Origin of the sequence: Enterobacter sp. 200527-13 (assembly GCF_027924865.1) — a bacterium.
Classification (GTDB): Bacteria; Pseudomonadota; Gammaproteobacteria; order Enterobacterales; family Enterobacteriaceae; genus Enterobacter; species Enterobacter ludwigii.
On the sequence record NZ_BSCM01000006.1, the window covers coordinates 172,141 to 229,748 of the forward strand.

General features: G+C 55.1%; 53 protein-coding genes (1 of these 53 running past the window's edge). 14 read left to right on the top strand and 39 right to left on the bottom strand.

The features are described from left to right. Positions 1 to 337, bottom strand: partial view of a LysR family transcriptional regulator gene (locus QMG44_RS18580; protein WP_073396493.1) — the beginning only. Its footprint begins 551 nt before the window's first position; the window shows 337 of its 888 coding nt (coding positions 1–337); its start codon is at positions 335 to 337; its stop codon lies off the left edge, out of view. A gap of 107 nt (positions 338 to 444) precedes the next feature. Between QMG44_RS18580 and QMG44_RS18585 the strand changes: the two genes are divergently transcribed. Both QMG44_RS18585 and QMG44_RS18590 read left to right on the top strand, forming a co-directional pair. Then, positions 445 to 1,653 carry an MFS transporter gene (locus tag QMG44_RS18585; protein WP_086532162.1) on the top strand — a complete coding sequence of 403 codons (1,209 nt, stop codon included), beginning with the start codon at positions 445 to 447 and terminating at the stop codon, positions 1,651 to 1,653. Continuing rightward, entirely contained in the window at positions 1,650 to 2,027 is a 378-nt protein-coding gene (locus QMG44_RS18590; RefSeq protein ID WP_047743518.1) for a DUF4440 domain-containing protein, read from the top strand. Before QMG44_RS18585 ends, QMG44_RS18590 begins: the two co-directional genes overlap by 4 nt. Before the next feature lie 52 nt (positions 2,028 to 2,079). On the opposite strand, the gene rpoS is transcribed toward QMG44_RS18590, so the two are convergent. The 13 genes from rpoS to cysG form a co-directional block, all read right to left on the bottom strand. Beyond that, positions 2,080 to 3,072 (bottom strand): RNA polymerase sigma factor RpoS, encoded by a 993-nt coding sequence (gene rpoS / locus QMG44_RS18595; RefSeq protein WP_013098493.1) that lies wholly within the window; start codon positions 3,070 to 3,072, stop codon positions 2,080 to 2,082. A gap of 59 nt (positions 3,073 to 3,131) precedes the next feature. After that, entirely contained in the window at positions 3,132 to 4,256 is a 1,125-nt protein-coding gene (gene nlpD / locus QMG44_RS18600) for a murein hydrolase activator NlpD (protein ID WP_020883821.1), read from the bottom strand. 116 nt (positions 4,257 to 4,372) lie between these two features. Continuing rightward, on the bottom strand, positions 4,373 to 4,999 hold the full coding sequence (locus tag QMG44_RS18605; RefSeq protein ID WP_020883820.1) for a protein-L-isoaspartate(D-aspartate) O-methyltransferase: 627 nt from the start codon (positions 4,997 to 4,999) through the stop codon (positions 4,373 to 4,375). Beyond that, on the bottom strand, positions 4,993 to 5,754 hold the full coding sequence (gene surE, locus QMG44_RS18610) for a 5'/3'-nucleotidase SurE (protein WP_020883819.1): 762 nt from the start codon (positions 5,752 to 5,754) through the stop codon (positions 4,993 to 4,995). Before surE ends, QMG44_RS18605 begins: the two co-directional genes overlap by 7 nt. After that, positions 5,735 to 6,784, bottom strand: coding sequence for a tRNA pseudouridine(13) synthase TruD (truD, locus tag QMG44_RS18615; RefSeq protein WP_014171393.1), 1,050 nt, complete (start codon positions 6,782 to 6,784; stop codon positions 5,735 to 5,737). Before truD ends, surE begins: the two co-directional genes overlap by 20 nt. Then, a complete protein-coding gene (ispF, locus tag QMG44_RS18620) occupies positions 6,781 to 7,260 on the bottom strand; it encodes a 2-C-methyl-D-erythritol 2,4-cyclodiphosphate synthase (RefSeq protein WP_014171394.1) in 480 nt (159 codons plus the stop codon). Before ispF ends, truD begins: the two co-directional genes overlap by 4 nt. Continuing rightward, positions 7,260 to 7,970 carry a 2-C-methyl-D-erythritol 4-phosphate cytidylyltransferase gene (ispD, locus tag QMG44_RS18625; RefSeq protein WP_040018909.1) on the bottom strand — a complete coding sequence of 237 codons (711 nt, stop codon included), beginning with the start codon at positions 7,968 to 7,970 and terminating at the stop codon, positions 7,260 to 7,262. Before ispD ends, ispF begins: the two co-directional genes overlap by 1 nt. 19 nt (positions 7,971 to 7,989) lie before the next feature. Next, positions 7,990 to 8,301, bottom strand: a complete 312-nt coding sequence (gene ftsB, locus QMG44_RS18630) for a cell division protein FtsB (protein ID WP_008499609.1) — start codon at positions 8,299 to 8,301, stop codon at positions 7,990 to 7,992. A gap of 166 nt (positions 8,302 to 8,467) precedes the next feature. Next, entirely contained in the window at positions 8,468 to 8,794 is a 327-nt protein-coding gene (locus tag QMG44_RS18635; protein WP_014171396.1) for a DUF3561 family protein, read from the bottom strand. A 58-nt stretch (positions 8,795 to 8,852) separates the two neighbouring features. Further along, positions 8,853 to 9,458, bottom strand: coding sequence for an adenylyl-sulfate kinase (cysC, locus tag QMG44_RS18640; RefSeq protein ID WP_014171397.1), 606 nt, complete (start codon positions 9,456 to 9,458; stop codon positions 8,853 to 8,855). After that, complete coding sequence (gene cysN / locus QMG44_RS18645; RefSeq protein WP_014171398.1) at positions 9,458 to 10,882, bottom strand: sulfate adenylyltransferase subunit CysN; 1,425 nt, start codon at positions 10,880 to 10,882, stop codon at positions 9,458 to 9,460. The genes cysC and cysN overlap by 1 nt, the downstream gene beginning before the upstream one ends. A 9-nt stretch (positions 10,883 to 10,891) precedes the next feature. Beyond that, positions 10,892 to 11,800, bottom strand: a complete 909-nt coding sequence (gene cysD, locus QMG44_RS18650; RefSeq protein ID WP_006811770.1) for a sulfate adenylyltransferase subunit CysD — start codon at positions 11,798 to 11,800, stop codon at positions 10,892 to 10,894. Positions 11,801 to 11,809: 9 nt separating this feature from the next. After that, positions 11,810 to 13,159, bottom strand: a complete 1,350-nt coding sequence (gene cysG, locus QMG44_RS18655; RefSeq protein ID WP_194373031.1) for a siroheme synthase CysG — start codon at positions 13,157 to 13,159, stop codon at positions 11,810 to 11,812. A gap of 246 nt (positions 13,160 to 13,405) precedes the next feature. On the opposite strand from cysG, the gene QMG44_RS18660 reads away from it, so the two are divergent. Continuing rightward, entirely contained in the window at positions 13,406 to 14,449 is a 1,044-nt protein-coding gene (locus QMG44_RS18660) for an aminopeptidase (RefSeq protein WP_032678868.1), read from the top strand. Between the two features lie 54 nt (positions 14,450 to 14,503). Here QMG44_RS18660 and cysH read toward each other — a convergent pair whose 3' ends face one another. The 3 genes from cysH to cysJ are packed head-to-tail and all read right to left on the bottom strand — an operon-like array spanning position 14,504 to position 18,771. After that, the gene (gene cysH / locus QMG44_RS18665; protein ID WP_014171401.1) at positions 14,504 to 15,238 is read right to left on the bottom strand and encodes a phosphoadenosine phosphosulfate reductase; all 735 of its coding nucleotides are present in this window, start codon (positions 15,236 to 15,238) and stop codon (positions 14,504 to 14,506) included. Between the two features lie 15 nt (positions 15,239 to 15,253). After that, complete coding sequence (cysI, locus tag QMG44_RS18670) at positions 15,254 to 16,966, bottom strand: assimilatory sulfite reductase (NADPH) hemoprotein subunit (protein WP_014171402.1); 1,713 nt, start codon at positions 16,964 to 16,966, stop codon at positions 15,254 to 15,256. Continuing rightward, positions 16,966 to 18,771 carry an NADPH-dependent assimilatory sulfite reductase flavoprotein subunit gene (gene cysJ / locus QMG44_RS18675; RefSeq protein WP_086532161.1) on the bottom strand — a complete coding sequence of 602 codons (1,806 nt, stop codon included), beginning with the start codon at positions 18,769 to 18,771 and terminating at the stop codon, positions 16,966 to 16,968. The genes cysI and cysJ overlap by 1 nt, the downstream gene beginning before the upstream one ends. 306 nt (positions 18,772 to 19,077) lie before the next feature. Between cysJ and queD the strand changes: the two genes are divergently transcribed. Then, the gene (gene queD, locus QMG44_RS18680) at positions 19,078 to 19,440 is read left to right on the top strand and encodes a 6-carboxytetrahydropterin synthase QueD (protein WP_014171404.1); all 363 of its coding nucleotides are present in this window, start codon (positions 19,078 to 19,080) and stop codon (positions 19,438 to 19,440) included. A 28-nt stretch (positions 19,441 to 19,468) separates the two neighbouring features. On the opposite strand, the gene queE is transcribed toward queD, so the two are convergent. The 3 genes from queE to QMG44_RS18695 are packed head-to-tail and all read right to left on the bottom strand — an operon-like array spanning position 19,469 to position 22,461. Beyond that, positions 19,469 to 20,140 (bottom strand): 7-carboxy-7-deazaguanine synthase QueE, encoded by a 672-nt coding sequence (gene queE, locus QMG44_RS18685; RefSeq protein WP_020883810.1) that lies wholly within the window; start codon positions 20,138 to 20,140, stop codon positions 19,469 to 19,471. Positions 20,141 to 20,194: 54 nt separating this feature from the next. After that, on the bottom strand, positions 20,195 to 20,902 hold the full coding sequence (locus QMG44_RS18690; RefSeq protein WP_086532160.1) for an N-acetylmannosamine-6-phosphate 2-epimerase: 708 nt from the start codon (positions 20,900 to 20,902) through the stop codon (positions 20,195 to 20,197). Next, complete coding sequence (locus QMG44_RS18695) at positions 20,902 to 22,461, bottom strand: maltose/glucose-specific PTS transporter subunit IIC (protein ID WP_020883808.1); 1,560 nt, start codon at positions 22,459 to 22,461, stop codon at positions 20,902 to 20,904. The genes QMG44_RS18690 and QMG44_RS18695 overlap by 1 nt, the downstream gene beginning before the upstream one ends. 166 nt (positions 22,462 to 22,627) lie before the next feature. Here QMG44_RS18695 and QMG44_RS18700 point away from each other — a divergent pair, with 166 nt between their 5' ends. Both QMG44_RS18700 and QMG44_RS18705 read left to right on the top strand, forming a co-directional pair. Then, positions 22,628 to 23,452, top strand: a complete 825-nt coding sequence (locus tag QMG44_RS18700; RefSeq protein WP_020883807.1) for a MurR/RpiR family transcriptional regulator — start codon at positions 22,628 to 22,630, stop codon at positions 23,450 to 23,452. A 359-nt stretch (positions 23,453 to 23,811) separates the two neighbouring features. After that, positions 23,812 to 24,921 (top strand): SDR family oxidoreductase, encoded by a 1,110-nt coding sequence (locus tag QMG44_RS18705; RefSeq protein WP_086532159.1) that lies wholly within the window; start codon positions 23,812 to 23,814, stop codon positions 24,919 to 24,921. Between the two features lie 52 nt (positions 24,922 to 24,973). Here QMG44_RS18705 and eno read toward each other — a convergent pair whose 3' ends face one another. From eno to rlmD, 5 genes are all read right to left on the bottom strand, one after another. Beyond that, positions 24,974 to 26,272 carry a phosphopyruvate hydratase gene (gene eno / locus QMG44_RS18710; protein ID WP_232937739.1) on the bottom strand — a complete coding sequence of 433 codons (1,299 nt, stop codon included), beginning with the start codon at positions 26,270 to 26,272 and terminating at the stop codon, positions 24,974 to 24,976. A gap of 82 nt (positions 26,273 to 26,354) precedes the next feature. Next, entirely contained in the window at positions 26,355 to 27,992 is a 1,638-nt protein-coding gene (gene pyrG, locus QMG44_RS18715) for a glutamine hydrolyzing CTP synthase (protein WP_014171412.1), read from the bottom strand. A 223-nt stretch (positions 27,993 to 28,215) separates the two neighbouring features. Then, entirely contained in the window at positions 28,216 to 29,007 is a 792-nt protein-coding gene (gene mazG, locus QMG44_RS18720) for a nucleoside triphosphate pyrophosphohydrolase (RefSeq protein ID WP_020883805.1), read from the bottom strand. A gap of 69 nt (positions 29,008 to 29,076) precedes the next feature. Next, positions 29,077 to 31,308 (bottom strand): GTP diphosphokinase, encoded by a 2,232-nt coding sequence (gene relA, locus QMG44_RS18725; protein ID WP_014171414.1) that lies wholly within the window; start codon positions 31,306 to 31,308, stop codon positions 29,077 to 29,079. 51 nt (positions 31,309 to 31,359) lie between these two features. Beyond that, on the bottom strand, positions 31,360 to 32,658 hold the full coding sequence (rlmD, locus tag QMG44_RS18730) for a 23S rRNA (uracil(1939)-C(5))-methyltransferase RlmD (RefSeq protein WP_086532158.1): 1,299 nt from the start codon (positions 32,656 to 32,658) through the stop codon (positions 31,360 to 31,362). 57 nt (positions 32,659 to 32,715) lie between these two features. Between rlmD and barA the strand changes: the two genes are divergently transcribed. Continuing rightward, positions 32,716 to 35,475 (top strand): two-component sensor histidine kinase BarA, encoded by a 2,760-nt coding sequence (gene barA / locus QMG44_RS18735; RefSeq protein ID WP_032678874.1) that lies wholly within the window; start codon positions 32,716 to 32,718, stop codon positions 35,473 to 35,475. Positions 35,476 to 35,521: 46 nt separating this feature from the next. Here barA and QMG44_RS18740 read toward each other — a convergent pair whose 3' ends face one another. The 8 genes from QMG44_RS18740 to syd form a co-directional block, all read right to left on the bottom strand. Next, entirely contained in the window at positions 35,522 to 36,667 is a 1,146-nt protein-coding gene (locus QMG44_RS18740; RefSeq protein ID WP_025203356.1) for a glycerate kinase, read from the bottom strand. 77 nt (positions 36,668 to 36,744) lie between these two features. Beyond that, a complete protein-coding gene (gudD, locus tag QMG44_RS18745) occupies positions 36,745 to 38,082 on the bottom strand; it encodes a glucarate dehydratase (RefSeq protein ID WP_059306448.1) in 1,338 nt (445 codons plus the stop codon). Between the two features lie 15 nt (positions 38,083 to 38,097). Next, complete coding sequence (locus tag QMG44_RS18750; protein ID WP_025203355.1) at positions 38,098 to 39,438, bottom strand: enolase C-terminal domain-like protein; 1,341 nt, start codon at positions 39,436 to 39,438, stop codon at positions 38,098 to 38,100. Beyond that, a complete protein-coding gene (locus tag QMG44_RS18755) occupies positions 39,438 to 40,793 on the bottom strand; it encodes an MFS transporter (RefSeq protein WP_020883799.1) in 1,356 nt (451 codons plus the stop codon). Before QMG44_RS18755 ends, QMG44_RS18750 begins: the two co-directional genes overlap by 1 nt. Before the next feature lie 372 nt (positions 40,794 to 41,165). Next, entirely contained in the window at positions 41,166 to 41,615 is a 450-nt protein-coding gene (locus tag QMG44_RS18760; RefSeq protein WP_014171421.1) for a flavodoxin, read from the bottom strand. A gap of 15 nt (positions 41,616 to 41,630) precedes the next feature. Further along, positions 41,631 to 42,416, bottom strand: a complete 786-nt coding sequence (gene truC / locus QMG44_RS18765; RefSeq protein ID WP_063214011.1) for a tRNA pseudouridine(65) synthase TruC — start codon at positions 42,414 to 42,416, stop codon at positions 41,631 to 41,633. After that, positions 42,413 to 42,742: a YqcC family protein gene (locus tag QMG44_RS18770; RefSeq protein WP_032678877.1), complete on the bottom strand. Its 330-nt coding sequence runs from the start codon at positions 42,740 to 42,742 to the stop codon at positions 42,413 to 42,415. Before QMG44_RS18770 ends, truC begins: the two co-directional genes overlap by 4 nt. 630 nt (positions 42,743 to 43,372) lie before the next feature. Next, positions 43,373 to 43,918, bottom strand: coding sequence for a SecY-interacting protein (gene syd / locus QMG44_RS18775; RefSeq protein WP_040018897.1), 546 nt, complete (start codon positions 43,916 to 43,918; stop codon positions 43,373 to 43,375). 69 nt (positions 43,919 to 43,987) lie between these two features. Here syd and queF point away from each other — a divergent pair, with 69 nt between their 5' ends. The 5 genes from queF to xni all read left to right on the top strand — a co-directional run bounded on the left by queF (position 43,988) and on the right by xni (position 50,422). After that, the gene (queF, locus tag QMG44_RS18780) at positions 43,988 to 44,830 is read left to right on the top strand and encodes an NADPH-dependent 7-cyano-7-deazaguanine reductase QueF (RefSeq protein ID WP_086532157.1); all 843 of its coding nucleotides are present in this window, start codon (positions 43,988 to 43,990) and stop codon (positions 44,828 to 44,830) included. Between the two features lie 116 nt (positions 44,831 to 44,946). Continuing rightward, positions 44,947 to 46,311: a nucleotide 5'-monophosphate nucleosidase PpnN gene (gene ppnN / locus QMG44_RS18785; protein WP_014171428.1), complete on the top strand. Its 1,365-nt coding sequence runs from the start codon at positions 44,947 to 44,949 to the stop codon at positions 46,309 to 46,311. 514 nt (positions 46,312 to 46,825) lie between these two features. Continuing rightward, complete coding sequence (locus QMG44_RS18790; protein WP_020883794.1) at positions 46,826 to 48,121, top strand: HAAAP family serine/threonine permease; 1,296 nt, start codon at positions 46,826 to 46,828, stop codon at positions 48,119 to 48,121. A gap of 65 nt (positions 48,122 to 48,186) precedes the next feature. Further along, positions 48,187 to 49,554 carry an L-serine ammonia-lyase gene (locus tag QMG44_RS18795; RefSeq protein ID WP_020883793.1) on the top strand — a complete coding sequence of 456 codons (1,368 nt, stop codon included), beginning with the start codon at positions 48,187 to 48,189 and terminating at the stop codon, positions 49,552 to 49,554. A 112-nt stretch (positions 49,555 to 49,666) separates the two neighbouring features. Beyond that, positions 49,667 to 50,422: a flap endonuclease Xni gene (xni, locus tag QMG44_RS18800; protein WP_047743551.1), complete on the top strand. Its 756-nt coding sequence runs from the start codon at positions 49,667 to 49,669 to the stop codon at positions 50,420 to 50,422. Between the two features lie 57 nt (positions 50,423 to 50,479). Here the strand turns inward: xni and rlmM are convergent, their stop codons facing one another. The 4 genes from rlmM to QMG44_RS18820 all read right to left on the bottom strand — a co-directional run bounded on the left by rlmM (position 50,480) and on the right by QMG44_RS18820 (position 53,502). Further along, complete coding sequence (gene rlmM, locus QMG44_RS18805) at positions 50,480 to 51,580, bottom strand: 23S rRNA (cytidine(2498)-2'-O)-methyltransferase RlmM (protein ID WP_025203351.1); 1,101 nt, start codon at positions 51,578 to 51,580, stop codon at positions 50,480 to 50,482. After that, positions 51,573 to 51,968, bottom strand: coding sequence for a DUF423 domain-containing protein (locus tag QMG44_RS18810; RefSeq protein ID WP_008499646.1), 396 nt, complete (start codon positions 51,966 to 51,968; stop codon positions 51,573 to 51,575). The genes rlmM and QMG44_RS18810 overlap by 8 nt, the downstream gene beginning before the upstream one ends. 39 nt (positions 51,969 to 52,007) lie before the next feature. Then, on the bottom strand, positions 52,008 to 52,925 hold the full coding sequence (gene gcvA, locus QMG44_RS18815) for a glycine cleavage system transcriptional regulator GcvA (protein WP_014171433.1): 918 nt from the start codon (positions 52,923 to 52,925) through the stop codon (positions 52,008 to 52,010). A gap of 349 nt (positions 52,926 to 53,274) precedes the next feature. Then, complete coding sequence (locus tag QMG44_RS18820; RefSeq protein WP_003862759.1) at positions 53,275 to 53,502, bottom strand: YgdI/YgdR family lipoprotein; 228 nt, start codon at positions 53,500 to 53,502, stop codon at positions 53,275 to 53,277. A 202-nt stretch (positions 53,503 to 53,704) separates the two neighbouring features. Between QMG44_RS18820 and csdA the strand changes: the two genes are divergently transcribed. Next, positions 53,705 to 54,910 (top strand): cysteine desulfurase CsdA, encoded by a 1,206-nt coding sequence (csdA, locus tag QMG44_RS18825; protein ID WP_020883790.1) that lies wholly within the window; start codon positions 53,705 to 53,707, stop codon positions 54,908 to 54,910. After that, positions 54,910 to 55,356 (top strand): cysteine desulfurase sulfur acceptor subunit CsdE, encoded by a 447-nt coding sequence (gene csdE, locus QMG44_RS18830; RefSeq protein ID WP_014171435.1) that lies wholly within the window; start codon positions 54,910 to 54,912, stop codon positions 55,354 to 55,356. The genes csdA and csdE overlap by 1 nt, the downstream gene beginning before the upstream one ends. Here the strand turns inward: csdE and tcdA are convergent. After that, complete coding sequence (tcdA, locus tag QMG44_RS18835; protein WP_281853230.1) at positions 55,347 to 56,153, bottom strand: tRNA cyclic N6-threonylcarbamoyladenosine(37) synthase TcdA; 807 nt, start codon at positions 56,151 to 56,153, stop codon at positions 55,347 to 55,349. The two genes, csdE and tcdA, sit on opposite strands and share 10 nt — an antisense overlap. A gap of 76 nt (positions 56,154 to 56,229) precedes the next feature. Beyond that, complete coding sequence (mltA, locus tag QMG44_RS18840) at positions 56,230 to 57,327, bottom strand: murein transglycosylase A (protein ID WP_025203349.1); 1,098 nt, start codon at positions 57,325 to 57,327, stop codon at positions 56,230 to 56,232. Positions 57,328 to 57,608 lie beyond the last annotated feature (281 nt).

Here is a 57,608-nt window from a genome sequence, read left to right on the forward strand (position 1 = left end):
CAGCCAGTAACGGGACCACAACCTGCGAGCCGTACTCCGGTGTGGTGGTGATCCGCAACTCCCCCGTGAGACCTGCATGGTTTGCACGGACGTCGTCCTTCAGGCGTTCCGCGTCCTTTAAAAGCGCGACGCTCCGTTGATGGAAAAGCCTCCCCGCCTCGGTTAACGTCAGTCGACGGGTGGAACGCAGCAACAGGGTGACACCCAGTTCATCTTCCAGCTGGCGGATATTGAAGCTGACCACCGCTTTTGTCAGCCCCATTGCCTCTGCTGCGGCGGTGAAACTCCCGGTATCTGCGACGGCGACAAACATCGCGGTACGCTGCAAATTAATCATGGTCAGCCCTATTACTGTCAAAAATTTTTTGACAGTATATCGCGCTTTATAACGTTTATCCGTACCTCCCTGCCCGATACGATACGCCCCTCACTGGAGGTGCCGCCATGTCGTATCGCAGCAAAGTCGCCGTTGTCTATCTACTGGGCTTTTTTCTTGATTTAATTAATATGTTTATCGCCAGCGTCGCTTTTCCGGCAATGGCTCAGGCGTTCAACGCCACGCCCTCATCGCTTGCCTGGGTCAGTAACGGCTATATTGCCGGTCTGACACTCGTCATCCCCTTCAGCACCCTGCTGACGCGCAGGCTCGGGCCGAAGCATGTGATTCTGCTTTCGCTTTTTCTCTTTAGCGCCGCCTCCGTTGCGGCAGGTTTGTCGTCCTCACTTGAGAGCCTGATTGCCTGGCGAGTGCTGCAGGGCATGGGAGGGGGTTTACTGATCCCGGTCGGACAGGCGCTGACCTGGCAAAAGTTTAAACCCCATGAGCGTGCCAGGCTCTCCTCAGCGGTCATGCTGGTTGCATTGCTTGCGCCTGCATGCTCACCCGCCGTGGGGGGAGTGCTGGTTCAGGCACTCAGCTGGCGATGGATATTTTTTGCCACAACGCCTGTCGCCGCCGTGACGTTTTTCCTGGCCTGCGTGTGGCTTAAGAATGAGAGGCCCCCCGTGAAAGCGAGCAGGCTGTTAAACCTGCCCCTGCTGGCCGACCCGCTGCTGCGTTTTTCCATGCTTGTCTATTTGTGCGTACCCGGCATGTTTATTGGGGTGAACGTCACGGGGATGTATTATCTTCAGAGCGAGGCGCACATGACACCTGCCGCAACGGGGATGCTGATGCTGCCATGGTCTCTGGCCTCGTTTATGGCGATCACCGCGACCGGACGTTATTTTAACCGCGTGGGTCCCCGGCCTCTCATTGTCGTGGGTTGCCTGTTACAGGCGCTGGGCGTTTTACTGCTGCTTAACGTCAGCCCGACTACCACAGTGTTGTTACCTGGCGTCGCGTTTACGTTAATGGGCGCGGGCGGCAGTCTTTGCAGCAGTACGGCGCAAAGCAGCGCATTTTTGACGACGGCGCGCGACGATATGCCTGACGCCAGCGCGCTATGGAATCTTAATCGTCAGATCAGTTTTTTTGCCGGGGCATTCCTGCTCTCGCAGGTGCTGAACCTGACACTGGCGTTTTTCACGCCGCTCACCGCATGGCACGGGATGTTTAGTGTTGCTGCGGCCATCACATTACTGCCCGTCGTGTACGTCTTTCGTCTTAACAACACGCAGGTGCTTTCAGAGGTGCAACAGGAGAAACCATGACCCATTTCGAACAGGACATTATCGACGTTCACGTTAAGCTGGAGAACTGGTTGGGTAAGGGCGAAGGGGATGTTGACGCCCTGCTCGCCCACTTTCAGCCGGATTTTATGATGCTCACCCCAGGTGGCGTCCATTTTGACTATAACGCGCTTGTCGGTTTCCTGGACCTTCAGCGCGGCAGCCGTCCTGGTCTGGAGATTGTTCTTGATGAGATAACGACGCTACAGACGTGGGCCAACGGCGCAGTGCTTCACTACCGGGAAACGCAAACTCGCCCGGATCAGCCCGTCAATGTGCGCTGGTCAACCGCCGTGCTCAATCAGAAGGATGGCAAGATAACGTGGCGTTTGCTGCACGAAACGGCACAACCGTAACGCAAAAGAAAAAGGCCCGTCTCACGACGGGCCTTTTTTGATGAAAGATTGCTTATTCGCGGAACAGCGCTTCGATATTCAGACCTTGTCCCTGCAGGATTTCACGCAGGCGACGCAGACCTTCAACCTGAATCTGACGAACACGTTCACGGGTCAGGCCAATTTCGCGGCCGACATCTTCCAGTGTTGCAGCTTCATACCCCAGTAAACCGAAACGACGTGCCAGCACTTCACGCTGTTTGGCGTTCAGTTCGAACAGCCATTTGACGATGCTCTGTTTCATGTCATCGTCCTGCGTGGTGTCTTCCGGACCGTTGTCTTTTTCATCGGCCAGGATGTCCAGCAGCGCTTTTTCGGAGTCGCCACCCAACGGGGTGTCAACGGAGGTAATGCGCTCGTTGAGACGCAGCATACGGCTTACGTCATCAACCGGTTTATCAAGTTGTTCGGCGATCTCTTCCGCGCTTGGCTCGTGGTCCAGTTTATGGGACAACTCGCGCGCAGTACGCAGATAAACGTTCAACTCTTTGACGATGTGAATCGGCAGGCGAATCGTACGGGTTTGGTTCATAATCGCCCGTTCGATGGTCTGACGAATCCACCAGGTCGCGTAGGTTGAGAAACGGAACCCGCGTTCCGGGTCAAACTTCTCAACTGCGCGGATGAGACCTAAGTTGCCCTCTTCAATCAGATCCAGCAGAGCCAGACCTCGATTGCCGTAACGACGGGCAATTTTCACGACCAGACGCAAGTTACTTTCAATCATGCGACGGCGCGAGGCAACATCACCACGCAAAGCACGACGTGCGAAATAGACTTCTTCTTCGGCCGTTAACAGTGGGGAGTAACCAATCTCCCCAAGGTAAAGCTGAGTCGCGTCCAGTACACGCTGTGTGGCGCCCTGCGATAACAGCTCTTCTTCAGCCAAATCGTTATCACTGGGTTCCTCTTCTACTAAGGCTTTTTCATCAAAAGCCTCTGCTCCGTTCTCATCAAATTCCGCATCTTCATTTAAATCATGAACTTTCAGCGTATTCTGACTCATAAGGTGGCTCCTACCCGTGATCCCTGAACGAGACACCCTGGCTGGCATGCCCCGTCAACTTATCGCTGCGGCAAATACTGCAGCGGGTTTACGGATTTCCCCTTGTAACGAATTTCAAAATGCAAGCGTGTAGAACTGGTGCCGGTGCTACCCATGGTAGCGATTTTTTGCCCCGCCTTAACTTCTTGTTGTTCCCGGACCAGCATTGTGTCGTTATGGGCGTAGGCACTCAGGTAATCATCGTTATGTTTGATGATAATAAGATTACCGTAACCGCGCAGAGCGTTACCGGCATATACAACACGACCGTCTGCGGTCGCGATAATAGCCTGTCCCTTATTCCCTGCGATATCGATCCCTTTATTTCCTCCCTCGGAGGAAGAGAAGTTTTCGATAACCTTGCCGTCAGTTGGCCAGCGCCATGCAGAAATTGGCGAACTGGAGGTCATACTGCTGGCAGTCGGTTCAGTAGAGCTAACCACAGGTGCCGTAGTCGGTGCTGTGACAACAGTCGCAGTCCCTTTATTATTCGGCAACATTTTGTTAGCAGTCTGATCACCTGAATCCTCAGAATACGTAATTACCGGTTGTGAAGCAACCACCGTGGTGGATTTTTGTGCAGGCTTAACGCTGTTATTTTGCGCAGTGACATCGGCCGCTGAAACGGTGTTGCCAGGCGTGAGCGGCGTACCCGTCGCATTGCCCACCTGGAGCGTCTGGCCGACTTCCAGACCATACGGGGCCTGGACGTTATTACGCTGCGCCAGGTCACGGAAATCGTTCCCGGTGATCCACGCAATATAGAACAGCGTGTCGCCGCGTTTTACGGTATAGGTGCTCCCACCGGTATAGCTACCTTTCGGAATGTTCCCATACTGGCGGTTATACACTATGCGGCCATTTTGAGTCTGCACAGGGTGTTCCACTGGCTGAACCTGTGTTGGCTGCGTAACAGGAGGCTGCATTGGCTGAATGGGCGGATTTTGTTGTGCCGCAGCAGTGCCCATTTTAGGCGGAGGGGTGATCAACATTCCGCTGGACGTGTTACCCGAGCTGCTGGATCCCCCCACGGAACTGACGGGCGCAGGTGCATTATTAGAACTTGTACAGCCTGCCAGCCAGAGCGAAACCAGTGATAATGCCGCAACACGGCTGATGGTGAATTTAGGGCTTCCCGCGCTCATTTATCCCCCAGGAATGTGTTAACTACCAGTGACTTAAAATTTACCGTGATGACACGAATCTTTCGCGCCAAACCATACGCTGAATTTGCCTTAATAACCCTGGATAATTCTGAGTCTCAGGCCAACTCCCCCTTTACCAGAGGAACAAAGCGCACAGCTTCCACGGTATCGATAATAAACTCGCCGCCACGCCGACGAACGCGCTTCAGGAGCTGTTGCTCGTCCCCGACAGGCAGAACAAGAATGCCGCCTTCATCCAGCTGCGATAACAGAGCAGCGGGAATTTCAGGTGGAGCAGCCGTCACGATGATCGCGTCAAACGGGGCGCGTGCCTGCCAACCCTGCCATCCATCACCGTGTCGTGTCGAAACGTTATGTAAATCAAGTTGTTTCAGGCGACGACGCGCCTGCCACTGCAAACCTTTAATACGCTCAACGGAGCAAACATGGTGCACCAGATGCGCCAGGATCGCGGTTTGGTACCCCGACCCGGTGCCAATTTCCAGCACGCGCGAATGGGGCGTGAGCTCCAGCAGCTCCGTCATACGCGCCACCATGTAAGGCTGTGAAATCGTCTGACCCTGCCCGATAGGCAGCGCCACGTTTTCCCACGCTTTGTGTTCAAACGCCTCGTCTACAAATTTCTCACGCGGCACCTGGGCGAGCGCGTCGAGCACATGCTCGTCGCGGATCCCCTGAGCGCGTAGCTGTTCCAGAAGAGTTTGTACACGTTTGCTTACCATTGCGCGTTCACTCCTGCGCGATCCAGCCAACCCGACACCACATCATGCGCACTATACGCGGTTAAATCTACATGCAGCGGCGTAACCGAGACATATCCTTCATCAACGGCGGCAAAGTCGGTATCCGGTCCGGCGTCACACTTGTCGCCAGGAGGACCAATCCAGTAAAGCGTATTGCCACGCGGATCCTGCTGCGGGATCACCTGGTCAGCCGGGTGTCGGCTTCCGCAACGCGTTACGCGAATGCCTTTGATTTCACTCAGCGGCAGATCCGGCACGTTAATATTGAGGATGCGCCCGGTACGCAGCGGCTCGCGATTGAGCGCCCGCAGGAGAGAACAGGTCACCGCTGCCGCCGTGTCGTAGTGCGTGTGGCCGTTTAACGAAACGGCCAGTGCAGGGAACCCCAGATGGCGCCCTTCCATGGCGGCGGCCACGGTTCCGGAGTAAATCACATCGTCGCCAAGATTGGGCCCGGCGTTAATACCGGAGACGACGATGTCCGGGCGCGGGCGCATCAGCGCGTTCACGCCCAGAAAAACGCAGTCGGTCGGCGTGCCCATCTGGACGGCGATATCACCATTTTCAAAGGTAAAGGTGCGAAGCGACGACTCCAGCGTCAGAGAGTTAGACGCTCCACTGCGGTTACGATCGGGTGCCACGACCTGCACTTCCGCAAATTCGCGAAGGTGTTTCGCCAGGGTCTGTATACCCGGCGCATGGATCCCGTCATCGTTACTCAGCAATATTCGCATAATCACCCGACGTGTTGATAAGTTCCCTGACAACACTGGTGGCAAAGCTACCTGCCGGCAGCCAGAAGCGTAACTCGACGGTTACGTCGTCCCACCAGTTCCAGCTCAACTGTTGCGGATAGAGCAGCATCGCACGGCGTGCCGCCTCGACTTTTTCCCGCACCAGCAGTGTTTGTAATGCCTGCATATCAGCGACGGCAGACTGCTCAGCAGCCAGCGCATCGCCCTGCGTACCCCAGTCGCCCGTGCCGGGCAAGGCTGCGGTAATCATCAGCGTTTGAGTATCCACGCGCGACTGCACATCGGCCATTTCTTCAGCCGTTGCCACAAACCAGCTCCCGCGTCCCGCTAATTGTAGCGCATCGCCGACAACAACTTGATTCGCGTCCGGTTTTTTCAGCCGTTCGCTCACAATCTGATTAAACAACGCACTGCGGGCCGCCGACAACCAAAAACTGCGTTTATTCCTGTCGCGAACCGGGGCATCGCTTTGCGCCCAGCGCAGTGCGCCGAGCAGGTTGCTGCCGCCGATACCAAAGCGCTGTGCGCCAAAATAGTTTGGTACGCCGCACGCATTGATAGCGTTCAGGCGTTTTTCCACATCGTCACGGTCCGAAATCTCACGCAGTACCAGCGTAAAATGGTTGCCCTTCAACGCGCCCAGACGCAGTTTGCGCTTATGGCGTGCGTATTCCAGTACCTTACAGCCCTCAAGCTCAAATTTGCTTAAATCAGGCATCGTATTACCCGGCACGCGTGCGCAGAGCCACTGTTCGGTGACGGCGTGTTTATCTTTCTGCCCGGCAAAGCTCACTTCGCGGGCATGAATTTTGAGGAATTTTGCCAGCGCATCGGCCACAAAACGGGTATTGCAGCCATTTTTCAGAATGCGTACCAGGATATGTTCGCCTTCGCCATCCGGCGCGAATCCCAGGTCTTCCACCACAACAAAATCTTCAGGGCTGGCTTTCAGCAGCCCGTTCCCCTGCGGTTTACCGTGCAGCCAGGTCAGGTTGTCGAAGTCCGTCATTGGCTTGCCTTCACCAGCAGCGCCACGGCCTCACAGGCAATCCCTTCACCACGACCGGTAAAGCCCAGTTTCTCTGTCGTCGTCGCTTTGACGTTAACATCATCCATGTGGCAACCCAGATCTTCTGCAATGAACACGCGCATCTGCGGGATATGCGGCAGCATTTTGGGGGCCTGGGCAATGATCGTCACATCCACGTTGCCGAGGGTGTAGCCTTTCGCCTGAATACGACGCCAGGCTTCACGCAGCAGCGCACGGCTGTCCGCGCCTTTGAAGGCCGGGTCAGTGTCCGGGAACAGCTTACCGATATCGCCCAGTGCCGCAGCACCCAGCAATGCATCGGTCAGGGCATGTAATGCTACGTCGCCATCAGAATGCGCAAGCAGCCCTTTTTCATAAGGAATGCGTACGCCGCCAATGATAATTGGGCCTTCTCCGCCAAAGGCGTGTACATCAAAACCGTGTCCAATTCGCATTATGCCTTCTCCTGATGGGTCGAACGGGTAAGATAAAATTCCGCGAGCTGTAAATCTTCCGGACGCGTCACTTTTATATTATCAGCGCGTCCTTCAACCAGCTCAGGATGGAAACCGCAATACTCCAGCGCCGAGGCTTCGTCCGTGATGGTCGCACCTTCTTTAAGCGCACGCGTTAAGCAGTCGTGAAGTAATTCGCGGGGGAAAAATTGGGGGGTCAGCGCGTGCCATAAATCGACGCGCTCAACGGTGTGCGCGATAGCCTGCTTGCCCGGCTCAGCGCGCTTCATGGTGTCGCGTACAGGGGCGGCAAGAATACCGCCTACCCGGCTGGTTTCGCTAAGCGCCAGCAGGCGCGCAAGGTCATCCTGATGCAGGCACGGACGGGCAGCGTCATGGACCAGAACCCATGGTGCCTCACCGGCGGCCTGAATGCCCGCCAGCACGGAATCGGCACGCTCGGCGCCGCCGTCAACAACGGTAATCTGCGGATGATTTGCCAGCGGTAACTGCGCGAAACGCGCATCACCCGGGCTGATAGCGATAATCACGCGCGTCACCCGCGGATGCGCCAGCAGCGCCGCCACGGAATGTTCGAGGATCGTTTTATCGCCAATAGAGAGGTATTGCTTGGGACATTCTGTCTGCATGCGCCGGCCAAAACCCGCAGCCGGCACCACGGCGCATACGTCCGAAAAAGTTACTGCCATGTCGTAATCCTGGGCCTGATTATCGATTGTTTTGTGCTGAGCCCTGATTGCGTTTAGACGCATCCGGAACCAGACGATAAAAAGTTTCGCCCGGCTTAGTCATACTGAGTTCATTGCGTGCGCGTTCCTCAATCGCCTCTTGCCCGCCATTGAGGTCATCAATTTCAGCAAAGAGTTGATCGTTTCGCGCCTTAAGTTTGGCGTTTGTTGCCTGCTGAGCCGCGACGTCATCGCTTACCCGGCTATAGTCGTGCAGTCCGTTTTTACCGAACCACAGCGAATATTGTAGCCAGATCAGCAAAGCCAGCAACAGCAGCGTTAGTTTACCCATCCTGCCCCCTGAAAAACGGCATCATCATCCCAAAACGCCCCCAGATCTTTTTGCCGGGGTAACAGAGATGCCGCAACATCGCGGGCAAATGTACCACATTTTTTCCGCAGAATCGCCTTGCTCAATATCGTCACACAGTTGTTTACGGTTTGAATTATGGCTGAAGTTAGCCCATGAGCCACAAAAATAACAGACCAAACATCAGAACCACCGTCACAATCGTGACCACGGTACTGTAAAGAAGTTTGCCATTAAGCAGCGAGTGCAGCGCAATACCGACGACAACCGCCACAGGCATCAGCGCCAGGAAGAAAGGCCAGGTATAGAGAAAGAAGAACAGCGTATTACCGCCGTAGATAAGAAAAGGGATGCCCAGGGCCAACAACCACGAGACGAAGCCGACTATGGCCCCAGGAAAGGACCAGGTCGTCTCGTCGTCGGTCGCTAACGGCTCCGACCCGGTGGTAATAATGTAGTTCTCACTGTTGCGCATAGCTGATCCTGTGACCGTGACTCATCGTTCGGGAAGACAGCTCCCGAACGATACCGTCTCAGGATCTGATAATATCGTCCCGTCTGAGCAGGTCTAATAATTGGCTTACTAAATTTGTTACCAATTGTTGACCTTCCAGGTGAATTTCAGGCGATTCAGGCGCTTCGTACACCGAGTCAATGCCGGTGAAGTTTCGCAACTCTCCCGCGCGCGCTTTCTTATACAGCCCTTTGGGATCGCGCGCTTCGCAAATTTCCAGCGGCGTATCAACAAACACTTCGATAAAGCGATCCTGCCCGACGCGCTCGCGCACCATCTGGCGTTCGGCACGATGCGGTGAGATAAACGCGGTCAGTACCACTAACCCGGCATCCGCCATCAGGCTGGCCACTTCCCCCACCCTGCGAATATTCTCTTTACGATCGTCGTCGCTGAAGCCCAAATCGCTGCACAGGCCGTGGCGCACATTGTCGCCATCCAGCAGGTAGGTACTGACCCCCTGCTGGTGTAGCGCCTCTTCCAGCGCGCCCGCTACCGTGGATTTACCAGAGCCGGATAGCCCGGTAAACCACAGTACCACGCCACGATGACCGTGAAGTTTCTCGCGCTGCGCGACGGTGACCGGATGAGGATGCCAGACGACGTTCTCATCATGGGCGGCCATTACTTGCCTCCCAGCAGATCGCGCGCACCCCAGTGCGGGAAGTGCTTACGCACCAGCGCATTCAGCTCCAGCTCAAAAGCGCTGAACTCAGAGGCTACCGTAGCTTGTTCATTTGGCTCACGCACCATACCGGCACCCACGGTCACGTTGGAGAGGCGATCGATAAAGATCAGCCCACCCGTTACCGGGTTCTGCTGGTAGGGATCCAGCACCAGCGGCTCGTCAAAGGTCACGTCGACCAGACCAATGCCGTTCAGCGGCAGCTCGGTGACGTCGCGCTGGGTCAGGTTATTGATGTCCACCTGGAACTGGATACCGTCCACGCGGGCACGGGTTTTCTTACCCGCGATTTTAATGTCGTAGCTCTGACCAGCGGTCAGCGGTTGTTCGGCCATCCACACCACATCAACGGAAGCCCCCTGCACCGCTGCCAGCGTCTCCTGAGCGTCCACCAGCAGATCGCCGCGGCTGATATCAATTTCATCTTTCAATACCAGCGTGACCGCTTCACCCGCGCCGGCTTGCGGCAGATCGCCATCAAAGGTGACGATACGGCTGATGGTGGATTCCACACCAGACGGCAGAACTTTAACGCGCTGACCGACCGCCACGGTGCCCGACGCGAGAGTGCCGGAGAAACCGCGGAAATCGAGGTTAGGACGGTTAACGTACTGAACCGGGAAGCGCATCGGCTGGGTGTCGACCACGCGCTGGATCTCCACGGTTTCAAGCACTTCGAGCAGCGTCGGGCCGCTATACCACGGCATGTTCGCGCTCTGGGAAGCCACGTTGTCGCCTTCCAGCGCAGAGAGCGGCACAAAGCGAATATCCAGGTTACCCGGCAGCTGTTCAGCAAACGTCAGGTAACTCTGGCGGATCTCATCAAACTTCTCTTCGCTGAAGTTCACCAGATCCATTTTGTTGACCGCCACCACCAGGTGTTTGATCCCCAGCAACGTGGAGATAAAGCTGTGGCGACGAGTCTGATCCAGTACCCCTTTACGGGCGTCAATCAGCAGGATCGCCAGTTCACAGGTAGACGCACCGGTCGCCATGTTACGGGTGTACTGCTCGTGCCCCGGGGTGTCGGCAATAATAAATTTGCGCTTCTCGGTGGAGAAATAGCGATACGCCACATCAATGGTGATGCCCTGCTCGCGCTCGGCCTGCAGGCCGTCCACCAGCAGCGCCAGGTCGAGTTTCTCGCCCTGGGTACCATGACGTTTACTGTCATTGTGCAGGGAAGAGAGCTGATCTTCGTAAATCTGTCGCGTATCGTGCAGCAGACGGCCGATCAGCGTGCTTTTCCCGTCATCGACGCTGCCGCAGGTCAGAAAGCGCAGCAGGCTTTTGTGTTGTTGCGCGTGCAGATAAGCTTCTACGCCGCCTTCATTGGCAATTTGTTGAGCAATGGTCGTGTTCATGGCGGCTCCTTAGAAATAACCCTGACGTTTCTTCAGCTCCATGGAGCCTGCCTGGTCGCGGTCAATCACGCGCCCCTGTCGCTCACTGGTGGTCGACACCAGCATCTCTTCAATGATCTCCGGCAGCGTCTGCGCACTGGACTCCACGGCACCGGTCAATGGCCAGCAGCCGAGGGTACGGAAACGCACCATCTGTTTTTTGATCACTTCGCCTGGCTGCAGGTCGATGCGATCGTCATCGATCATCATCAGCATGCCGTCACGCTCCAGCACCGGACGTTCAGCGGCCAGGTACAGCGGCACGATCTCGATATTTTCCAGATAGATGTACTGCCAGATATCCAGCTCGGTCCAGTTGGAGAGCGGGAACACGCGAATGCTTTCGCCCTTGTTGATCTGACCGTTGTAGTTATGCCACAGCTCCGGGCGCTGGTTTTTTGGATCCCAGCGGTGGAAGCGGTCGCGGAAAGAGTAGATACGCTCTTTCGCACGGGATTTTTCTTCGTCACGGCGTGCGCCGCCGAAGGCCGCGTCAAAACCGTATTTGTTCAGCGCCTGCTTCAGCCCTTCGGTTTTCATGATGTCAGTGTGTTTGGCGCTACCGTGCACGAACGGGTTAATGCCCATCGCCACCCCTTCCGGGTTTTTATGCACCAGCAGTTCGCAGCCGTAGGCTTTTGCCGTACGGTCGCGGAATTCATACATTTCACGGAATTTCCAGCCGGTATCAACGTGCAGCAGCGGGAACGGCAGCGTACCCGGGTAAAACGCTTTACGCGCCAGGTGTAGCATCACGCTGGAATCTTTACCGATGGAATACATCATCACCGGGTTAGAGAATTCGGCTGCCACTTCGCGGATAATATGGATACTTTCCGCTTCGAGCTGCCGCAGGTGAGTAAGTCGTTTTTGGTCCATAACCGTTCCTTAAGCCAGATTCACCACAGAGGAGCCAAACCCCTCTGAGTCTGTTGTATGTTGAAACCAGGCGAGTGTGCTGTGCAGGTGCACCACTTCCCCTACCACGATAAGCGCGGGCATAGGGGCCTCTTTCGCCAGGGTGGCAAGATCCTGTAGCGTACCGATAGCCACATGCTGATCGACGCGCGTGCCGCGAGAAATCACGGCGACCGGCGTGGTTGCCTCTCGACCGTGTTGAATAAGTTGTTCACTGATGTCCGCCGCCTTCATCGTGCCCATATAGATAGCCAGCGTCTGACGACTCTGGGCCAGATGCGACCAGTCAAACGGGGTGCTGTCCGCCTTGTAATGGCCCGTGACAAAGGTCACGCTCTGGGCGTAATCGCGGTGAGTAAGCGGTATACCGGCGTAGGCCGTCACTGCGGAAGCCGCCGTGATACCCGGGACGACCTGGAACGGCACGCCCGCTTCAGCCGCCGCCTGCAGCTCTTCCCCGCCGCGACCAAAGATAAACGGGTCGCCACCTTTAAGCCGCACCACCGTTTTGCCCGCTTTTGCCGCCGCCACCAGCATCTGGTTGGTGTCATGCTGCGGTACAGAGTGCTCGCCCGCCCGTTTGCCAACGCAGATTTGTTCTGCGTCACGGCGAATCAATTCGCGCACCCCGTCGGTGACCAGATGGTCGTAGAACACCACATCGGCATCCTGAAGCACCTGCAGGCCGCGCAGGGTCAGCAGCCCGGCATCACCCGGCCCCGCACCGACCAGAATGATCTCGCCGCCGCTACTGCCAGGGTTATCCAGCTCATCTTCGAGGATCTGCTGCGCCGCCGTTTCATTCCCGGCATGCATCAGGCTGGCAAAACGACCGCGGAACACGCGTTCCCAAAAGCGACGGCGTTCCGTCACGCTGGTCAGGCGCGTTTTCAGATGGTTACGCCAGAAGCTCGCTTTCTCCGCCATCCGCCCAAGGCTGGTAGGCAAAAGTGCTTCGATTTTTTCCCGCAGCACGCGTGCCAGCACCGGCGCGGTCCCGCCGGAGGAGATGGCCACCAGCAATGGCGAACGGTCAACAATCGACGGGAAGATAAAAGAACACAGCGGCCGATCGTCCACCACGTTCACCAGACGGTGACGGGCCTGAGCCGCCTCTGAAATACGGCGGTTGAGCTCACGGTTATCGGTTGCCGCAATCACCAGCACCACGCTGTCGATTTGCGACTCGTCGAAATCCGCCTCGTCGACTATCCGTACCTGCGCCCCCGCTCGCTGCAGAAACGCGATTTTGCGATCGGCAACCTCACCGGTGCCGACTACCAGCACAGGTCTGTCTTTTATCGCGGCAAAAAGGGGCAGATAGTCCACAAGCTACAACTCACTAACAACAAGGAATAGTGGGACTATAGGGGGCGGCTTAGATCGAATGAAATTACGAATTGGAATGAGTAGTTACTCAATGGAATAACGCCATGGAAAAGCAAAGATCAAAAAGTGCTTAACACGCGAATTTTCGGGCATTTAAGAGCAATTCAAATTGTGTATGGTCGATCACAGTTTCATACTAGGCGGGTTAAAATTTTGCTCTGTTTTTAAGGACTCACTATGTTTTCCGCAACGCGCCACCGTATCGCTGCCCTGGCGCTCGGCGTTTGCTTTATCCTTCCGGCCCAGGCAAAAAATCAGCCCTATGGTGAAATCGCGAATATGCAGGCGCGGCATATTGCGACCGTCTTTCCGGGTCGTATGACCGGCACGCCAGCGGAAATGCTTTCCGCCGATTATATTCGCCAGCAATTTGCTGACATGGGTTACCAGAGCGATATCCGATCGTTTCACAGCCGCTACGTCTATACCTCGCGCAATAAAACAAAAAACTGGCATAACGTGACCGGCAGTACGGTCATTGCGGCCCATGAAGGTAGCGCGGCGGAACAGATCATTATCATGGCGCACCTGGACACCTACGCGCCAATGAGCGACGCCGATACCGACAATAATCTCGGCGGGCTGACGTTACAGGGGCTGGATGATAACGCGGCGGGTCTGGGCGTGATGCTCGAACTGGCAGAGCGAATGAAAGACATTCCAACCCAATACGGGATCCGTTTCGTTGCCACCAGCGGTGAAGAAGAGGGAAAACTTGGCGCGGAGAATCTCCTGAAACGCATGAGTGCCGAGGAGAGGAAAAATACGCTGCTGGTGATTAACCTCGATAACCTGATCGTCGGCGATAAGCTCTATTTCAACAGCGGACAGAGTACGCCGGGTACCGTGCGTAAACTGACGCGCGACCGCGCGCTGGCAATCGCCCGCAGCCATGGGGTGTATGCCACCAGCAACCCGGGCGGGAATCCCGATTATCCTCGCGGAACCGGCTGCTGTAATGATGGTGAAGTGTTCGATAAAGCGGGCATTCCTGTTCTGTACGTGGAAGCCACTAACTGGATGCTGGGTAAGAAAGACGGTTATCAGCAGCGGGTGAAATCGAAGGCTTTCCCGGACGGGACGAGCTGGCATAACGTGCTGCTGGATAATCAGCAGCATATTGATAGCGCACTGCCGCAGCGGATTGAACATCGCAGTCGGGATGTGGTTAAAGTGATGCTGCCGCTGGTGAAAGAGCTGGCAAAAGCTGGGAAAGCGTAGAACAGAACATGTCCCTCACCCTTTGTAAGAGGGTGAGGGAAAAGGGAACAGAATTTACCCTTCGTGCAATCCGCACTCGCGCTTAAGTCCAAAGAATCGCGTCTCTTCTTCCGCCATGCCCGGTTCCCATTTACGCGTGGTATGGGTATCGCCCACTGACAGATAACCCTGGTCCCAGAGCGGGTGGTATTTCAGTCCGTGTTTTTGCAGGTACTGGTAAACCGTACGGTTATCCCAGTCGATGATCGGCAGCACTTTAAACACCCCGCGCTGAACCGCCAGCACCGGGAGCGTGGCGCGACTTCCGGACTGCTCGCGGCGTAACCCCGCAAACCAGGTCTGCGCGTTAAGCTCTTTCAGCGCCCGGTTCATCGGCTCGACCTTGTTGATCTCATTGTATTTCTCAATGCCCTCAACGCCCTGTTCCCACAGTTTGCCATACCGCGCCTCCTGCCAGGCCGCACTTTGCTCCGCACGGTAGACTTTCAGGTTCAGCCCGAGCTTGTCCGTCAGCTCATCGATAAACTGGTAGGTTTCCGGGAACAGGTAGCCGGTATCGGTCAGGATCACCGGAATGTCCGGACGAATCTGGTTCACCAGATGCAAACTCACCGCAGCCTGAATACCAAAACTCGACGAGAGCACATAATCACCTGGCAGGTTCTCCAGGGCCCATGCCACGCGGCCTTCGGCGTCGAGCTTTTCAAGCTGCGCATTGGTTTCTGCCAGCGCCAGAATGCGATCGACTTTTGGCAGTTCATTTAGGGCGTTTAGATCGAGTACGGACATAATTACCTCTCGTGTTTACTCCCAGAAATCCCTTGCGGGATCGAGCACCGGGCGAATAATGCCCGCACGCACCGTAAAGTCGCCGAAGCCTTCACCCGCTTCGCGCTCTTTCGCCCAGCGCCCGACAAGCTCGTCGATAGAATCAAGAATTTCCGGCTCGGTGATGTTCTCACGGAACATGCGCGGAATACGCGTTCCGATACGGTTGCCGCCGAGGTGCAGGTTATAGCGACCCGGCGCTTTACCCACCAGACCCAGCTCGGCCAGCATCGCACGGCCACAGCCGTTCGGGCAGCCGGTGACACGCATAACAATATGCTCGTCCGGAATACCGTGTTTTTCCAGAATCGCTTCCACCTTATCGGTGAATGACGGCAGGAAACGCTCTGCTTCCGCCATCGCCAGCGGGCAGGTCGGGAACGACACGCAGGCCATTGAGTTTTCACGCTGCGGCTTCACCGCGTCCATCAACCCATGGTCGCGCGCCAGTTTCTCAATCTTCGCTTTCTGGCTTTCCGGCACGCCGGCAACGATCAGGTTCTGGTTAGCGGTGATACGGAATTCACCTTTATGGATCTTCGCAATTTCCAGCAGACCGGTTTTCAGCGGGCGGCCCGGATAATCAAGAATACGGCCGTTTTCAATAAACAGCGTCAGGTGCCATTTATTGTCGATGCCTTTGACCCAGCCAATACGATCGCCACGTCCCGTAAATTCATACGGACGGATCGGCTCAAACTTAATCCCCGCGCGACGCTCCACTTCCGCTTTGAACGTCTCTACGCCCACGCGCTCCAGGGTGTATTTGGTTTTCGCGTTTTTACGGTCCGTACGGTTACCCCAGTCGCGCTGCGTGGTGACAACCGCTTCAGCCACGGCCAGCGTGTGCTCCAGCGGCAGGAAACCAAACTCGCTTGCGGTACGGGCATAGGTTTTCTTGTTACCGTGTTCGATGGAGAGACCGCCGCCCACCAGCAGGTTAAAGCCCACCAGCTTGCCATTTTCGGCAATCGCCACGAAGTTCATGTCGTTGGCGTGCAGATCGATATCGTTCTGCGGCGGGATCACCACGGTGGTTTTGAACTTACGCGGCAGATAGGTCTGGCCAAGGATCGGTTCTTCGTCGGTGGTGGCCACTTTTTCCTGATCGAGCCAGATCTCCGCATAGGCGCGGGTGCGTGGCAGCAGGTGCTCAGAGATCTTTTTCGCCCACTCATAGGCTTCGGCGTGCAGCTCGGACTCGTACGGGTTCGAGGTGCAGAGCACGTTACGGTTCATGTCGTTGGCCGTGGCCAGCGCGTCCAGCCCGACAGAGTGCAGCATCTGGTGTACCGGCTTCACGTTCTTCTTCAGAATGCCGTGGAACTGGAAGGTCTGACGGTTGGTCAGACGGATGCTGCCATAAAGGGTATTTTCACCCGCAAACTTATCGATCGCCTGCCACTGTTTCGTGGTGATCACCCCGCCCGGAAGACGGCAGCGCAGCAGCATCGCATGACGCGGCTCCAGCTTCTGTTCTGCACGTTCGGCGCGGATATCACGGTCGTCCTGCTGATACATACCGTGGAAACGGATCAGCAGAAAGTTGTCGCCTTTAAAGCCGCCGGTGAGACCGTCATTCAGATCTTCAGCAATGGTGCCGCGCAGATAGTTGCTTTCCAGCTTCATGCGCTCGGCGTCTGTCAGTTTACCTTCGACCACCAGTGGCCCTGGATGTTTTTCGCTCATTAGTAGACATCTCGCTGATAACGGCGCTCAACGCGCAGCTCACTTAAAAATTCATCCGCCGTTTCGGCATCCATACCGCCGAATTCGGCAATCACTTCCAGCAATGCCTGCTCAACGTCTTTCGCCATGCGATTGGCGTCGCCGCAGACATAAATGTGGGCACCGTCATTGATCCAGCGCCACAGCTCTGCGCCCTGTTCGCGCAGTTTGTCTTGTACATATACTTTTTCTTGCTGATCGCGGGACCAGGCCAGGTCGATGCGCGTCAGGACGCCTTCTTTGACGTAACGCTGCCACTCAACCTGGTAGAGGAAATCTTCCGTAAAGTGCGGGTTGCCGAAGAACAACCAGTTTTTACCCGGCGCCTCATCTGCAGCGCGCTGCTGCATAAAGGCGCGGAATGGCGCAATACCGGTACCCGGCCCAATCATGATGACCGGTGTTTCCGGGTTCGCAGGCAGACGGAAGTTGTCGTTGTGCTCGATAAACACGCGCACTTCACCGTCTTCCTCCACGCGATCGGCCAGGAAGCTTGATGCCCCGCCCGCACGGGCACGGCCTTCGATGTCATAACGCACCACGCCCACGGTGATATGCACTTCGCTCTCCACTTCGGCCTGGGAAGAGGCAATGGAGTAGAGGCGCGGCGTCAGCGGACGCAGCAGGCCAATTAGCGCATCCGCATCCAGCTGTGCCGGAGAGAAACGCACCATATCGACAATCGGCGTCGTCGCGGCGTAATGCTGCAGCTTCGCCTTATCCCCCACCAGAGGCAGCAGCGATTCACTGCGCGTTAAGGTAGCGTAATTTTCAACGATGTTTGGCGTGTTGACCGTCAGCTCGAAATGCCACTGCAGCGCCTCAGAGAGCGGCTGCGTGTTACCGTCGACGGTGACAGGCTCATCGCCTTTCAGCCACAGCAGTTCGACCAGCTCTTTAACCAGCGCCGGATCGTTCTGGTACCAGATCCCAAGTGCATCGCCCGGCTGGTAACGCAGACCGGAATCACCGAGATCGATTTCAATATGCCGCACGTCTTTCTCAGAGGCGCGACCGGTAATTTTCTGATTAACCGCCAGGCTCGCTGCCAGCGGTGCCTCTTTGGTATACGGGCTGGTGTGAATATCATTGACTGCACCCGCCGCGGTGACGGCAGCCTGCGCTGGGGTCTCTTTCGGCACGCGTGCTTTCAGCACGTCAACGATGCGCGCACGCCATTCAGCGGCTGCAGTCTGGTATTCCACATCCGCATCAACGCGGTCCAGCAGGCGCTCAGCGCCCAGTTCCGCCAGTTTGTTGTCGAAATCTTTACCGGACTGGCAGAAAAATTCGTAGGAGGTGTCGCCCAGGCCAAACACGGCGAACGCCGTCCCGTTCAGTTTTGGGGCTTTTTTCGAGAACAGGAATTTATGCAGGGCCACCGCTTCTTCAGCCGGCTCACCCTCACCCTGGGTTGAAGCCACCACCACCAGCAGTTTTTCGGACGCGATCTGTTTGAATTTATAGTCCCCGGCGTTCACCAGGTTCACGTTCAGTTTGGCGGCCAGCAGGTCGTCGCGCAGCGCTTCGGCCACACGGCGAGCATTGCCCGTCTGCGAGGCAGAAATCAGCGTAATCGCCGGAATTTCTACCGCAGTTGCCGGTGCAGCAGCCACAGCGCCCGGTTGCTGGTTAAGCATTCCCCAGAAATAGCCGGAGACCCAGGCAAGCTGGGTGGGAGAAAAATCAGAGGTGGCAGCCTGAAGGCGCGCCAGTTGCTCCGGGTTCAGGGGAAGCAAATTTGAAGGTGGGGCCTGTGTTGTCATGCGTCGTTATGTTCCAGTAGCCAAGCGGACTTTAAGCGAATAAATCCAAACTGAAGATAAGGTTAACGGCGAGGATAATAACAATTAAAGAAGGGATGGAAATAATAAATAACCAAATGGACTAACCTGTTTTAGTTATCGTTCTTAGCGATAAAAACGATTAACTAACCCATTGAAATTTAATCATAAAACAGTAGTCCTTTCTCGTATGCACCACGTTGCGGCAACAGAGCCGTTTTAGTTAATGATAAAAATTGTGCTTTCCGGTACTATGCGGCGGTTTTTTCCGCATTACTGAGAGCAATAATGTCCACCACACTGTTTAAAGATTTCACCTTCGAAGCCGCCCACCACCTTCCGCATGTTCCTGAAGGGCATAAATGTGGCCGTCTGCACGGGCACTCGTTTATGGTGCGTCTTGAGATAACCGGTGACGTCGATCCGCATACCGGTTGGATCATGGACTTTGCCGAGCTGAAGGCGGCATTCAAACCGACCTACGATCGTCTGGATCACTACTATCTGAATGATATCCCGGGCCTTGAAAACCCGACCAGTGAAGTGCTGGCTAAATGGATTTGGGATCAGATGAAACCGCAGGTGCCTCTGCTGAGCGCGGTGATGATCAAAGAGACCTGCACCGCGGGCTGTATCTATCGCGGTGAGTAAAAAAAGCCCGGAATATCCGGGCTTTTTTTTAGGCGATGTTCAGGTACTTGTGCGTCTGCATCGACAGCCGCCAGTTGCGGGCAATACAGGTTTCAATACACAGGCGCGTGGCATCCTCTTTCTGGCTGATAGGCTGCAGCGCGATGATGCGCTGCTTTTCATCCGTCAGCGTGGCGAGCAGTTCATCCAGCGCTTCGATATCACGCACGCGGCCAACCGGGTGTTTAATCTCATCAGCACGCTCCAGCGCCTGAGAGAGTACATCGTAGCCGCCGCGCATGTTAACTTTCGGCGAAACCGTCACCCAGGTGGTGTGAGAACAGCGCACTTCATGCGTGCCGCTGGTTTCAATCTGACAGCTGTAGCCGTTCTTTTCGAGCAGCTCGGTCAGCGGCGTCAGGTCGTGGATGCAGGGTTCACCCCCGGTAATCACCACGTGGCGCGCCGTCCACCCCTGACGGCCAATGATCGCCAGCAGATCTTCCGCACTTCCCGCGCCCCACTTATCGCTCTCTTTGGTTTTAGCCAGAATGCTAAACAGCGACACTTCCCGATCTGCGAGTTTATCCCACGTATGTTTGGTATCACACCAGGCACAGCCAACCGGACATCCCTGTAATCGAATAAAGATGGCGGGAACGCCGGTAAAGTAACCCTCGCCTTGCAGGGTCTGGAACATCTCGTTAATCGGGTACTGCATAGTCATCTCAGTTAAGGGGATAAACGATAAGTATCGCAGATCCCCGTCAGATGGTCATGCTCCATCGGTGCTTTGAGCGCCAATCGCTGCCATAAACCGCGCAGTAATTTGCTGTGGACGGGTGATGGCCCCGCCGACAACGACCATAAAGGCACCAAGTTCCAGGCACCTCGCCGCCCGTTCAGGTGTATCAACGTTGCCTTCGGCCACCACGGGAATGTCGACGGCAGCCAGCACCTCTTTCAGAAACGCGCAGTCATTGCCCGGTAGCGCATGGCCTGCGGTTTCTGCCGTATAACCGTAAAGCGTGGTCCCCACACAATCAAAACCCAGCGCCTGCGCCGTCACGGCCTCTTCTGTTGAGGAAATATCCGCCATCAGGCATACCGACGGGTACCGCGTGCGGATATGCGCGACCAGCGTAGCCAGGTCTTCGCCGCCAGGGCGCTGTCGCGCAGTCGCATCCAGGGCAATGATTTCCGGAGAAACCGTCATCAGCTCATCCACTTCTTTCATCGTGGCGGTGATAAACACCTCACTATCCGGATAATCGCGTTTGATGATGCCGATAACCGGCAGCGCTACCTGCTGCTTGATGGCTTCGATGTCCACCACGCTATTGGCACGGATCGCTGCCGCCCCACCCTGCGCGGCGGCCAGCGCCATTCGTGACATAATAAACGCGCTATGCAGAGGTTCATTCTCCAGCGCCTGGCAGGAGACGACCAGTTTTCCCTTCAGGTTATCCAGTACAGTTTTCATTACGATAAGATCTCTTCCACTTCGTTTTTAATAATCGTGACATGCGGCCCATAAATGACCTGAACACCGTTGCCGCGGACGATAACGCCGCGCGCGCCGGTCGCTTTCAGCGCCGATTCATTCACTTTGCTGCCATCCTTCACCGTGACGCGAAGACGCGTCGCGCAGCAGTCCACCTCTTCGAGATTGTCTTTGCCACCTAACCCGGCGATCACCGCAACGGCACGCTCGCTCTGCGAAAAGGTCACTTCATCCGCCATCGCCTCTTTCTCACGCCCCGGCGTGGCAAAATCAAAGCGATTAATCAGATAGCGGAACGTAAAGTAGTAGAGGAAGAACCACGGCACCCCTACCAGCGGTACGAACATCCAGTGGGTTTTGGCCTCGCCCTGGAGAATGCCGAACAGCACGAAGTCGATAAAACCGCCTGAGAAGGTTTGCCCGATAGTGATGTGTAAAATATGGGCGAGCATAAACGCCAGCCCGTCAAACAGGGCGTGAATGACGTACAGCACCGGTGCAACAAAAAGGAATGAGAACTCAATAGGTTCAGTAATTCCCGTCAGGAACGAGGTCAATGCCGCCGAAAGTAACAGCCCCGCGACGCGTTTTTTGTTCTCCGGCTTTGCGGTGTGGTACATCGCGAGGCAGGCACCCAGCAGACCAAACATCATCGTGATGAAGCGTCCGGACATGAAACGCGACGTGCCTTCATAAAACTGGCGTGTTGTCGGGTCAGCAAGCTGGGCGAAGAAGATCCGCTGCGTACCTTCTACCAGCTGACCGTTAACGATCTCACTGCCGCCAAGCGCGGTCGTCCAGAAGGGAAGATAGAAGATGTGGTGTAAACCAAACGGCCCGAGCATGCGCAAAATGAAACCGTACAGCATCGTTCCCAGATAACCGGTGGCATCCACAAGCCCGCCCAGACCGAAGATCAGCTTCTGGAAATGCGGCCAGATGACGGTCATTAATGCCCCGACAAGTATTGCCGCCAGCGAGCTGACGATCGGTACAAAACGTGAGCCGCCAAAGAAACCCAGGAACTGCGGAAGCGCGATCTTATTGAACCGATGATGTAGCGCACAGGTCACAAGCCCGATGACGACGCCACCAAATACGCCGGTTTCCAGCGTCTGGATCCCCAGCGTCATTCCCTGCCCTACAGCACCCGGGTTCTCAAGCGCCAGTTTTCCGGTCAGGATCAGCAGCGCATTGATGGTGGCATTCATCACCAGAAAAGCGAGCAATGCCGCCAGCCCTGCGGTTCCTTTATCATTTTTTGCCAGCCCGACGGCGACCCCAACAGCAAACAGCACCGAGAGGTTGGCGAACACAATCGAACCGGCACTGCTCATAATGGTAAAGATGGCCTGTAGCCACGCAACATCTAAAAACGGGTAGGCCGTGAGGGTATTGGGATTTGATAACGCGCCTCCAATCCCCAGCAACAAACCCGCCGCGGGCAAGACGGCGATGGGCAACATAAATGATTTGCCAAAGCGCTGCGCTTTCTCAAACCATCCGCCAGAAGAAGCCCCACTGAACATTTGCATCATTTTTTCATCCCCTCGTGTATAGATGAAAATTTTTACCACATTAATTATTAATAGTGAAAATTATCATCAATAACCAGGAGGACGATCATACTTTTTCGAAATGACTGGCATCTTTCCCCCGCTTTCCGCCACACTAGTCGACAGAAGAATGCATTAAGGATCTCGCATGTCAGACCATGAAAACCTGCTGCTGAAGCTACGCCAGGAGGCTTCCGGGTACAGCCCAACGCAACGAAAACTGGGTGAGTTTGTCCTCAACGATCCTGCCCGGGTGCTTTACCTGACGATCACTGAGCTGGCGCGCGAAAGTCATACCAGCGAGGCCAGCGTGACGCGTCTTTGCCGCACACTGGGCTGTAAGGGGTACACGGAATTCAAAATGGCGCTTGCGCTGGACATTCAGCAGGGTCAGCCAGAGCGTCAGGCCGGCGATGAAATTGATAGCGTAGTGGAAGAGTCTGTACAGGCTCTGCAGGATACCGCCAGACTGCTCGACAGAGCACTGCTGGAAAAGGCGGCACAGGCGCTGCATCAGGCGCAGTCAGTCCAGATTTATGGGGTCGCTGCCAGTGCGATCCTCGGCGAGTATCTGCATTATAAGCTGTTGCGCCTGGGCAAACCTGTGCAGCTCTTCAGCGATATGCACCGTGCAGCCATGAATGCGACCACCCTCTCTAAAGCGTCGCTGGTGGTAGCCATCTCCAGTTCAGGCTCAACACGGGATTTACTTCACGTCGTAAAACTTGCGCGCAAACGTGGCGTCCCCGTGCTGGCGCTCAGCAATACGCCGCGTAGCCCGCTGGCGTCCCTTAGCGATATGCTACTGGTTGCAGCCAAACCCGAGGGGCCGCTTAGCGCAGGCGCACTCAATGCCAAAGTGGGTGTTATGCTGCTGGTCGAGTTGCTTACCCACTCCCTTATTGCAATAGACGGTCATTACGGCGAGGTCAGCCAACAAACCGCCAGCGCAACGCTTCCTCTGTTGCTGTAGAAAACCTTCGCAGGCTATATATCAATAGCCTGCGAGTTTGTTATTTTGAGTGTTCTTAAGCATCCGTTAAATTATTTACCGCATCAATGAATGATGTTACAAAGTATTTTTATAATTACATTTTGACTTAATATCATCACGATACAGGAAGCGAATTTATAATATATAAATCAGCAAGTTAAAATAAATATCTTTATAAATTGAATTTTCTTCCCTCCTGCAATGTCCAATCTCATCCCCTGAATTCCTTACCTTAAAATAAGCTTAAGAAACGGTAAGGCTGGCCATTTTTTTATTTAAACGCCGTTTACTTTCGCCCGCCTACAATCCGCCTCATCAATCATAATGAGACGGTATCAATGAAAACCTTACTGATTACAGGCGTGACCGGATTTCTGGGTGGTGCAGTACTTGAAAAAATCCTGACCGGCGAAAGCGCCGTAAATTTACTTCTGCTTGCGCGCGCCAGTGACCCGCAAGGTGGGCTGGCGCGAGTGCAGGAGAATATGCGTAAGTTCAACGTGCCTGAGCATGCACTGGCCTCGCTGAGCGTGGAGAATATCCTCATTGGCGATCTCAGCCAGCCGGAAGCCTTCCTGAACGATCCGCGCCTTGAACAGGTGACGCATGTCGTTAACTGCGCGGCCGTCGCGTCATTTGGCAACAATCCGCTTATCTGGAAGGTGAACGTCGAGGGAACCCTGGCGCTGGCGCGCCGCATGGAACGGGTGTCGACCCTACAGCGCTTCCTGCACGTTGGCACGGCGATGTCCTGCACGCCGGAGCAGGATTCGCTGGTCGCCGAAAGTGCAGAATTCAGAGAGAACGCCGAGCATCTGGTGGAATATACCTATTCGAAATCCACCATTGAACAGCTGATGCGCCAGCACTGTCCTGATCTGCCGCTGCTCATCGCCCGCCCGTCTATCGTCGTCGGCCATACCCGTCACGGCTGCACGCCTTCAAGCAGTATTTTCTGGGTCTTTAGCATGGGGTTAATGCTGCAAAAATTCATGTGTTCGATGGAAGACAAAATCGATGTCGTTCCGGTGGACTATTGTGCCGACGCGCTGTTAATGCTGCTTACCAGTGATGCACGTTCAGGGGAAGTGATACATATTTCTGCCGGGGAAGAGAACAGCGTTCGCTTTGCTGATATTGATAAGGCAATGGCGCAGGCGCTGGAGAAAGCCCCTGTCGGAGATCGATACGCTCAGGTGAGTTACGAAACGCTGGTCAGAATGCGCCGCGAACTGAAGGATATTTTTGGGCCGTGCAACGAGCGCCTGATGCTGAAAGCAATGCGTTTATACGGTGCTTTTGCCACACTCAACGTGCGCTTCAGCAATGATAAGCTGCTTAGCATGGGCATGCCTAAGCCACCCCGCTTTACGGACTATATTGCCCGCTGCGTGCAAACCACTCAGGGGCTGACCATTCCGGAACAAATGGCGGTCGATTTTAAATAGCCAAAAAAAATGCCAGTCTTGCGACTGGCATTTTCATTTTAAGGCTTAGCGATTATGCCTGGCCTTTGATCTCTTTACGACCGTTGTATAGTGCTTTTTCGCCCAGTGCTTCTTCGATACGAATCAGCTGGTTGTATTTAGCAACACGGTCAGAACGGCTCATAGAACCGGTCTTGATCTGGCCAGCCGCGGTACCAACAGCCAGGTCAGCGATGGTAGCGTCTTCAGTTTCGCCAGAACGGTGAGAGATAACAGCGGTGTAGCCAGCGTCTTTCGCCATTTTGATCGCAGCCAGCGTTTCGGTCAGAGAACCGATCTGGTTGAATTTGATCAGGATGGAGTTAACGATGCCTTTCTCGATGCCTTCTTTCAGGATCTTGGTGTTGGTTACGAACAGGTCGTCACCCACCAGCTGGATTTTGTCGCCCAGTACTTTAGTCTGGTATGCGAAGCCATCCCAGTCAGACTCGTCCAGACCGTCTTCGATAGAAACGATTGGGTACTGTTTGGTCAGGTCTTCCAGGAAGTGAGTGAACTCTTCAGAGGTGAACGCTTTGTTGCCTTCGCCAGCCAGAACGTATTTACCGTCTTTGTAGAATTCAGACGCTGCACAGTCCATCGCCAGAGTGATGTCTTTGCCCAGCTCGTAGCCTGCTGCTTTAACCGCTTCAGCGATAACAGCCAGTGCTTCTGCGTTAGAACCCAGGTTTGGCGCATAGCCACCTTCGTCACCAACAGCCGTGTTCATACCTTTAGCTTTCAGAACTTTAGCCAGGTTGTGGAACACTTCAGAACCCATACGTACTGCTTCTTTCAGGGATTTCGCGCCAACTGGCTGAATCATAAATTCCTGAATATCAACGTTGTTGTCTGCGTGCTCACCACCGTTGATGATGTTCATCATCGGTACAGGCATGGAGTATTTGCCTGGAGTGCCGTTCAGTTCAGCGATGTGTTCGAACAGTGGCATACCTTTAGCAGCCGCTGCAGCTTTGGCGTTCGCCAGGGAAACGGCCAGGATTGCGTTAGCACCGAAGTTAGATTTGTTTTCAGTACCGTCCAGATCGATCATGATCTTGTCGATGCCAGCCTGGTCTTTAGCGTCTTTGCCAATGATTGCCTGAGCAATAGGGCCGTTTACGGCGCCAACAGCTTTCAGTACGCCTTTGCCCATGAAACGGGATTTGTCGCCATCGCGCAGTTCCAGCGCTTCGCGGGAACCAGTAGAAGCACCTGACGGAGCAGCTGCCATACCGACGAAACCACCTTCCAGGTGAACTTCGGCTTCAACGGTCGGGTTACCACGGGAGTCGATGATTTCACGACCGATGACTTTAACGATTTTGGACATTAGATTTTCCTCAGTACAAGTTAAACTAAAACTCCAGACAAACAACGCGTACCAGGGGTACGCGTTGCCGTTCTAACTTTTTTTACTTCGCCTGACGCTTCTGGTAATCGCTGGCGGCTTTCACAAAGCCTGCAAACAGCGGATGCCCGTCACGTGGCGTTGAAGTAAATTCCGGGTGGAACTGGCAGGCGACAAACCACGGATGGTTTGGCACTTCGATGATCTCGACTAACTGATCATCCCCGGAGCGGCCCGCAACACGCAGACCCGCAGCTTCAATTTGTTTCAACAACATGTTGTTGACTTCATAGCGGTGACGATGACGTTCGGTGATAACCGGCTCGCCATACAGCTTGCGAACGACGCTATCGTCGGACAGCTGGCAGGCCTGTGCGCCAAGACGCATCGTGCCACCCAGGTCGCTCTTCTCGGTACGGACTTCGACGTTACCTTCTTCGTCGCGCCATTCAGTGATAAGCGCCACGACAGGGTACTTACAGTCTGGCACAAATTCCGTAGAGTTCGCGTTTTCCATTCCCGCTACGTTGCGCGCAAATTCGATCAGCGCAACCTGCATACCCAGGCAGATACCGAGGTATGGAATATTGTTTTCACGCGCATAGCGTGCGGTGGCGATCTTGCCTTCTACACCACGGTAGCCGAAGCCGCCAGGGATAAGGATCGCATCCAGATCTTTCAGAATTTCAACGCCACGCGTTTCAACATCCTGCGAATCAATCAGCTTGATGTTAACGGAGACGCGGTTCTTCAGACCACCGTGTTTCAGCGCTTCGATAACTGACTTATAGGCATCTGGCAGTTCAATGTACTTGCCAACCATGCCGATAGTCACTTCGCCAGCCGGATTCGCTTCTTCGTAAATAACCTGTTCCCATTCAGACAGGTTAGCTTCCGGACAGTTCAAGCTGAATCGTTTACAAATATAATCGTCCAGGCCCTGTGATTTCAACAGGCCCGGGATTTTATAAATGGAATCGACATCTTTCATTGAAATAACGGCTTTTTCCGGCACGTTACAGAACAATGCAATTTTCGCGCGTTCGTTCGCCGGAACCGCGCGATCGGAACGGCAAACCAGGATATCTGGCTGAATACCGATGGAGAGCAACTCTTTAACGGAGTGCTGAGTAGGTTTGGTTTTCACTTCACCTGCGGCTGCCATATAAGGCACCAGCGTCAGGTGCATGAACAGCGCGTTTTCACGGCCAATATCAACCGCCAGCTGACGAATCGCTTCCAGGAATGGCAGGGATTCGATATCACCCACGGTACCGCCGATTTCAACCAGCACCACGTCGTGGCCTTCGCCGCCCGCAATAATGCGTTCTTTGATAGCGTTAGTGATGTGTGGGATAACCTGAACGGTAGCACCAAGATAATCACCACGGCGCTCTTTACGCAGAACGTCGGAGTAGATGCGGCCTGTCGTGAAGTTGTTACGACGGGTCATTTTAGTGCGGATGAAACGCTCGTAATGGCCAAGATCCAGATCGGTTTCAGCGCCGTCTTCAGTAACGAACACTTCCCCGTGTTGGATTGGACTCATGGTACCCGGATCAACGTTGATGTACGGATCCAGTTTCATCATGGTCACATTGAGGCCACGGGCTTCAAGAATGGCTGCGAGGGAGGCTGCGGCAATGCCTTTACCCAGAGAGGATACGACCCCGCCGGTCACAAAAATATAGTTCGTTGTCATGCTGAACCTGAGAAGTTAGGGTGAAACGATGGAATAACCAGGACGGGAAAGTAGTATACCCGAACACGGCGAGCGCCACAAACTTTCATTCTCCGTCTCCTGTCCAGCCAATGACAAACATAAGGAGTGAGAAAATAGCCCCTTTTGGGTAAATGTTTTTGACGCAAATCAAGCGCTTGTCATTTAAAAAATCACACAAATTGCGCTTGATCGCAAAATTTCGTTAGAGATCAGTTTCCTGGCGTTTTACTTCTTGCCAGACTTCTTCCATCGCATCGAGGTCAATTCCGCTCATTTCCAGGCCACGCGAGGCCACAATCCGCTCAACTTCGCGAAAGCGTCGTTCGAACTTAATGTTGGCTTTTTGCAGGGCGGTTTCCGCTTTTACACCCAGATGGCGAGAAAGGTTGACGGTCGCGAACAGCAAATCGCCCATCTCTTCTTCAAGCTTTGCTTCATCTACCACGGCCTGTTGCGCTTCGTGCATCACTTCGTCGATCTCTTCATGCACTTTTTCCAGCACCGGGCCAAGAGACGTCCAGTCAAAGCCAACCGCGGAGCAGCGTTTCTGAATTTTATGCGCCCGCATCAGCGCAGGCAGGTTCAGGGGAATGTCATCCAGTGCCGAGTGCTGGGATTTCTCCGCGCGCTCGGCGCTTTTAATCTGTTCCCAGCGCGCCAGCACTTCCGCGCTATCACCTGCGGTGGCATCGCTAAAGATATGCGGATGACGGCGTTCCAGTTTGTCGCTGATGGCAGCGCAGATGTCCTCGAAGTTAAAACGCCCCTCTTCCTGCGCCATTTGCGCATAGAACACCACCTGGAACAGCAGGTCACCCAGCTCACCACGCAGGTCGTCAAAATCCTCGCGTGAAATGGCGTCCAGCACTTCATAGGTCTCTTCGAGGGTGTACGGGGCGATGGTGGCGAAAGTCTGCTCTTTGTCCCACGGGCAGCCGTTTTCCGGATCGCGCAGGCGTTTCATGATGCCAAGCAGGCGGTCGATTTGGGTCATAATTCTGTCCTGATTAAAAATAAATGCCGGGTAAAGGCTACGCCTTACCCGGCTTACAGAAAGGTGGGCTTACCCGCCGTGCAGACGACGTGCGTCAATCACATCCGGGACCTGGTTCAGTTTGCCAAGCACGCGGCCCAGCACCTGCAGGTTGTAGATTTCGATGGTCATATCGATGGTGGCAAGCTGCTCGCGCGTATCGCTGCGGCTGGCCACGCCCAGCACGTTAACCTTCTCGTTCGCGAGAATGGTCGTAATATCACGCAGCAGGCCGCTGCGGTCGTTTGCGGTGACGCGAACCACCAGCGAGTACCCCGCCGAGTAGCTCTCGCCCCAGACCGCTTCCACAATACGTTCCGGTGCATGCGACTGCAGCTCGGCAAGCTGGTCGCAGTCTGAACGGTGAATGGAAATCCCGCGTCCCTGAGTGATAAAGCCAACGATATCATCACCCGGGATTGGCTGGCAGCAGCGGGCAATGTGATGCATCAGATTACCCACCCCTTCCACCACAACGCGGCCATTGTCTTTGCTGCGCTGCTGTGGCGCATAGGTTTTCTGCTGCAGCTGCTTCAGCGCCGCCGCATCCTGCTCCGCCGCGCTTGGCTTGTTGAACTGCGCCTGCAGGAAGTTCACCATCTGATTAAGACGGATATCACCGCCGCCAATCGCCGCCAGCAGTTCATCCAGCTCGTTGAAGTTGTAGCGCGGCAGCAGGAATTTCTCGGCCTCTTTCAGGCTTATGCCGATATGTTCCAGCTCGTCGTCGAGGATCTGGCGACCGGCAAGAATGTTCTTGTCACGATCCTGCTTACGGAACCAGGCGTGAATTTTTGAGCGCCCGCGGCTGGTGGTGACATAACCCAGGTTCGGGTTAAGCCAGTCACGGCTCGGGTTAGGCTGCTTCTGCGTGATGATTTCAATCTGGTCGCCCATCTGCAGCTGATAGGTAAACGGTACGATACGTCCGCCGATTTTCGCCCCGATGCAGCGGTGCCCCACATCACTGTGGATGTGATAGGCAAAGTCCAACGGCGTGGAGCCTGCTGGCAGGTCGACCACGTCACCTTTCGGCGTAAAGACGTAGACCCGGTCGTCAAAGACCTGGCTTCGCACTTCATCCAGCATTTCGCCGGAATCCGCCATCTCTTCCTGCCACGCAATCAGCTTACGCAGCCAGGCAATGCGGTCTTCATGACCAGAGCGCACGCCACCTGACGTCCCCTCTTTGTATTTCCAGTGCGCCGCGACGCCAAGCTCAGCGTCCTCGTGCATCTGTTTGGTACGAATTTGAATCTCGACCGTTTTGCCGCCAGGCCCCAGCACCACGGTATGAATAGACTGATAGCCGTTAGGTTTCGGGTTCGCGACATAGTCATCGAATTCATCCGGAAGATGGCGGAAGTGAGTATGTACTATCCCTAACGCGGCGTAGCAATCCTGCAGACGCTCCGCAACGATGCGCACGGCGCGCACGTCAAACAGCTCATCAAAGGCGAGATGTTTCTTCTGCATTTTGCGCCAGATGCTGTAGATGTGCTTGGGTCGACCATAGACTTCAGCCCGCACATTCTCTTCTTTCATCGACTGGCGCAATCCGCTGACGAACTCCTCAATATAGTGCTCGCGGTCAATGCGGCGCTCGTGCAGGAGTTTTGCAATCCGCTTATATTCTGCCGGGTGCAGGTAACGGAAGCAGTAATCCTCCAGCTCCCATTTCAGTTGACCAATCCCTAAGCGGTTCGCCAGCGGTGCATAGATGTTCGTACACTCTTTCGCGGCCAGTACGCGCTCGTCTTCCGGCGCATCTTTTACTTCGCGCAGGTGGGCAACGCGTTCAGCGAGCTTGATGACCACGCAGCGGAAATCGTCCACCATGGCCAGCAGCATCCGGCGAACGTTATCAACTTGCTCCGAGGAGACGGAATCGGTATGTGCGGCTTTGAGCTGGCGGATTGCCGCCATATCCCGTACGCCGTGGATCAACGCCACGACGGATTGCCCGACGCTGTCGCGCAGCACGTCTTCAGTGACGACATCCGCATCGGCAAGAGGGAACAAAAGCGCGGCCTGCAGCGTTTCGATATCCATGTTGAGCATGGATAAGATTTCAACCATCTCCACGCCGCGCCACAATAACAGTTCGGCGTCAGGATGCCCCAGAGTGGTGCGCTGACAGTAGGCCCAGGTTTCGGTTAAGCGTTCACACGACTGCTGGCTGGAAATCCCCAGACTTGCTATCCATTTTTGTGGGTCAAACTCCCCAGCTTTATTAAGATGTGCACTTCTTACCGCAACCATTGTCCTCTCCTTTAGGGACCAGGGCCTGTCGAAGTCGACAAGCCAAACTAATTAGATGTGCTCAAACAACACCATCGATTCCAGATGCCCAGTGTGCGGGAACATGTCCAGCATTGCCAGACGCTGAATCTGGTAACCCGCACGGATTAATGCCTCACTGTCTCGGGCAAGCGTTGCCGGGTTACAGGAAACATAGACCACGCGCCTGGGCGCGAGTTTAATTATATGTTGCATTACACCCGGTGCACCTGCGCGCGCCGGGTCGAGAAGAATTTTGTCAAACCCCTGCGTCGCCCACGGCTGCGGTGTCACATCTTCCTCAAGATTTTGGTGAAAGAATGTCACATTTTGCAAGCCGTTCTGTCGTGCGTTCTCCTGCCCTTTAGCCACCAGCGCCTCAACGCCTTCGACACCCACAACGCTTGCCGCCTGCCGGGCCAAAGGCAGCGTGAAATTGCCCATTCCGCAGAACAGGTCAAGTACCCGATCGCTCTTCTGCACATCCAGCCATATCAGCGCTTTCTCAATCATTTGCTGATTGACGCCATCATTTACCTGAATGAAATCGCGCGGGCTGAACGTTAAGCGTAGCCCGTTTGACGCATACCAGGGCGCTTCGCCTGTCAGTTGCTCAAGTATCTCGCTTTGGGGGGCAAGGAAAAGCGCCAGCTCGTGGGAATGCGAAAAGCGTTCCAGTTTTTCGCGATCTTTTGTCGACAGCGGCGCGGTGTGGCGCAGCACAATCAGCGGGCCATTGTTGGCCATGACCAGTTCGACGTGCCCGAGGTGACGAACGCCGTCCAGTCCGCAGAGGCAGGCGTGCACGTCAGGAAGCAATGCTTCAAGACGGGGCACCAAAATGGGGCACTGCCTGATATCGACGATATCGCTGGAGCTGGCTTTGCGAAACCCCATCTCCAGCCGCTCAGTTTTTGGCTGATAGCTCAGGCTCAAACGCGCGCGACGACGATAGCCCCAGGGCTGGTCGGCGATGATCTCGTTGACGTCGTGCTTAAGCAGGCGGGCCAGGGCGCTGCTTTTACTTTTTTGCTGTAATTCTGTGCTGACATGCTGTTGCTGGCAGCCACCGCAGACGCCAAAATGCGGACAGCGAGGCTTCACGCGGTCCGGGCTATCGTTATGACGCTGCTTAACCTGCCCGCGTGCAAACTGGCGTTTATCTTCCGTCAGCGTAATTTCTGCTCGTTCTGTTGGCAGTAAACCTGTTATAAACAGTGTCTTACCATTATGACGCGCAACCCCCTGGCCAAAGGGATCGAGGTCAGTGGCTTCAACAGTTATGATCTGACGCGTCGTCACGCGTCGCTTTGCAGAGTAGAATTGCGCCATCGCCGAGATTTTTCTCACATAAACATAATTATCCTAATTGTCCCATAACGGAACGCCATGACCAACTACAGCCTGCGCGCGCGCATGATGATTTTGATCCTCGCCCCCACCGTTCTCATCGGTTTGCTGCTGAGTATCTTTTTTGTGGTGCACCGCTATAACGATTTGCAGCGGCAACTGGAAGATGCCGGTGCCAGCATTATCGAACCGCTGGCCGTCTCCAGTGAGTATGGGATGAATCTGCAAAACCGCGAATCGATAGGTCAGTTAATCAGCGTGCTGCACCGCCGTCATTCGGATATCGTGCGTGCCATCTCCGTTTACGACGAGCATAACCGCCTCTTTGTCACCTCGAATTTTCATCTGGATCCAGCGGCCCTGAAAATTCCTGACGGTACGCCCTTCCCGCGCCACCTCACCGTGCTGCGACGCGGCGATATCATGATCCTGCGCACCCCGATTATTTCGGAAAGCTATTCACCCGATGAATCCGCCCAATCTGACGCCAAATCCAGCGACAATATGCTCGGATATGTGGCGCTGGAGCTGGATCTCAAGTCGGTGCGTCTGCAGCAGTACAAAGAAATTTTCATCTCCGGCGTTATGATGCTGTTCTGTATCGGGATTGCACTTATCTTCGGCTGGCGCCTGATGCGTGACGTGACGGGGCCCATTCGCAACATGGTTAACACCGTCGACCGCATTCGCCGGGGCCAGCTCGACAGCCGGGTGGAAGGGTTTATGCTGGGCGAGCTCGATATGCTCAAAAACGGCATTAACTCGATGGCGATGTCGCTGGCAGCGTATCACGAAGAGATGCAGCACAACGTCGACCAGGCGACCTCTGACCTGCGCGAAACCCTGGAGCAGATGGAGATTCAGAACGTTGAGCTGGATCTGGCGAAAAAACGCGCGCAGGAAGCCGCACGTATCAAATCCGAGTTCCTCGCGAATATGTCCCACGAGCTGCGTACGCCGCTCAATGGCGTGATTGGCTTTACCCGTCTGACGCTAAAAAGCGAGCTGAACCCAACCCAGCGCGATCATCTGCACACCATTGAGCGCTCGGCCAACAACCTGCTGGCGATCATCAACGACGTGCTGGACTTCTCCAAGCTGGAAGCCGGCAAGCTGATCCTGGAGAGCATCCCGTTCCCGCTGCGCAGCACGCTCGATGAAGTGGTGACGCTGCTCGCACACTCGTCGCACGATAAAGGCCTGGAGCTGACGCTCAACATTAAAAATGACGTGCCGGATAACGTCATTGGCGACCCGCTGCGCCTGCAGCAGGTGATTACAAACCTTGTCGGTAACGCCATCAAATTCACCGAAAGCGGCAACATTGATATTCTGGTGGAAAAGCGCTCCATCAGTAATAACAAGGTTCAGATTGAAGTTCAGATCCGCGATACCGGCATCGGTATTCCGGAGCGGGATCAGTCCCGTCTGTTCCAGGCGTTTCGTCAGGCCGATGCGAGTATTTCCAGACGCCATGGCGGCACGGGGCTGGGTCTGGTTATCACACAGAAACTGGTTAAGGAGATGGGGGGAGATATCTCTTTCCACAGCCAGCCAAACCGGGGCTCCACGTTCTGGTTCCATATCAATCTGGACCTTAACCCGAACGTGCTGACCGACGGTCCGGTAACCAATTGCCTGAAAGGAATGCGCCTTGCCTACGTTGAGCCGAACGCCGCAGCGGCGCAGTGTACGCTTGATATCTTAAGCACCACGCCGCTGGAGGTGATCTACAGTCCTACCTTCTCAGCGCTTGCCGTGGAGCATTACGACATCCTGCTGTTGGGGGTCCCGGTCACCTTTACCGGCGAGCTCACCATGCAACAGGAACGGCTGGCGAAAGCCGCATCGATGACCGACTACCTGCTGCTGGCCCTGCCGTGTCATGCCCAGATCAATGCAGAAGAGTTAAAAAATGACGGGGCCGCCGCCTGCCTGCTTAAGCCACTTACCGCGACCCGCCTGCTGCCAGCACTGACGGAATACTGCCGTCTGAGCCAGCACGCCCTGCCGCTGATTGACGATGAACAAAAATTGCCGATGAGCGTAATGGCGGTGGATGATAATCCGGCCAACCTGAAGCTGATTGGCGTGTTGCTTGAAGATCAAGTTCAGCACGTAGAGCTGTGTACCAGCGGTGCGCAGGCGGTTGAGCATGCGAAACAGATGCAGTTCGATTTAATTCTGATGGATATTCAGATGCCCGGCATGGATGGTATTCGTGCCTGCGAGCTGATCCGTCAGCTCCCGCATCAGCAGCAAACGCCGGTGATTGCGGTCACCGCCCACGCGATGGCCGGTCAGAAAGAGAAGCTGCTGAGCGCCGGAATGAATGATTATCTGGCCAAACCTATCGACGAAGAGAAGCTGCATAGCCTGCTGTTACGCTATAAGCCGGGGCATATCGGCGGAACGTACACGGTATCGTCCGAACCGGTGGAAATCAGCGTCAATCAAAACGCCACTTTTGACTGGCAGCTTGCGCTGCGCCAGGCGGCGGGTAAGCCTGATTTGGCCCGCGATATGCTGCAAATGCTGGTCGCGTTTCTGCCAGAAATTCGTAATAAGGTCGAAGAGCAGCTGGTGGGTGAAAACCCGGAAGATCTGCTGGAAGCCATTCATAAGCTGCACGGTAGCTGCGGCTACAGCGGTGTGCCGCGGCTGAAGAATCTCTGCCAGCTGCTGGAGCAACAGCTTCGCGCGGGCACGCCGGAAACAGATCTTGAACCGGAATTTCTGGAGCTGCTGGACGAGATGGATAATGTGACGCGGGAAGCCATGAAGGTGTTAGGTAACTAGCGTTGCCCTCTCCCGTCGGGAGAGGGCAAACAGGATTGCCCGCCGTTCAGAGCCTGAACGCCTGCCCCACTTTCAGCACTGCAGCGATATTGCGTGCGGCCATCCGCACATTGTCGCTGGCATTTTCCAGCGCGTCCTCCAGCGAACAGATGGTATAAATCACGCTGAATACCGCGTCGATGCCGTGATTATGTACCACCCCGACATCCGCCGTCAGGCTACCCGCAATACCGATGACCGGTTTATTAAAGCGTTTAGCCACCTTCGCGACGCCCACCGGCACTTTCCCGTGGATCGTCTGGCTGTCAATGCGCCCTTCTCCCGTAATCACCAGATCGGCGTTAGCCACCTGCTCTGCCAGATGCAGCGCATCGGTGACAATCTCAATCCCCTGACGAAGCTGCGCACCGCAGAAAGCGTAGAGTGCCGCCCCCATCCCACCCGCCGCACCGCCGCCAGCAAGGTTGATGACGTCGATATCCAGATCCCGGGCAATGACCTGCGCGTAATGCGCCAGGGCGTTATCCAGGGTCACAATCATCTCCGGCGTGGCGCCTTTTTGCGGGCCAAAGACCGCGGATGCCCCTTCGTCGCCGGTGAGCGGATTAGTGACGTCACAGGCGACTTCAATCCGGCACTCCGCCAGACGGTTATCCAGCCCGCTCAGGTCGATACGGGCCAGTTTTGCCAGTTCGCCGCCCCCCTGTCCAAGGGGCTGCTCGTTGGTATCCAGCAGCTTTACCCCCAGCGCCTGCACCATGCCGGCACCGCCGTCATTGGTGGCACTGCCGCCAATACCAATAATAATATGCTTAACGCCCGCATCCAGCGCGTGCCGGATAAGCTCGCCGGTCCCCCAGGAGGTGGTAAGAAGGGGATTGCGTTGCGAAGGCGCGACCAGCTCCAGACCGCTTGCCGCCGCCATTTCAATAAACGCGCTCTGTTCGTCACCCGAGATGCCATAGAACCCGTCCACAGGCTCACCCAGCGGGCCTGAGACAGAGGCATGGACAATGCGCCCCTGCGTCGCCGCCACCATAGCTTCTACGGTACCTTCTCCACCATCGGCGACCGGCAATTTCACAAAGTCAGCTGCGGGGAAAATCTCGCGAAAACCCTGCTCAATCGCGGTGGCTACCTCAAGGGCACTCAGGCTTTCCTTATACGAATCCGGTGCGATAACAATCTTCATAAGCCATCCTTACGCATAGTCATTACGTTAAGCATACACCACGTAAACGACCGCTCATGGGAGCGGTCCCAATGCGTTTATCGTACCATGCACGGACGTTTATTGTCGAATTTCCAGTCAGGTATCAAATATTGCATGGCCATCGCATCGTCGCGTGCCCCCAGACCATGTTTTTGATACAGCTCGTGGGCTTTCATCACCTGATCCATATCCAGCTCAATGCCCAGACCCGGCGTGGTTGGCACCTGCACCATGCCTCCTTTGATCTCAAACGGCTCTCTGGTCAGACGCTGATTACCTTCCTGCCAGATCCAGTGGGTATCGATAGCGGTGATCGTGCCCGGTGCAGCAGCGGCCACGTGGGTGAACATCGCCAGCGAGACATCAAAGTGGTTATTGGAGTGCGAGCCCCAGGTCAGGCCAAATTCATGGCACATCTGTGCCACACGCACCGACCCCTGCATCGTCCAGAAGTGGGGGTCTGCCAGCGGAATATCGACAGACTGTAACGACAGGGTGTGCCCCATCTGACGCCAGTCGGTGGCAATCATATTGGTCGCGGTGGGTAAACCGGTGGCGCGACGGAATTCCGCCATCACTTCACGGCCCGAGAAGCCCTGCTCAGCCCCGCACGGATCTTCCGCGTACGCCAGCACGCCTTTCAGTTGTTTACCAATGCGGATAGCTTCATCCAGAGACCAGGCACCGTTTGGGTCTAGCGTGACGCGCGCCTGCGGGAAACGTTTTGCCAGTGCGGTAATGGCTTCCGCCTCCTGTTCACCCGCAAGCACGCCGCCCTTCAGTTTGAAATCGTTGAAGCCATATTTTTCGTACGCGGCTTCCGCCAGGCGCACCACCGCATCCGGGGTCATCGCTTCTTCGTGGCGGAGTCGGTACCAGTCACATTTTTCATCCGCCTGGTTCTGGTACGGCAGCGGCGTCAGCGTGCGGTCGCCAACGAAGAACAGATAGCCCAGCATTTCCACTTCACTGCGCTGCTGGCCTTCGCCCAGCAGCGACGCAACGTTAACGCCCAGGTGTTGGCCCAGCAGATCCAGCATCGCGGCTTCGATACCGGTGACCACGTGAATGGTGGTTCGCAGGTCGAAGGTTTGCAGACCACGACCGCCGGCATCACGGTCAGCGAAGGTGCTTCGCACGGTATTGAGGATATTTTTATATTCGCCCAGCGTTTTTCCCACCACCAGCGGAGCGGCCTCTTCCAGCGTTTTGCGGATCTTCTCACCACCGGGGATTTCACCCACGCCGGTATGCCCGGAGTTATCGTTGATAATGACAATATTACGGGTGAAAAACGGCGCATGCGCTCCGCTCAGGTTCATCAACATGCTGTCATGGCCGGCGACCGGAATGATCTGCATGGAAGTGACTACAGGGGTAGTAAAAGTACTCATCGTTCAATCCTTTTATCAGTGACGTCCAAAAACAGGGCGCTTACGATCAAATGTCCAGCCGGGGATCAGGTACTGCATCGGCCCCGCGTCGTTACGCGCGCCGCCTGGCAGTTTTTTATACGCCTCATGCGCGTGATGAACCTGATCCCAGTCAAGCTCAACGCCCAGCCCCGGTGCATCTGGTACGGCAATCTTGCCATTTTTGATTACCAGCGGTTCTTTCGTCAGGCGGGCTTCTCCCTCCTGCCAAATCCAGTGGGTATCAATGGCGGTCGGGTTGCCCGGAGCCGCCGCGCCAACGTGCGTAAACATCGCCAGCGAAATGTCGAAATGGTTGTTGGAGTGACAACCCCAGGTCAGTCCCCAGTCGTCGCAGAGCTGTGCGACGCGAACGGCACCTGAGAGTGTCCAGAAATGCGGGTCCGCCAGCGGAATATCGACCGCGTTCAGCATCACCGCGTGGCCCATTTCACGCCAGTTGGTGGCGATCATATTGGTGGCCACCGGCAGACCGGTGGCACGCCGGAATTCCGCCATCACTTCACGACCGGAGAAGCCCTGCTCGGCCCCGCACGGGTCCTCCGCGTAGGTCAACACGTCGTCCAGCCCTTTGCATAAGGCAATGGCCTCATCCAGCAGCCATGCACCGTTCGGATCCACCGTGATGCGCGCATCCGGGAAGCGTTTTTTGAGCGCGCGGGCAGTTTCAATCTCCTGCTCGCCGGGCAATACGCCGCCTTTCAGCTTGAAATCTTTAAATCCGTAGCGATCCTGCGCGGCTTCCGCCAGCCGAACCACCGCCTCACCGGAAAGCGCCTCCTGGTGACGCAGGTGATACCACTCGTGGTCGCCAGGGGAATGCGCCAGATAAGGCAGGTCGGTTTTGTTGCGATCGCCAACGTAAAACAGATAACCGAGCACCGTCACCGCGTCGCGCTGTTTTCCTGGCCCCAGCAGTTCGCAGACCGGGACCTTCAGCGCCTTACCCAGTAAATCAAGCAGCGCAGCCTCTAGCGCGGCGACAGCGTTGACGCGCAGTTCGAACGTCCAGGCGCCTTTACCGAACGTGTCAAAGTCTGCCGACTGATTGCCCTTATGCACCCGCTGCACCACGTTATTGAGGCGAGCGACCTCCTTCCCGACGACCAGCGGAATGGCGTCTACCAGCGTCTGGTGGATAACCTCGCCACCCGGCGCTTCCCCAACGCCGGTGTGGCCCGCGGAGTCCGTCAGCACCACGATATTACGGGTAAACCAGGCGTTATGTGCGCCACCGATGTTGAGCAGCATACTGTCCTGTCCGGCCACCGGTATGACCTTCATGTCGGTAATCACCGGGCTTGATTGAGTCGTCATCAGCCGCGCTCCACTACAGGTTTAAGTTCCACGCGCTTGATATCACCCACCAGAACCAGGTAGCTCAGGACCGCCACCAGCGCGTGTACGCCAACGTAAATCAGCGCGCCGTTGAAGGAGCCGGTAGTTCCCACGATGTAGCCGATGGCAATGGGGGTCACAATCCCGGAGATGTTGCCAAACATGTTGAACAGTCCACCGCTCAGGCCGCTGATCTCTTTCGGTGCGGTATCCGCCATGACCGCCCAGCCGAGGGCACCGATCCCTTTACCGAAGAAGGCCATCGCCATAAAGCCAATAATCATCCACTCAGCGCTGACGTAGTTACAGAACACCATGGTCATGGAGAGCAGCATGCCGAGCACAATCGGCGTTTTACGCGCGATATTCAAAGAGCCTGTACGACGCATCAGCCAGTCGGAAATCACGCCCCCCAGCACACCCCCTACAAAACCGCAGATAGCCGGGACTGACGCCACAAAGCCCGCTTTCAGGATCGACATCCCGCGCGCCTGCACCAGGTAAACCGGGAACCAGGTGATGAAGAAGTAAGTTAAGGCGTTAATGCAATACTGGCCCAGATAGATGCCGATCATCATGCGCGAGCCGACGAGCTGTTTGATCTGCGCCCATTTCTGGCTGAACGGCACTTTTGCTTTTGCCGATTTCTGATCCATGTTGATCAGCGCCCCGCCTTCAGCAATGTATTCCAGCTCTTTTTTATTCACGCCGGGATGCTGGTTCGGTTCGTGGATCACTTTCAGCCAGACGAAGCTAATGATGATCCCAAGCCCACCCATAAAGAAGAAGACATGTGACCAGCCCACTTCATGCGTCAGCCAGCCCATAATCGGTGCAAAGATCACCGTAGCAAAGTATTGCGCAGAGTTAAAAATTGCCACCGCCGTTCCCCTCTCCTGCGCCGGGAACCACGCCGCCACAATACGGCTGTTACCGGGGAAGGAAGGTGCTTCGGCTAAGCCCACCAGGAAGCGCAGGGTGAAGAGCGCAACGATGATGCCAAATCCGTTGAACACATCGACGAAGCCCTGCAACAGGGTAAATGCCGACCAGATGAAGATGGACCAGAAATAGACGCGTTTGGAGCCAAAACGATCAAGCAGCCAGCCGCCAGGAATTTGGCCGATAACGTAGGCCCATGAAAATGCGGAGAAAACGTAGCCCATGCCAACCGGATCAAGACCGATGTCTTTTGCCATTTCAGAACCGGCAATCGACAGCGTGGCACGGTCACCATAGTTAAAGGATGTGACGATAAACAGCATCACCACTATCCAGTAGCGCGCATTTGTGCGCTTCTCAGCGCTGCTCGCCGCGTGGCTTAATGTACTCATTGTTGCACTCCTGAATCCAGGCTCTCGCCAGTTCATTCTGTACAGCACCGGTAGGGTAACCAGAATGAGGGTTAGTATTTGGCAGTTTTGGTACGGCTTGATGCCGTTTTATAGTGCGCACTGCCTTTTTGATGACTGACCGGAAAAGTATAGGGAGAAGTGCCTCTGTCCCTCACCGTGCATGAACACAACATTGAGGGGTCAATGAGAAGTTGTTTGGGGCATAAGCCCAAAGCAGTGGAAGGTAGTTCACGGAATTCGCCGGAAGGCGGGAGAAAAGCAAAACGGTAACCGACGTTACCGTTTTGTGTTTGCGCTCGCGCCACGTGGGCACGGGGGCCCGGGTATGCGAAGGGCTGCCCGGCCAGAGCGTTATTTAAGCAGCGTTGCCCAGTGTTCAACCCACGGGTTCGATTCACTCTCTGGCTCAGGGTGTTCACCGGCATCAATCAGCAGCATCTCACCGACGCGTTGCGCGCTCTGTTCCTGCAAAAGCGCATCGAACTGCTTACCACCGCCGCAGAAATTGGCGTAAGAACTGTCGCCCAGAGCAATGATGCCGTAGTGAACATCCGGCTGATAGCCAAGCTGATCCTTGATTGCCTGGAAAAGCGGCACGATGCTGTCCGGCAGATCGCCCTGCCCGGTAGTGGAGGTAACCACCAGAATGTATTTATCTTTGTACTTTTCCCAGTCTGCCAGTTCCGGGTCTTCATAGACCGTGGCTTTATGGCCCTGACCTGCGAGTATCGCCTCAGCCTCTTCTGCTACCAGCAGCGAGTTGCCGTACATTGTGCCGACAAAAATGCCCACTTCAGCCATGATGTATTTCCTTGATTATTGCGCGTGCTGTTCATCCTGAACGTTGCCCGATACAAACTCAACCCTTTCATTTTCGGGGAGTTGCCCCAGCCAGCCAAACTGTGACAGGGCATGCATCCAGACGTTGTCCAGCCCCGCATGGAGAGTCAGCGGTTCGCCGGTAAACGGGTGCGTCAGGCTCAGTTCACTGGCATGCAGCATCAGACGGTCGCAGCCAAAATGTTCGGCAGCACTGCGGTTCTGGCGCAAATCGCCGTGCTTGCTGTCACCAATAATCGGATGACGCAGATGTTTCAGGTGACGGCGGAGCTGGTGTTTGCGCCCGGTTTTGGGCAACAGCTCAACCAGACTGTAGCGGGTGGTCGGAAACTTGCTGGTTGCCACCGGCATTTCCGTGGTCGCCATGCCGCGGTAATCCGTCACGGCGGGCTGCGGGCCTTTGTCATCGCGGGCAAATTTATCGGCAATTTTGTCCAGCTCTTCCACCAGCGGATAATCGAGCGTGGCGCTCTCCGTCAGCCAGCCACGAACGATCGCGTGGTAGCGTTTCTGGATCTGGTGCTGTTCAAACTGCTGCGACAGCAGGCGGCCCGCTTCGCTGGAAAGCCCCATCAGCAACACACCGGAGGTTGGCCTGTCGAGACGATGAGCCGTAAAGACGTGCTGACCAATCTGGTCGCGCACGGTTTGCATCACCACCACTTTTTCATCGCGGTCCAGCCAGCTTCGGTGCACCAGCCAGCCAGACGGTTTGTTTACCGCGACCAGCCACTCATCCTGATAGAGGATCTCAAGCGTCATGCATCTTCACCGGCAAACACGGCATCCAGCTTTTCCAGCTCAATCAGCATGACATCGCGCGCAGGGTGGGTCGCGTCCAGCGCCATTTCATAGTAAGGCGCAACAGCGAACGCCTGCGGCAGCGGGTGGCCACCGTCGAGCAGCGCGTGCATACGCGGAATTAATACCCACTGGAGCCATTCGAACGGTGCCAGCGTATCCAGACAGAACGGCTGAGTGCTTGCGAAGGCTTCTGGCTGCGGCGCGGTCTCCTGCCACAGCTGATGTTGGCGCAATAATGCCTCGATGGCGTGCAACCGGGCACGAACGCTATCGTGTTGCGTCATAGTAACCTCAACTGAAAAAGTGAACGGCGCGCAGCATAGCATTGCAGGAGACAGAAATAAAAAAAGGGAGCACTGTAAAAACAGTGCTCCCGGTTCGTTCCGCAGCAATCCAGCTACAATTCGTGCTCCCTGCTCATCCGTGACAACTTTTCCTGAAGCCCGAAGGCCTGGTCATCCTTCACCTTATGCATCCTGCTCACATCGTCCTGATGTGTTTGTTTCATCCTGAAACGTCCTGGCCATCCTGACCCACCGACCATCCTGACCGGCTCTCATTCTCCCTTCCTGGAGGTGTCCCTTACGCATCCTGCGCGATCCTTTTGCTTCATCCTGAAGCCTTCCTGCAGCGTCATCCTGACGTGTTCCTGGTGAGAAACGCCATCATCCTGATGTTCGTTTCTCGTGTCGGCATCCTGTCGACACAACTAGAATCCGCTATTCTGCTTCGTCTTACAACCCATGCTGGCAGCGCTGTAAGCCGTCCCGTGCCCCCCTGGACGCGGCGATATCTCATTAACGTATTGAAAAATAGAGTAATGTTAATCTTAATTAAATAAGGCAATACTGAATGATCCAGCGATCTCTCACAACTCTGTAAGAGATCTCTCACACGCGCGATGGCATCGTGGATTACAGAAGTGGCTCAAGTCGGGTGAGGAATTCCGCAAGTGAGGGGGCGAGAGTCTCGCGATTGCGGGTACCGATGGTCTCTTTAACCACTTCACCAGACAGGTTGCAGACTGAGATAACGTCCAGTTCACTGTCCAGCGTGGCAATAAAGAGCGTCGGAGAAAGCTTAAGGCGTTTTTGCGTGACCAGATGACCAATCAGGTTTTCCTGAACACGCTGCAGATCGTCTTCACTCCAGGTCTGCAACAGCGTCAGCGTGATATCAGCAAATCGCGCAGGCATATCCCCTGCAAATTGCGTGGTATAAAACGCGTGAACCGCTGGTTGTACCACAATGTCCATTGCCCGTTCAACCGCATTTACATTTTGCTCACCCGTCGGGGATTGCGGTTGCCAGATAACGTAATCATCCGGAGAAGAGATAATACACGGCGAAGGTACACCATATAAGTCAGTGCTTTGCGGCCAAGTGCCGTGCGTTTCATGCCATGCATCGCAATAGCGGGTCGTGAAGGCAGTGAGGGCATTTGCAGTTTCGATGTCCACCGATTTCTCTCTTCTTGTAAGACAGGATAAACTCAGCCCATAAGTGTACCTGTAAAGTGGCTATGAAACATGTCTTACGAAAATCATCAGGCGTTAACGGGCTTAACGCTGGGTAAATCGACCGATTACCGCGACACCTACGATGCAAGCCTGCTGCAGGGCGTACCGCGCAGTCTGAATCGCGATCCTCTGGGCCTGCACGCTGACGCGCTGCCGTTTGTTGGCGGTGATATCTGGACGCTGTATGAGCTTTCCTGGCTCAACGCCCGCGGTCTGCCGCAGGTCGCAGTGGGCCATGTTGAACTGGATTATGCCAGCCAGAACCTGGTGGAATCCAAAAGCTTTAAGCTCTATCTCAACAGCTTTAACCAGACCAAATTTGACAGTCAGGAAGAGGTTCAGCATACCCTGGAGCGGGATTTAAGCGCCTGCGCACAGGGCAAGGTGAGCGTGTCACTCTATCGTCTGAATGAGCTGGAAGGGCAGCCTGTTGCCCACTTCAACGGCACCTGCATCGATGATCAGGATATCGCAGTGGATAATTACGAATTCAGTACCGATTACCTCGAAAATGCGGCAAGCGGAAAGACCGTTGAAGAGACGCTGGTCAGTCATTTACTGAAATCCAACTGCCTGATCACCCATCAGCCGGACTGGGGCTCCGTGCAGATCCAGTATCGCGGTCCGAAGATTGACCGGGAAAAACTGCTGCGCTACCTGGTGTCGTTCCGCCACCACAACGAATTCCACGAGCAGTGCGTGGAGCGCATCTTTAATGATATTCAGCGTTTCTGTCATCCCGAAACGTTAAGCGTTTATGCGCGCTACACCCGCCGTGGTGGTCTGGATATCAATCCATGGCGCACCAACACGGACTTTGTGCCTGCCACCGGCCGTCTTGTACGCCAGTAACCTAAATATTTTCGCAATATGCGCGGTCTATTCCGCGCTTTAGGTTGTGAAACGTCGTAAGCCAGGGCTATTGTAATCAACAGGGAAAGACGATAATCGTCCCGTAAGGAGCTCACTTGATTACACATATTAGCCCTCTTGGCTCAATGGATATGTTGTCGCAGCTGGAAGTGGACATGCTTAAACGCACGGCCAGCAGCGATCTTTATCAATTGTTTCGTAACTGTTCACTTGCCGTACTGAACTCCGGAAGCCTGACCGACAACAGTAAAGAGCTGCTGTCCCGCTTCGAAAGCTTTGATATCAACGTGCTGCGCCGCGAGCGTGGCGTGAAACTTGAAGTGATCAACCCGCCGGAAGAGGCCTTTGTGGACGGGCGCATCATTCGCTCCCTTCAGGCCAACCTGTTTGCCGTACTGCGTGACATCCTGTTTGTTAACGGGCAGATCCACAACGCAGGCCGCTTCCAGCATCTCGACCTGGAAAGCTCGGTACATATCACCAATCTGGTGTTCTCCATTTTACGTAACGCCCGCGCCCTGCACGTGGGCGAAGCCCCTAATATGGTCGTCTGCTGGGGTGGTCACTCGATTAACGAAACCGAATATCTTTATGCCCGTCGGGTGGGAAACCAGCTCGGCCTGCGTGAGCTGAATATCTGTACCGGCTGTGGTCCCGGGGCGATGGAAGCGCCAATGAAAGGCGCGGCAGTGGGACACGCTCAGCAGCGTTACAAAGAAGGGCGCTTTATCGGCATGACCGAGCCGTCGATCATCGCCGCTGAGCCACCTAACCCGCTGGTTAACGAACTGATTATTATGCCGGATATCGAGAAACGCCTTGAGGCGTTTGTCCGTATCGCCCACGGGATAATCATCTTCCCGGGCGGCGTGGGAACCGCAGAAGAACTGCTCTACTTGCTGGGTATTCTGATGAACCCGGCTAACAAAGATCAGGTTCTGCCGTTGATCCTGACCGGGCCGAAAGAGAGCGCTGACTACTTCCGCGTACTGGACGAGTTTATCGTGCATACGCTGGGGGAAACCGCGCGTCGTCACTATCGCATCATCATTGACGATGCGGCAGAAGTGGCGCGTCAGATGAAAAAAGCGATGCCGCTGGTTAAAGAGAACCGTCGCGACACCGGAGATGCCTACAGCTTTAACTGGTCAATCCGCATCGCGCCGGACCTGCAGATCCCGTTCGAACCCTCGCACGAAAACATGGCCAACCTGAAACTGTATCCGGACCAGCCGGTAGAAGTCCTGGCAGCCGACCTGCGACGCGCCTTCTCCGGCATCGTGGCGGGTAACGTGAAAGAGATGGGTATCCGTGCTATCGAGAAGTATGGTCCGTATAAGATTCATGGCGATCGCGAAATGATGCGCCGCATGGATGACATGCTGCAGGGCTTTGTTGCCCAGCACCGCATGAAGCTACCCGGGTCAGCGTACATTCCTTGCTACGAAATCTGCACGTAACATTTTCACTCTCCTGATAAAAGCCGGGCCACGATGCTGTGGGGCCCGGCTTTTTTATTACCGAAACAACTCATAGATATTGCTTATACCTTTTACAAACTCTGACGCCACGCAAACGATTACCTCGTTTTTACAACCGTAAATTATCAGCCTTAAACTAAATTACCTGCCAGAAAATCCTAAAAACCCATTTCTTTACAGCGTAAGACACCTATCTTCGCGGGTGCTCTTTTAGCTCACATGTTGTTGATGGTAGCCTTCGCGCCCGTAAATCCTATTCGATGTTTTTTTAATAGATAAATGGTCTAAAGATGCCCACATCAAAAGTGGATTATTGCAATTGGGATCGGGATCACTGATAGATTCATAACGAGAATGTATCTTTCCGCCCGCCAATAGTTACGGGCGAAAATTATTAAAAAACCGTCACTGAACGAATTTCATATTACCGTCAGGCACTTTTTCATCGGATTTGACTACAAACCTGACAATTTGCTTCCTCCAGGAGATACAGATGGAAACCACTCAAACCAGCACCGTTGCTTCGATTGAATCCCGAAGTGGTTGGCGCAAATCAGATACCATGTGGATGCTTGGCCTTTACGGCACAGCTATCGGCGCTGGTGTATTGTTCCTTCCTATTAACGCAGGCGTCGGCGGTCTGATTCCGCTGATCATCATGGCTATCATTGCCTTCCCGATGACCTACTTTGCGCACCGCGGCCTGACCCGCTTCGTGCTGTCCGGTAAAAATCCTGGCGAAGACATTACTGAAGTCGTTGAAGAACATTTCGGCGTGGGCGCAGGTAAACTGATTACCCTGCTCTACTTCTTCGCGATTTACCCTATTTTGCTGGTTTACAGCGTTGCAATCACTAACACCGTTGAAAGCTTCATGCTGCACCAGCTGCACATGACGCCACCACCGCGTGCCATTCTGTCTCTGATCCTGATTGTGGGCATGATGACCATTGTCCGTTTCGGTGAGCAGATGATCGTGAAAGCGATGAGCATCCTGGTGTTCCCGTTTGTGGCTGCACTGATGGTACTGGCGCTGTATCTGATTCCACAGTGGCACGGTGCCGCGCTGGAAACGCTCTCCCTGAGCAGCGCATCTGCAACCGGTAACGGCCTGCTGATGACCCTGTGGCTGGCGATCCCGGTGATGGTATTCTCCTTTAACCACTCACCGATCATCTCCTCCTTCGCCGTGGCGAAGCGTGAAGAGTACGGCGACGGTGCAGAGAAGAAATGCTCCAGCATCCTGGCGCGTGCACACATCATGATGGTGCTGACCGTTATGTTCTTCGTCTTCAGCTGCGTACTGAGCCTCTCCCCGGCGGATCTGGCGGCAGCGAAAGAGCAGAACATCACCATTCTGTCTTACCTGGCGAACCACTTTAACGCACCGGTCATCGCGTGGATGGCCCCTATCATCGCGATCATCGCCATTACCAAATCCTTCCTCGGCCACTACCTGGGCGCACGTGAAGGCTTCAACGGTATGGTGATTAAATCTCTGCGCGGTAAAGGCAAGAGCATTGAAGTCAACAAACTGAACAAGATGACCGCGCTGTTCATGCTGGTCACCACCTGGGCAGTTGCCACGCTGAACCCAAGCATCCTGGGCATGATTGAAACCCTGGGCGGCCCGGTTATCGCGATGATTCTGTTCCTGATGCCGATGTACGCGATTCAGAAAGTACCTGCCATGCGCAAGTACAGCGGTCAGATTAGCAATATCTTCGTGGTTATCATGGGGCTTATCGCTATCTCCGCAATCTTCTACTCCCTGTACACCATGTTCTGATTATCACCCGCGCCGTCTCAGGACGGCGCACTCCTCCCCCTCTGACTGAAAGCAATGGACGCATCATGATTAGCGTATTCGATATTTTCAAAATCGGTATTGGTCCTTCCAGCTCTCACACCGTCGGACCAATGAAAGCCGGTAAGCAGTTCACGGATGACTTGATTGCGCGCGGCATTTTGCACGACGTAACCCGCGTGGTTGTCGATGTATACGGCTCTCTCTCCCTGACAGGTAAGGGCCACCATACCGATATCGCCATTATCATGGGCCTGGCAGGAAACCTGCCGGATACCGTTGATATTGATGCGATCCCTGGTTTCATCCAGGACGTCAATACCCACGGTCGCCTGCTGCTGGCAAATGGCGAACATGAAGTGGAATTCCCGGTTGATCATTGCATGAATTTCCATGCAGACAACCTGTCACTGCACGAAAACGGAATGCGTATTACCGCACTGGCAGGCGACAAAGCGGTATACAGCCAGACTTACTACTCTATCGGCGGCGGGTTTATCGTCGACGAAGACCACTTTGGTGAAACCAGCACATCCTCCGTTGACGTGCCTTATCCGTACAAAACCGCGGCGGATCTTCAGCGTCACTGCCAGGAAACGGGTCTCTCCCTTTCCGGCCTGATGATGAAAAACGAGCTGGCCCTGCACAGCAAAGCGGAACTGGAGCAGCACTTCACCAGCGTCTGGGAAGTCATGCGCGGCGGTATCGAACGCGGGATCACTACCGAAGGCGTTCTGCCCGGTAAGCTTCGCGTACCACGCCGTGCGGCAGCGCTGCGTCGGATGCTCGTGAGCACCGACAAAACGACCACGGACCCTATGGCGGTCGTTGACTGGATCAATATGTTCGCGCTGGCGGTAAACGAAGAGAACGCTGCGGGTGGCCGCGTGGTGACAGCACCGACTAACGGCGCCTGCGGTATCGTTCCGGCGGTACTGGCGTACTACGACAAGTTTATCCGCGAAGTGAACGCCAACTCGCTGGCACGCTACCTGCTGGTCGCCAGTGCGATTGGTTCACTGTACAAGATGAACGCCTCCATTTCCGGTGCAGAAGTAGGCTGTCAGGGTGAAGTTGGCGTCGCCTGCTCCATGGCTGCGGCGGGTCTGGCAGAACTGCTGGGCGCAAGCCCGACACAGGTCTGTATTGCGGCTGAAATCGGCATGGAACATAACCTGGGACTGACCTGCGACCCGGTTGCCGGACAGGTACAGGTGCCTTGCATCGAGCGTAACGCCATCGCCTCCGTGAAGGCGGTCAACGCCGCACGTATGGCGCTGCGTCGGACCAGTGAACCGCGCGTTTGCCTCGATAAAGTTATCGAAACCATGTACGAAACAGGTAAAGATATGAACGCCAAATACCGCGAAACATCTCGCGGCGGCCTGGCGATGAAGATCGTGACCTGCGATTAAGCCTTTCAGGAAGCCTCGTTTTGCGAGGCTTCTTCCTGTTTTCCCCGCCGCACATAGTTTCCCACCGCTGACAATGTTACCCTTCCCCCATTAAACAGAAGGGAGATTATCTGTGGCTGTTCATTTGCTTATCGTCGATGCGCTCAACCTCATTCGCCGGATCCATGCGGTGCAAGGTACGCCCTGTAAGGACACGTGTCTGCACGCGCTGGAGCAACTTATCCGCCATAGCGAACCGACCCATGTGGTTGCCGTTTTTGATGACGAAGCGCGTAACAGCGGCTGGCGACACCAGCGCCTTCCCGACTACAAGGCCGGGCGCGCACCAATGCCTGACGATTTGCATGCCGAAATGCCGGCCATTCGCGCCGCCTTTGAACAGCGCGGCGTTCCCTGCTGGGGAGCCCATGCCAATGAAGCCGATGATCTGGCCGCCACGTTAGCCGTCAAGGTCGCGAACGCCGGGCATCAGGCCACCATCGTCTCAACCGATAAAGGCTACTGCCAGCTGCTTTCGCCCACCGTCCGCATCCGCGATTACTTCCAGAAGCGCTGGCTTGATGCCCCCTTTATCGCCAGTGAGTTTGGCGTCTCGCCGGAACAACTTCCTGACTACTGGGGGCTGGCCGGAATAAGCAGCTCGAAGGTTCCGGGAGTGGCAGGCATCGGGCCGAAGAGTGCCGCCCAACTGCTGACGGATTTTCAGAGTCTGGAAGGGATTTACGCCAGGCTGGACGAGGTCCCGGAAAAATGGCGCAAAAAGCTGGAGGCGCATAAAGAGATGGCCTTTATCTGCCGGGATGTGGCGACGTTACAGACGGATTTACAGCTGGACGGGAACTTGCAGCAGTTGCGCTTAGAACGTTAAATCGTTTTCAGATGAATCGCCCGGCAAGCAAAACGCCACCGGGCAATGTAACGCGTACTATCGCTCGTCGCGACGTCCGCCAACAGCGGCCCACCAGCGACGAATATGCACCGTTACTTCTTCGCGGTCGTGATACAGCTGGCGCGCCTGAATCTCCACGTTAATGCCGTGCTCATCCATTTGCGCCTGGATATAGGCCAGGTTTTGCGAGACTTCCTCATAGCGCTTTTTCATCGGCAGCTTGAGGTTAAAGATAGTCTCACGGCACCAGCCGTTCACCAGCCAGGAGGCCATCAGCGCGGCCACTTTTGCCGGCTTCTCAACCATATCGCACACCATCCAGGAGATGTTGTTGCGGGTGGGACGATAGCGGAAACCATCTTCACGCAGCCAGGTGACCTGTCCGGTATCCATCAGGCTCTGGGCCATCGGGCCGTTATCAACCGAAGAGACCCACATGTTGCGTTTCACCAGTTGATAGGTCCAGCCGCCCGGACACGCGCCGAGATCGACCGCGTACATGCCGTTCGCCAGACGCTCATCCCACTCATCCGCCGGGATAAATACGTGGAACGCCTCTTCCAGCTTCAGGGTCGAACGGCTTGGCGCATCTGAAGGGAATTTCAGACGCGGAATGCCCATGAAGAAGGGAGAGTTGTTATTGGTGTAGGAGTAACCCGTGTAACAGCAGCCAGGGGCGATAAAGAATATATGCACCACCGGACGTTTTGGCGTTTCGTAGTTTGTCAGCACGCCAGCGTCACGCAGTGCAGCGCGCAGCGGTACGGTGAACTTACGGCAGAACTTCATCAGCTCTTTGCTTTCGTTGGTATCCGCGACTTCAACACGCAGCTCGCCACCCTTTTCCACGACGCCCTGCAGCATACCCACAACCGGCGTGATGCGGTCTTCCGGCGGAAGATCTTTTAGCAGTTCACCGGCAACAAACATCTGGCGAGCGAAAATCAGTGAGCTGAACGGCAGCTCACGCGCGAGTTTATCCGCATCCTCAGGCTGATAGCACTCGAATACGACGTAGCCGGCATTATCTTTAACGCGTGCAAAGCCAAAGACTTCGCGCTTCGCCGCTTTATCAGTAATTTCCGCGGCGCACTCTTTCTCAAACCCCGGGCGACAATATAAAACAACCTTATTCATGAACAACGCCCTTGCGTTTCAGACGGATGGCTCCGATAAACATTAATACCCAACCTGCCAGGAAGCTGACGCCGCCGACAGGTGTAACAAACGCCCACAGGCGTAAATGCGAAAGCGCCAGGCAGTACAGACTACCGCTGAACAACACGGTGCCTAACGCCAGGAATACGCTGCTCCAGTAAAACCAGATGCTGATGCGGCGCTGCATTGCCACCGCCAGGCCAAAAATCGCCAGCGTGTGGAATGCCTGGTATTCAAGGCCGGTCTGGATCCAGCCCATTTCTACCGCCCCCAACGACTTGCTTAATACATGTGCGCCAAAGGCGCCCAGTGCAACAAAAATAAAGCCACTCACCGCGGCAAAAATCAGCATGAATCGGCTGGTCATGTTTAAATCCTAAAGTGATGCGTGCCCGGCACACAAAAGTTACTGTTCATACCTGAAGCGGAATTTTTCTTGCTCACTCGCCGCTTTCGCCAGAATCCACTGTCGGAAAGCGGCTATTTTACCCAGTTCTGCCTGACTGTCATGACAAACCAGATAAAACGCGTTCTTGCTGACCAGCACATCATTAAATGGACAAACCAGACGGCCTGCCTCAATTTCGGACTGCGCCATGACGTTATTTGCCAACGCCACGCCTTGCCCGTGAATGGCAGCCTGTAACACCATTGCGCTGTGGCTAAAAATGGGGCCCTGCTGCACGTTTATATGATTAAGACCTAATTGACGGGTATAAGTTTGCCAGTCACGGCGAGAAGCATCATGTAAAAGCGTATGTCGCGCCAGGTCAGCGGGGGTCTTCAGCGCCTTTTCGCCCGTTAAGAGCAGCGGTGAACAGACCGGCAGCAGATATTCTGCGTATAATTTTTCGACACGCAAGCCTGGCCAGTTACCGCGGCCATAAAAAATGGCGACGTCCACATCATCGGCCAGCTTGTCTTCCTGACGGTCCACCGCCTGGATTCGAACGTCGATTCCCGGATAAGCTGAGTTAAAGCTTGTGAGTCTTGGCACCAGCCACTGAATGGCAAAACTGGGTAATAAACTTACCGTCAGCGCGCCTTTTGCACTGCGGGCCTGCAGCTTGCGCGTGGCTTCCGTGAGCTGGGAAAAAATCTCTTTAATATCCTGAAAATAGCTCTGCCCCTCTTCGGTCAACAGTAACGAACGGTTGCGCCGACGGAACAGCTTAAGGCCCAGGAAATCCTCCAGAGACTTGATTTGGTGACTTACTGCGGCCTGTGTCACAAAAAGCTCATCGGCTGCGCGCGTGAAACTCAGGTGACGTGCTGCTGCATCAAAAACACGTAATGCATTTAGGGGTGGCAATCGCTTCGACATGGTTATCTGGCTTAGATGTTAACGAGATTTAACAAACAGGAAACAATGTTTAACCTATTAGTTTTTTTTATCTGAGCCATTATAATTTGTCCGTTGAGGAACTACCAGCAAATACCTATAGTGGCGGCACTTCCTGAGCCGGAACGAAGAGCTTTTTTCGGAATGCGTGTTCTGAAGGGCTTTTGGCTTACGGTTGTGATGTTGTGTTGTTGTGTTTGCAATTGGTCTGCGATTCAGACCACGGTAGCAACGCTACCAATTTTTCACTTCCTGTACATTTACCCTGTCTGTCCATAGTGATTAATGTAGCACCGCCAATTTGCGGTGCTTTTTTTTCGCCTGCGATCGATTAATGCTCGATTTCTTTCATTTCCTTCACGTCAGTGCGATTAATCTGCTGCTTGTTCCCGTTCGCATCTTTATACGAAATCATACCGGTGTCGTTATCGGTTGTCGGTTTCCCTTCAGAGACGATAGAACGGCCATCGTTAGTATGCATTACGTAGTTGTTACCGGAACAGGCGCTCAGGGCAAAGGTCAACGCACAGGCAGAGATAATGGCGGCTGTCTTTTTCATGCTTATTCTCCTTTAGCAATTAATGCTATTCAAACATCGATTTATAACAGGCTTAAACATTCACCTAACCTTATTTAGCATAACCTGCTTTTTCAGAGTCGCCAGGATAAGTAAGGATTAGCAGACAAATCTGATAGATATCAACCTCCTTGCCCTGCCGATGAAATTGCGCGACGATCTCACTATTGAGATGAGGAATTCCATGAACGCTTTCAGTCCCGCGCAGTTTCGCGCACAGTTCCCGGCGCTGGCCGATGCCGGTATTTACCTTGATAGCGCTGCCACCGCCCTTAAGCCTCAGGCAGTCATTGAGGCGACGCAGCAGTTCTACAGCCTGAGCGCCGGGAACGTGCACCGTAGCCAGTTTGCCGAAGCACAACGATTAACCGCGCGCTATGAAGCCGCGCGCGATCAGGTCGCACGCCTGATCAACGCCGAAAGCGGGAAAAACATCGTCTGGACGCGAGGCACAACTGAAGCCATTAACATGGTAGCCCAGTGCTATGCGCGCCCGCGGCTAAAGCCTGGCGATGAAATTATTGTCAGCGAGGCTGAACATCACGCCAACCTGGTTCCGTGGCTGATGGTGGCTGAGCAAACGGGCGCGCGCATTGTGAAACTGCCGCTGGGTGCAGATCTTCTGCCAGACGTAGCGCGCTTATCTGAGTTCATTACCCCCCGCAGCCGCATTCTGGCTCTTGGACAAATGTCGAACGTCACAGGGGGTTGCCCGGATCTGGCTCTGGCCATCGACGTGGCCCACGCTAACGACATGGTGGTGATGGTCGACGGTGCCCAAGGCGTGGTGCATTTCCCCGCTGATGTACAAAAGCTGGATATTGATTTCTATGCCTTCTCAGGACATAAGCTGTATGGCCCAACCGGGATCGGGGTGCTGTACGGAAAACCGGCCCTGCTGGCGCAAATGACGCCGTGGCTTGGGGGAGGAAAAATGATCACCGAGGTGACCTTTGAGGGCTTTAAAACTCAGGATGTCCCTTACCGTCTGGAAGCCGGAACGCCGAACGTCGCAGGCGTCATCGGCCTGAGTGCCGCGCTTGAATGGCTGGCTGAAACGGATATCGCTCAGGCAGAACGCTGGAGCCGGGGTCTGGCGACGCTTGCAGAAGAGGCGCTACAGAAACGTCCGGGTTTTCGATCGTTCCGCGTGCAGGACTCAAGCCTGCTGGCCTTTGATTTTGCCGGCGTTCATCATAGCGATATGGTTACGCTGCTTGCCGGGTATGGCATTGCCCTGCGTGCCGGCCAGCACTGCGCGCAGCCATTACTGGCCGCGCTGGGTGTTAGCGGTACGCTGCGTGCGTCGTTTGCGCCGTATAATACGCAAAGCGATGTGGATGCGCTGGTTGATGCCGTTGACCGCGCCCTTGAAATACTGGTGGATTAATGACGAGTTCAGCGTTAGCCGAGCATCCGTTTGGCACGGTCATCACAGAAGAGACCTTAAAACAGACTTTCGCCCCGCTGTTGCAATGGGAAGATAAATATCGCCAGTTGATCCTGCTCGGCAAGCAGTTGCCGGCGCTGTCAGACGAACGCAAAGCGCAGGCGAAAGAGATTTCCGGCTGCGAGAACCGCGTCTGGCTGGGATGCACGGTATCCGGTGAAAAACTGCATTTCTTTGGCGACAGCGAAGGACGTATCGTTCGCGGGCTGCTGGCGGTACTGTTAACCGCCGTGGAAGGGAAAAGCGCGGCGGAGCTGCTGACGCACTCGCCGCTGGCATTGTTCGATGAGCTGGGGCTACGGGCGCAGCTCAGCGCCTCGCGCGGTCAGGGCCTGGTCGCTCTCAGTGAGGCGGTACAGGATGCCGCGCGTCAGGCTCAGGCCTGACGTTCCGCCTTCGCCATCATTTTCTTCAGGGCGTGAGAGACGGCTACAAAGCCGAAAGAGGCGGTCACCATGGTGGCCGCACCGAAGCCTGAGGCACAATCCATCCTTTTTGGCCCTTCCGCCGTGCTTTTCATCGCACACACCGAACCGTCAGCCTGCGGGTAGACCAGGGCTTCAGTCGAAAAGACACAGTCAACGCCCAGCTTGCCTTTGCTGTTTTTCACGACGTTAAAATCGCTTTTTAAGCGCTCGCGCAGCTTGGCCGCCAGCGGGTCCTGAATCGTCTTTGCCAAATCGGCCACCTGAATCTGCGTGGGATCGATTTGCCCGCCAGCCCCCCCAGTGGTAACCAGAGGAACCTTGTAACGCCGACAGCAGGCAATCAACGCCGCTTTTGGACGCACGCTGTCGATCGCGTCGATGACATAGCTGTAGCCTTTACTCATGTATTCGGCGACGTTATCTGCCGTCACAAAGTCATCGATCACCGTCACGCGGCATTCCGGGTTAATCAGGCGAATACGCTCCGCCATCACCTCAGATTTCGCCAGCCCGACGTTATCGCGCAGGGCATGGATTTGACGGTTGGTGTTGGTGACGCAAACGTCATCCATATCAATCAGCGTGATCGCGCCAATGCCGGTTCTCGCCAGCGCTTCCGCAGCCCAGGAGCCAACACCGCCAATCCCCACGACGCAGACATGCGCATCCGCAAACAGCTGCAGGGCTTTTTCACCATATAGACGTGCCGTGCCGCCAAAACGCTGACGCCAGGCATCGCTGATTACTACAGACATAAAACCTCAGATGTCAAAAGGGTGAGGTTATTCCTCACCCTTCTCTGTTAATTCAGTACGACTCAGAATACCACAATCAGCCGCTGAATACGTTACCGCTGCCAGGGGCTGCCTTGAGCACCCATACGCGCCCATAGTGGTTATACCAGCCTGCACGGTGCCCCGCATCCGGGCCAATGCCCTGATAAATATCGAAGTGCTGACCTTTAATCGCACCGCCGACATCCAGCGCGACCATCAGACGTAGCTCGTACTGACCGTTAAATTTGCCGTTGTTATCCAGCAGAGGCACTTCCGCCAGCAGCGTGGTGCCCGCAGGAATAATAGAACGATCCGAAGCTACCGAGGCGCGGCCAATCAGTGGAACGGCACTCGCCCCTTTCACTGGCGCAAAGTTTTGCGGTTTAAAGAAGACAAACGACGGGTTCTGTTCCAGCAGCTCACGCACTTCGGCTTCGCTGTGTTTTTCACCCCACTCGCGGATCGCCTGCATCGACATGTCTTCTTTTTTCACTTCGCCTCTGTCGATCAGCACTTTACCAATGCTGCGATAGGCATGACCGTTTTTACCGGAATAACTAAAGAAGTTCAGGGGGGAGCCATCGCCAAAGTCGATATAGCCGCTGCCCTGAACATCCATGATGAAGTTGTCCATCAGCGAGTTGCTGTAGGCCAGAACGTAGTTTTCGCTCAGCGCACCGGAGTAGATCTCAGCGCGGGACGGCAGACGACCGCGTTTAGGCGGCATTCGGTAAATGGGATACTGGAACTCGCCCTGACGCGTGTGTCGCGCCTGGATAACCGGGGTGTAGTAACCGGTAAACTGGACGTTGCCATAGTTATCCGCCCCTTCCATCTGCCAGGCGTCGATACCAAACTGGCGCATATTGCGCGTATCACCGCCCGCGCGTAGCCAGTCCTGTACCGCGTTATAAACGCTGCTCTGTGAGCCATACAGACGTGGCGACGCGTTGCGGATCTGGTAAACCTGCTCGGAAAAGTCTCCGGCGTTGATCGGTGCGCCAACGGCATCAGGTTGATTAACTAAAGAGAAAGGCTGGGATAGCTTCCCGTCTTTATACTGTTGACCGCGATCGGTCGGTTTAGAAGAGCAGGCCGCAAGAATGGCTACCATTGCCCCTGTCATTAGATACTTCGCCCAACGTCCTTTCATTATATCTCGTCTTAAAGTTGCCCATTACCGCGTGATGAAGATAACAAACCCACTGTTCTAAAGAAACGGAATCACATGCCCTTTGGCAAATTCTGAGCAAAAAATAGTCCAAATATCGCAACGCCGTTCAATTTACATACAAAGTTAATGATTTATGTGAAAAAGGGGTTGCATCACAAACCTAACCGAGTATAGTGCGCTTCCACGGACGCGGGGTGGAGCAGCCTGGTAGCTCGTCGGGCTCATAACCCGAAGGTCGTCGGTTCAAATCCGGCCCCCGC

Excerpts from the sequence above, each read along its gene's own strand:
- rlmM (WP_025203351.1), bottom strand. The coding sequence starts at position 51,580 with ATGAATAAGGTTGTTTTATATTGTCGCCCGGGGTTTGAGAAAGAGTGC.
- rlmD (WP_086532158.1), bottom strand. The coding sequence starts at position 32,658 with ATGGCGCAATTCTACTCTGCAAAGCGACGCGTGACGACGCGTCAGATC.
- cysI (WP_014171402.1), bottom strand. The coding sequence starts at position 16,966 with ATGAGCGAAAAACATCCAGGGCCACTGGTGGTCGAAGGTAAACTGACA.
- truD (WP_014171393.1), bottom strand. The coding sequence starts at position 6,784 with ATGACGGACTTCGACAACCTGACCTGGCTGCACGGTAAACCGCAGGGG.
- QMG44_RS18635 (WP_014171396.1), bottom strand. The coding sequence starts at position 8,794 with ATGCGCAACAGTGAGAACTACATTATTACCACCGGGTCGGAGCCGTTA.
- cysD (WP_006811770.1), bottom strand. The coding sequence starts at position 11,800 with ATGGACCAAAAACGACTTACTCACCTGCGGCAGCTCGAAGCGGAAAGT.
- csdA (WP_020883790.1), top strand. The coding sequence starts at position 53,705 with ATGAACGCTTTCAGTCCCGCGCAGTTTCGCGCACAGTTCCCGGCGCTG.
- ispF (WP_014171394.1), bottom strand. The coding sequence starts at position 7,260 with ATGCGAATTGGACACGGTTTTGATGTACACGCCTTTGGCGGAGAAGGC.
- QMG44_RS18760 (WP_014171421.1), bottom strand. The coding sequence starts at position 41,615 with ATGGCTGAAGTGGGCATTTTTGTCGGCACAATGTACGGCAACTCGCTG.
- gudD (WP_059306448.1), bottom strand. The coding sequence starts at position 38,082 with ATGAGTACTTTTACTACCCCTGTAGTCACTTCCATGCAGATCATTCCG.
- eno (WP_232937739.1), bottom strand. The coding sequence starts at position 26,272 with ATGTCCAAAATCGTTAAAGTCATCGGTCGTGAAATCATCGACTCCCGT.
- QMG44_RS18795 (WP_020883793.1), top strand. The coding sequence starts at position 48,187 with ATGATTAGCGTATTCGATATTTTCAAAATCGGTATTGGTCCTTCCAGC.
- QMG44_RS18770 (WP_032678877.1), bottom strand. The coding sequence starts at position 42,742 with ATGACGCAACACGATAGCGTTCGTGCCCGGTTGCACGCCATCGAGGCA.
- queE (WP_020883810.1), bottom strand. The coding sequence starts at position 20,140 with ATGCAGTACCCGATTAACGAGATGTTCCAGACCCTGCAAGGCGAGGGT.
- cysJ (WP_086532161.1), bottom strand. The coding sequence starts at position 18,771 with ATGACAACACAGGCCCCACCTTCAAATTTGCTTCCCCTGAACCCGGAG.
- csdE (WP_014171435.1), top strand. The coding sequence starts at position 54,910 with ATGACGAGTTCAGCGTTAGCCGAGCATCCGTTTGGCACGGTCATCACA.
- QMG44_RS18705 (WP_086532159.1), top strand. The coding sequence starts at position 23,812 with ATGAAAACCTTACTGATTACAGGCGTGACCGGATTTCTGGGTGGTGCA.
- QMG44_RS18750 (WP_025203355.1), bottom strand. The coding sequence starts at position 39,438 with ATGACGACTCAATCAAGCCCGGTGATTACCGACATGAAGGTCATACCG.
- rpoS (WP_013098493.1), bottom strand. The coding sequence starts at position 3,072 with ATGAGTCAGAATACGCTGAAAGTTCATGATTTAAATGAAGATGCGGAA.
- queF (WP_086532157.1), top strand. The coding sequence starts at position 43,988 with ATGTCTTACGAAAATCATCAGGCGTTAACGGGCTTAACGCTGGGTAAA.
- nlpD (WP_020883821.1), bottom strand. The coding sequence starts at position 4,256 with ATGAGCGCGGGAAGCCCTAAATTCACCATCAGCCGTGTTGCGGCATTA.
- ftsB (WP_008499609.1), bottom strand. The coding sequence starts at position 8,301 with ATGGGTAAACTAACGCTGCTGTTGCTGGCTTTGCTGATCTGGCTACAA.
- QMG44_RS18660 (WP_032678868.1), top strand. The coding sequence starts at position 13,406 with ATGTTTTCCGCAACGCGCCACCGTATCGCTGCCCTGGCGCTCGGCGTT.
- QMG44_RS18755 (WP_020883799.1), bottom strand. The coding sequence starts at position 40,793 with ATGAGTACATTAAGCCACGCGGCGAGCAGCGCTGAGAAGCGCACAAAT.
- ispD (WP_040018909.1), bottom strand. The coding sequence starts at position 7,970 with ATGGCAGTAACTTTTTCGGACGTATGCGCCGTGGTGCCGGCTGCGGGT.
- queD (WP_014171404.1), top strand. The coding sequence starts at position 19,078 with ATGTCCACCACACTGTTTAAAGATTTCACCTTCGAAGCCGCCCACCAC.
- QMG44_RS18605 (WP_020883820.1), bottom strand. The coding sequence starts at position 4,999 with ATGGTAAGCAAACGTGTACAAACTCTTCTGGAACAGCTACGCGCTCAG.
- truC (WP_063214011.1), bottom strand. The coding sequence starts at position 42,416 with ATGACGCTTGAGATCCTCTATCAGGATGAGTGGCTGGTCGCGGTAAAC.
- QMG44_RS18585 (WP_086532162.1), top strand. The coding sequence starts at position 445 with ATGTCGTATCGCAGCAAAGTCGCCGTTGTCTATCTACTGGGCTTTTTT.
- cysH (WP_014171401.1), bottom strand. The coding sequence starts at position 15,238 with ATGTCCGTACTCGATCTAAACGCCCTAAATGAACTGCCAAAAGTCGAT.
- relA (WP_014171414.1), bottom strand. The coding sequence starts at position 31,308 with ATGGTTGCGGTAAGAAGTGCACATCTTAATAAAGCTGGGGAGTTTGAC.
- QMG44_RS18700 (WP_020883807.1), top strand. The coding sequence starts at position 22,628 with ATGTCAGACCATGAAAACCTGCTGCTGAAGCTACGCCAGGAGGCTTCC.
- surE (WP_020883819.1), bottom strand. The coding sequence starts at position 5,754 with ATGCGAATATTGCTGAGTAACGATGACGGGATCCATGCGCCGGGTATA.
- QMG44_RS18810 (WP_008499646.1), bottom strand. The coding sequence starts at position 51,968 with ATGACCAGCCGATTCATGCTGATTTTTGCCGCGGTGAGTGGCTTTATT.
- QMG44_RS18590 (WP_047743518.1), top strand. The coding sequence starts at position 1,650 with ATGACCCATTTCGAACAGGACATTATCGACGTTCACGTTAAGCTGGAG.
- gcvA (WP_014171433.1), bottom strand. The coding sequence starts at position 52,925 with ATGTCGAAGCGATTGCCACCCCTAAATGCATTACGTGTTTTTGATGCA.
- tcdA (WP_281853230.1), bottom strand. The coding sequence starts at position 56,153 with ATGTCTGTAGTAATCAGCGATGCCTGGCGTCAGCGTTTTGGCGGCACG.
- pyrG (WP_014171412.1), bottom strand. The coding sequence starts at position 27,992 with ATGACAACGAACTATATTTTTGTGACCGGCGGGGTCGTATCCTCTCTG.
- QMG44_RS18740 (WP_025203356.1), bottom strand. The coding sequence starts at position 36,667 with ATGAAGATTGTTATCGCACCGGATTCGTATAAGGAAAGCCTGAGTGCC.
- mltA (WP_025203349.1), bottom strand. The coding sequence starts at position 57,327 with ATGAAAGGACGTTGGGCGAAGTATCTAATGACAGGGGCAATGGTAGCC.
- QMG44_RS18790 (WP_020883794.1), top strand. The coding sequence starts at position 46,826 with ATGGAAACCACTCAAACCAGCACCGTTGCTTCGATTGAATCCCGAAGT.
- QMG44_RS18690 (WP_086532160.1), bottom strand. The coding sequence starts at position 20,902 with ATGAAAACTGTACTGGATAACCTGAAGGGAAAACTGGTCGTCTCCTGC.
- cysC (WP_014171397.1), bottom strand. The coding sequence starts at position 9,458 with ATGGCCGCCCATGATGAGAACGTCGTCTGGCATCCTCATCCGGTCACC.
- barA (WP_032678874.1), top strand. The coding sequence starts at position 32,716 with ATGACCAACTACAGCCTGCGCGCGCGCATGATGATTTTGATCCTCGCC.
- QMG44_RS18820 (WP_003862759.1), bottom strand. The coding sequence starts at position 53,502 with ATGAAAAAGACAGCCGCCATTATCTCTGCCTGTGCGTTGACCTTTGCC.
- mazG (WP_020883805.1), bottom strand. The coding sequence starts at position 29,007 with ATGACCCAAATCGACCGCCTGCTTGGCATCATGAAACGCCTGCGCGAT.
- cysN (WP_014171398.1), bottom strand. The coding sequence starts at position 10,882 with ATGAACACGACCATTGCTCAACAAATTGCCAATGAAGGCGGCGTAGAA.
- QMG44_RS18695 (WP_020883808.1), bottom strand. The coding sequence starts at position 22,461 with ATGATGCAAATGTTCAGTGGGGCTTCTTCTGGCGGATGGTTTGAGAAA.